At 67.3% G+C, this 56,369-nt stretch carries 55 protein-coding genes (1 of these 55 running past the window's edge); 11 read left to right on the forward strand and 44 right to left on the reverse strand.

The features are described from left to right. The 10 genes from ptsP (BME24068_RS25990) to BME24068_RS26035 all read right to left on the reverse strand — a co-directional run. Positions 1–1,324: the 5' portion of a phosphoenolpyruvate--protein phosphotransferase gene (ptsP, locus tag BME24068_RS25990; protein WP_174927831.1), read on the reverse strand. 1,259 nt of this gene lie to the left of the window's left edge; only the first 1,324 of its 2,583 coding nucleotides appear in the window; the start codon lies at positions 1,322–1,324; its stop codon lies beyond the left edge, outside the window. A gap of 15 nt (positions 1,325–1,339) precedes the next feature. After that, positions 1,340–2,347 (reverse strand): SIS domain-containing protein, encoded by a 1,008-nt coding sequence (locus BME24068_RS25995; protein ID WP_096507383.1) that lies wholly within the window; start codon positions 2,345–2,347, stop codon positions 1,340–1,342. Next, on the reverse strand, positions 2,340–3,443 hold the full coding sequence (gene nagA / locus BME24068_RS26000; RefSeq protein WP_096507384.1) for an N-acetylglucosamine-6-phosphate deacetylase: 1,104 nt from the start codon (positions 3,441–3,443) through the stop codon (positions 2,340–2,342). Before nagA ends, BME24068_RS25995 begins: the two co-directional genes overlap by 8 nt. A 96-nt stretch (positions 3,444–3,539) precedes the next feature. Next, positions 3,540–4,274 (reverse strand): GntR family transcriptional regulator, encoded by a 735-nt coding sequence (locus tag BME24068_RS26005; protein WP_096507385.1) that lies wholly within the window; start codon positions 4,272–4,274, stop codon positions 3,540–3,542. Between the two features lie 318 nt (positions 4,275–4,592). After that, entirely contained in the window at positions 4,593–7,811 is a 3,219-nt protein-coding gene (locus tag BME24068_RS26010) for an error-prone DNA polymerase (protein WP_174927832.1), read from the reverse strand. Between the two features lie 6 nt (positions 7,812–7,817). Further along, positions 7,818–9,305, reverse strand: coding sequence for a Y-family DNA polymerase (locus BME24068_RS26015; RefSeq protein WP_096507387.1), 1,488 nt, complete (start codon positions 9,303–9,305; stop codon positions 7,818–7,820). Further along, a complete protein-coding gene (imuA, locus tag BME24068_RS26020; protein WP_096507388.1) occupies positions 9,238–9,945 on the reverse strand; it encodes a translesion DNA synthesis-associated protein ImuA in 708 nt (235 codons plus the stop codon). The genes BME24068_RS26015 and imuA overlap by 68 nt, the downstream gene beginning before the upstream one ends. A 289-nt stretch (positions 9,946–10,234) precedes the next feature. Then, positions 10,235–11,029 carry an ABC transporter ATP-binding protein gene (locus BME24068_RS26025; protein ID WP_096507389.1) on the reverse strand — a complete coding sequence of 265 codons (795 nt, stop codon included), beginning with the start codon at positions 11,027–11,029 and terminating at the stop codon, positions 10,235–10,237. A gap of 1 nt (position 11,030) precedes the next feature. Then, a complete protein-coding gene (locus tag BME24068_RS26030; protein WP_096507390.1) occupies positions 11,031–11,927 on the reverse strand; it encodes an ABC transporter permease in 897 nt (298 codons plus the stop codon). A 136-nt stretch (positions 11,928–12,063) separates the two neighbouring features. Further along, positions 12,064–13,029: an ABC transporter substrate-binding protein gene (locus BME24068_RS26035; RefSeq protein ID WP_174927833.1), complete on the reverse strand. Its 966-nt coding sequence runs from the start codon at positions 13,027–13,029 to the stop codon at positions 12,064–12,066. A 333-nt stretch (positions 13,030–13,362) separates the two neighbouring features. On the opposite strand from BME24068_RS26035, the gene BME24068_RS26040 reads away from it, so the two are divergent. Next, positions 13,363–13,671, forward strand: a complete 309-nt coding sequence (locus BME24068_RS26040) for a VF_A0006 family four-cysteine protein (RefSeq protein WP_174927834.1) — start codon at positions 13,363–13,365, stop codon at positions 13,669–13,671. 19 nt (positions 13,672–13,690) lie between these two features. Here the strand turns inward: BME24068_RS26040 and BME24068_RS26045 are convergent, their stop codons facing one another. The 3 genes from BME24068_RS26045 to BME24068_RS26055 all read right to left on the reverse strand — a co-directional run bounded on the left by BME24068_RS26045 (position 13,691) and on the right by BME24068_RS26055 (position 17,259). Continuing rightward, a complete protein-coding gene (locus BME24068_RS26045; RefSeq protein ID WP_203368152.1) occupies positions 13,691–14,020 on the reverse strand; it encodes a DUF1493 family protein in 330 nt (109 codons plus the stop codon). A gap of 506 nt (positions 14,021–14,526) precedes the next feature. Continuing rightward, positions 14,527–15,342 (reverse strand): MetQ/NlpA family ABC transporter substrate-binding protein, encoded by an 816-nt coding sequence (locus BME24068_RS26050; RefSeq protein ID WP_174927835.1) that lies wholly within the window; start codon positions 15,340–15,342, stop codon positions 14,527–14,529. 276 nt (positions 15,343–15,618) lie between these two features. Then, positions 15,619–17,259, reverse strand: coding sequence for a methyl-accepting chemotaxis protein (locus tag BME24068_RS26055; protein WP_174927836.1), 1,641 nt, complete (start codon positions 17,257–17,259; stop codon positions 15,619–15,621). A gap of 209 nt (positions 17,260–17,468) precedes the next feature. Here BME24068_RS26055 and BME24068_RS26060 point away from each other — a divergent pair, with 209 nt between their 5' ends. Next, positions 17,469–17,759: a YciI family protein gene (locus tag BME24068_RS26060; RefSeq protein ID WP_039321616.1), complete on the forward strand. Its 291-nt coding sequence runs from the start codon at positions 17,469–17,471 to the stop codon at positions 17,757–17,759. Positions 17,760–17,917: 158 nt separating this feature from the next. Here the strand turns inward: BME24068_RS26060 and BME24068_RS26065 are convergent, their stop codons facing one another. From BME24068_RS26065 to BME24068_RS26085, 5 genes are read right to left on the reverse strand one after another with little or no spacing between them, the layout of a single operon-like run. Then, positions 17,918–18,535, reverse strand: coding sequence for an SCO family protein (locus BME24068_RS26065; protein ID WP_096507394.1), 618 nt, complete (start codon positions 18,533–18,535; stop codon positions 17,918–17,920). A gap of 18 nt (positions 18,536–18,553) precedes the next feature. Next, positions 18,554–19,456 (reverse strand): heme o synthase, encoded by a 903-nt coding sequence (gene cyoE, locus BME24068_RS26070; protein WP_174927837.1) that lies wholly within the window; start codon positions 19,454–19,456, stop codon positions 18,554–18,556. An 8-nt stretch (positions 19,457–19,464) separates the two neighbouring features. Beyond that, a complete protein-coding gene (locus tag BME24068_RS26075; protein ID WP_096507396.1) occupies positions 19,465–20,577 on the reverse strand; it encodes a COX15/CtaA family protein in 1,113 nt (370 codons plus the stop codon). Between the two features lie 25 nt (positions 20,578–20,602). Beyond that, positions 20,603–21,229, reverse strand: a complete 627-nt coding sequence (locus BME24068_RS26080) for an SCO family protein (protein ID WP_096507397.1) — start codon at positions 21,227–21,229, stop codon at positions 20,603–20,605. A gap of 60 nt (positions 21,230–21,289) precedes the next feature. Next, complete coding sequence (locus tag BME24068_RS26085; RefSeq protein WP_239007782.1) at positions 21,290–22,000, reverse strand: SURF1 family protein; 711 nt, start codon at positions 21,998–22,000, stop codon at positions 21,290–21,292. An 84-nt stretch (positions 22,001–22,084) separates the two neighbouring features. On the opposite strand from BME24068_RS26085, the gene BME24068_RS26090 reads away from it, so the two are divergent. Next, positions 22,085–22,294 (forward strand): twin transmembrane helix small protein, encoded by a 210-nt coding sequence (locus BME24068_RS26090; RefSeq protein WP_096507399.1) that lies wholly within the window; start codon positions 22,085–22,087, stop codon positions 22,292–22,294. A gap of 186 nt (positions 22,295–22,480) precedes the next feature. Here BME24068_RS26090 and BME24068_RS26095 read toward each other — a convergent pair whose 3' ends face one another. The 8 genes from BME24068_RS26095 to BME24068_RS26130 all read right to left on the reverse strand — a co-directional run bounded on the left by BME24068_RS26095 (position 22,481) and on the right by BME24068_RS26130 (position 29,543). Then, on the reverse strand, positions 22,481–23,338 hold the full coding sequence (locus BME24068_RS26095) for a cytochrome c oxidase subunit 3 (RefSeq protein ID WP_096507400.1): 858 nt from the start codon (positions 23,336–23,338) through the stop codon (positions 22,481–22,483). Positions 23,339–23,476: 138 nt separating this feature from the next. Next, positions 23,477–23,677 carry a DUF2970 domain-containing protein gene (locus tag BME24068_RS26100; RefSeq protein WP_096507401.1) on the reverse strand — a complete coding sequence of 67 codons (201 nt, stop codon included), beginning with the start codon at positions 23,675–23,677 and terminating at the stop codon, positions 23,477–23,479. A 16-nt stretch (positions 23,678–23,693) separates the two neighbouring features. Further along, complete coding sequence (locus BME24068_RS26105) at positions 23,694–24,302, reverse strand: cytochrome c oxidase assembly protein (RefSeq protein WP_174927839.1); 609 nt, start codon at positions 24,300–24,302, stop codon at positions 23,694–23,696. A gap of 35 nt (positions 24,303–24,337) precedes the next feature. Beyond that, the gene (locus BME24068_RS26110) at positions 24,338–24,478 is read right to left on the reverse strand and encodes a cytochrome oxidase small assembly protein (RefSeq protein ID WP_174927840.1); all 141 of its coding nucleotides are present in this window, start codon (positions 24,476–24,478) and stop codon (positions 24,338–24,340) included. Positions 24,479–24,556: 78 nt separating this feature from the next. Further along, on the reverse strand, positions 24,557–26,164 hold the full coding sequence (ctaD, locus tag BME24068_RS26115) for a cytochrome c oxidase subunit I (RefSeq protein ID WP_096507404.1): 1,608 nt from the start codon (positions 26,162–26,164) through the stop codon (positions 24,557–24,559). A 43-nt stretch (positions 26,165–26,207) separates the two neighbouring features. Beyond that, positions 26,208–27,800 carry a cytochrome c oxidase subunit II gene (coxB, locus tag BME24068_RS26120; RefSeq protein ID WP_174927841.1) on the reverse strand — a complete coding sequence of 531 codons (1,593 nt, stop codon included), beginning with the start codon at positions 27,798–27,800 and terminating at the stop codon, positions 26,208–26,210. Positions 27,801–27,857: 57 nt separating this feature from the next. Continuing rightward, positions 27,858–28,382 (reverse strand): DUF2244 domain-containing protein, encoded by a 525-nt coding sequence (locus tag BME24068_RS26125; protein ID WP_096507406.1) that lies wholly within the window; start codon positions 28,380–28,382, stop codon positions 27,858–27,860. A 195-nt stretch (positions 28,383–28,577) separates the two neighbouring features. After that, positions 28,578–29,543 carry a methyltransferase domain-containing protein gene (locus BME24068_RS26130; RefSeq protein WP_096507407.1) on the reverse strand — a complete coding sequence of 322 codons (966 nt, stop codon included), beginning with the start codon at positions 29,541–29,543 and terminating at the stop codon, positions 28,578–28,580. An 82-nt stretch (positions 29,544–29,625) separates the two neighbouring features. Between BME24068_RS26130 and BME24068_RS26135 the strand changes: the two genes are divergently transcribed. After that, entirely contained in the window at positions 29,626–30,405 is a 780-nt protein-coding gene (locus BME24068_RS26135) for a phosphoribosyltransferase family protein (RefSeq protein WP_174927842.1), read from the forward strand. 107 nt (positions 30,406–30,512) lie between these two features. Next, complete coding sequence (gene trmL / locus BME24068_RS26140) at positions 30,513–30,983, forward strand: tRNA (uridine(34)/cytosine(34)/5-carboxymethylaminomethyluridine(34)-2'-O)-methyltransferase TrmL (RefSeq protein ID WP_174927843.1); 471 nt, start codon at positions 30,513–30,515, stop codon at positions 30,981–30,983. Between the two features lie 36 nt (positions 30,984–31,019). Here trmL and BME24068_RS26145 read toward each other — a convergent pair whose 3' ends face one another. The 5 genes from BME24068_RS26145 to BME24068_RS26165 form a co-directional block, all read right to left on the reverse strand. Next, complete coding sequence (locus BME24068_RS26145) at positions 31,020–31,544, reverse strand: O-acetyl-ADP-ribose deacetylase (protein WP_174927844.1); 525 nt, start codon at positions 31,542–31,544, stop codon at positions 31,020–31,022. Between the two features lie 93 nt (positions 31,545–31,637). Beyond that, on the reverse strand, positions 31,638–32,636 hold the full coding sequence (locus BME24068_RS26150; protein ID WP_096507411.1) for an NAD(P)H-dependent glycerol-3-phosphate dehydrogenase: 999 nt from the start codon (positions 32,634–32,636) through the stop codon (positions 31,638–31,640). A gap of 26 nt (positions 32,637–32,662) precedes the next feature. Next, the gene (gene secB / locus BME24068_RS26155) at positions 32,663–33,142 is read right to left on the reverse strand and encodes a protein-export chaperone SecB (RefSeq protein WP_096507412.1); all 480 of its coding nucleotides are present in this window, start codon (positions 33,140–33,142) and stop codon (positions 32,663–32,665) included. A gap of 106 nt (positions 33,143–33,248) precedes the next feature. Beyond that, the gene (grxC, locus tag BME24068_RS26160; protein WP_011886111.1) at positions 33,249–33,509 is read right to left on the reverse strand and encodes a glutaredoxin 3; all 261 of its coding nucleotides are present in this window, start codon (positions 33,507–33,509) and stop codon (positions 33,249–33,251) included. Further along, positions 33,506–33,928 (reverse strand): rhodanese-like domain-containing protein, encoded by a 423-nt coding sequence (locus tag BME24068_RS26165; protein ID WP_027785516.1) that lies wholly within the window; start codon positions 33,926–33,928, stop codon positions 33,506–33,508. Before BME24068_RS26165 ends, grxC begins: the two co-directional genes overlap by 4 nt. A gap of 137 nt (positions 33,929–34,065) precedes the next feature. On the opposite strand from BME24068_RS26165, the gene gpmA reads away from it, so the two are divergent. The 3 genes from gpmA to BME24068_RS26180 all read left to right on the forward strand — a co-directional run bounded on the left by gpmA (position 34,066) and on the right by BME24068_RS26180 (position 37,471). Further along, the gene (gene gpmA / locus BME24068_RS26170) at positions 34,066–34,812 is read left to right on the forward strand and encodes a 2,3-diphosphoglycerate-dependent phosphoglycerate mutase (protein WP_021164239.1); all 747 of its coding nucleotides are present in this window, start codon (positions 34,066–34,068) and stop codon (positions 34,810–34,812) included. 261 nt (positions 34,813–35,073) lie between these two features. Next, entirely contained in the window at positions 35,074–36,615 is a 1,542-nt protein-coding gene (locus BME24068_RS26175) for a S41 family peptidase (protein WP_174927845.1), read from the forward strand. A 103-nt stretch (positions 36,616–36,718) separates the two neighbouring features. Next, positions 36,719–37,471 (forward strand): HesA/MoeB/ThiF family protein, encoded by a 753-nt coding sequence (locus BME24068_RS26180; RefSeq protein WP_096507415.1) that lies wholly within the window; start codon positions 36,719–36,721, stop codon positions 37,469–37,471. 94 nt (positions 37,472–37,565) lie between these two features. Here BME24068_RS26180 and ptsP (BME24068_RS26185) read toward each other — a convergent pair whose 3' ends face one another. The 7 genes from ptsP (BME24068_RS26185) to BME24068_RS26215 form a co-directional block, all read right to left on the reverse strand. Then, positions 37,566–39,338: a phosphoenolpyruvate--protein phosphotransferase gene (gene ptsP, locus BME24068_RS26185; protein WP_096507464.1), complete on the reverse strand. Its 1,773-nt coding sequence runs from the start codon at positions 39,336–39,338 to the stop codon at positions 37,566–37,568. A gap of 200 nt (positions 39,339–39,538) precedes the next feature. Next, on the reverse strand, positions 39,539–39,808 hold the full coding sequence (locus BME24068_RS26190) for an HPr family phosphocarrier protein (RefSeq protein ID WP_006477716.1): 270 nt from the start codon (positions 39,806–39,808) through the stop codon (positions 39,539–39,541). A gap of 74 nt (positions 39,809–39,882) precedes the next feature. Beyond that, entirely contained in the window at positions 39,883–40,353 is a 471-nt protein-coding gene (locus BME24068_RS26195; protein WP_096507416.1) for a PTS sugar transporter subunit IIA, read from the reverse strand. A 231-nt stretch (positions 40,354–40,584) separates the two neighbouring features. Beyond that, positions 40,585–41,541: a glutathione synthase gene (gene gshB / locus BME24068_RS26200; protein WP_096507417.1), complete on the reverse strand. Its 957-nt coding sequence runs from the start codon at positions 41,539–41,541 to the stop codon at positions 40,585–40,587. A 25-nt stretch (positions 41,542–41,566) separates the two neighbouring features. Beyond that, complete coding sequence (gshA, locus tag BME24068_RS26205) at positions 41,567–42,856, reverse strand: glutamate--cysteine ligase (protein ID WP_044848231.1); 1,290 nt, start codon at positions 42,854–42,856, stop codon at positions 41,567–41,569. Positions 42,857–43,099: 243 nt separating this feature from the next. Continuing rightward, positions 43,100–44,587 carry an ammonium transporter gene (locus tag BME24068_RS26210; RefSeq protein WP_096507418.1) on the reverse strand — a complete coding sequence of 496 codons (1,488 nt, stop codon included), beginning with the start codon at positions 44,585–44,587 and terminating at the stop codon, positions 43,100–43,102. Positions 44,588–44,619: 32 nt separating this feature from the next. Further along, entirely contained in the window at positions 44,620–44,958 is a 339-nt protein-coding gene (locus BME24068_RS26215) for a P-II family nitrogen regulator (RefSeq protein ID WP_006398175.1), read from the reverse strand. A 356-nt stretch (positions 44,959–45,314) separates the two neighbouring features. Between BME24068_RS26215 and BME24068_RS26220 the strand changes: the two genes are divergently transcribed. Together BME24068_RS26220 and BME24068_RS26225 are read left to right on the forward strand one after the other, a co-directional pair. Then, the gene (locus BME24068_RS26220; protein WP_096507419.1) at positions 45,315–45,566 is read left to right on the forward strand and encodes an accessory factor UbiK family protein; all 252 of its coding nucleotides are present in this window, start codon (positions 45,315–45,317) and stop codon (positions 45,564–45,566) included. A gap of 241 nt (positions 45,567–45,807) precedes the next feature. Next, positions 45,808–47,454: a YifB family Mg chelatase-like AAA ATPase gene (locus tag BME24068_RS26225; RefSeq protein WP_174927846.1), complete on the forward strand. Its 1,647-nt coding sequence runs from the start codon at positions 45,808–45,810 to the stop codon at positions 47,452–47,454. Between the two features lie 333 nt (positions 47,455–47,787). Here BME24068_RS26225 and BME24068_RS26230 read toward each other — a convergent pair whose 3' ends face one another. Continuing rightward, complete coding sequence (locus BME24068_RS26230) at positions 47,788–48,360, reverse strand: hypothetical protein (protein ID WP_174927847.1); 573 nt, start codon at positions 48,358–48,360, stop codon at positions 47,788–47,790. Positions 48,361–48,523: 163 nt separating this feature from the next. Here BME24068_RS26230 and BME24068_RS26235 point away from each other — a divergent pair, with 163 nt between their 5' ends. Beyond that, positions 48,524–49,060 carry a TlpA disulfide reductase family protein gene (locus BME24068_RS26235; RefSeq protein WP_174927848.1) on the forward strand — a complete coding sequence of 179 codons (537 nt, stop codon included), beginning with the start codon at positions 48,524–48,526 and terminating at the stop codon, positions 49,058–49,060. 97 nt (positions 49,061–49,157) lie between these two features. Here the strand turns inward: BME24068_RS26235 and BME24068_RS26240 are convergent, their stop codons facing one another. The 5 genes from BME24068_RS26240 to BME24068_RS26260 form a co-directional block, all read right to left on the reverse strand. Beyond that, a complete protein-coding gene (locus BME24068_RS26240; protein WP_174927870.1) occupies positions 49,158–50,513 on the reverse strand; it encodes a sigma-54-dependent transcriptional regulator in 1,356 nt (451 codons plus the stop codon). A gap of 104 nt (positions 50,514–50,617) precedes the next feature. Then, positions 50,618–52,639, reverse strand: coding sequence for a sensor histidine kinase (locus BME24068_RS26245; RefSeq protein WP_174927849.1), 2,022 nt, complete (start codon positions 52,637–52,639; stop codon positions 50,618–50,620). A gap of 4 nt (positions 52,640–52,643) precedes the next feature. Next, positions 52,644–53,933: a dicarboxylate/amino acid:cation symporter gene (locus BME24068_RS26250; protein ID WP_096507425.1), complete on the reverse strand. Its 1,290-nt coding sequence runs from the start codon at positions 53,931–53,933 to the stop codon at positions 52,644–52,646. A gap of 353 nt (positions 53,934–54,286) precedes the next feature. Next, positions 54,287–55,981: a cation acetate symporter gene (locus tag BME24068_RS26255; protein WP_174927850.1), complete on the reverse strand. Its 1,695-nt coding sequence runs from the start codon at positions 55,979–55,981 to the stop codon at positions 54,287–54,289. Between the two features lie 11 nt (positions 55,982–55,992). Beyond that, complete coding sequence (locus tag BME24068_RS26260) at positions 55,993–56,298, reverse strand: DUF485 domain-containing protein (RefSeq protein ID WP_096507427.1); 306 nt, start codon at positions 56,296–56,298, stop codon at positions 55,993–55,995. Between the last annotated feature and the right edge of the window lie 71 nt (positions 56,299–56,369).

Raw genomic sequence — 56,369 nt, forward strand, 5'->3', positions numbered from 1 at the left:
TCGCGCCGCTCGTGTGGCCGAGTGCGCGCAGCACGCGCTTTTCGATGTCGCGCAGATCCGCCGCGCGCTCGGCGAGCAGCGTGTCGTCGAGCTTCGACAGCGTGTCGATCTGCGCGCGGATGGTCGCGCGCCACGCGAAGCCCGCGCTCTTGCCGAGGCTGATCTGGTCGCGCGCCGCATCGACGAGTGTCGGATCTTCGAGCAATACGCGATGCACCGCGAAGATCCCCGCCTCGCCGACCGCGCCGCGCGCGGATGCGTTGCGCACCGTTTCGCCGAGCTCGGCGTCGACCGCCTTCAGCGCCTGGTCGAGGTGGCGGCTTTCGGCGGCAGGCGTGCCGGCCGCCTGTTCGGGCGGCACGATGTCGGCATCGTCGAGACGCACCAGCGTGCCGACCGCGATGCCGGGCGCCGCGCATACGCCCGCGAGCGTGTTCGGATCGAGGGGCGCGCCGGTGTTGCGCACGATAGCCTGCGGCGCGGGCGAGCGCAGCCGGGCCGGCTTCTCCTCGGCCTCGCCGTGCGCTTCGCGCAGCAGTTCGTTCGCGATCGCATCGACCGCCTGTTGCGCGTGCGCGCCGCGACCGACCAGCTCGACGGTCGCACGTTCGCCGGCGCCGAGACCGAGCAGGCCGACCACGCTTTCGATCGACGCCTTGCGGCCGTCGAAATGCACTTCGACGTGCGCGTCGAGCCCGCGCGCGGCTTCGCGCGCCCGTGCGGCCGGCCGTGCATGCAGGCCGCCCGGCTGCGTCAGCACGATCTCGCGACGCACTTCGTTCATCGCGGCCGCACCGGCCTGCGCCGCCTGCGCGGCGGCTTCGCCCTTGCCGCGCAGCGCGAGCAGCGGCGTCTTGCCAGCCGTCGCGAAGCCGCTCGCGCGCTCGACGACGTCGAACGCGTCGGAGTTCGCGATCGCGACCACCGACACCAGCGAATGCGCGCTGCGCGCGACCGCGTCCTGGTCGAACTCGATCAGCAGGTCGCCCGCTTCGACACGCGCGCCGGCTTCGACGTGCGCCGTGAAGCCCTGCCCGTTCAGCTCGACCGTATCGATGCCGATGTGCAGCAGCACTTCCGCGCCTTGCGGCGTCGTGATCGTCACGGCGTGGCCGGTGCGCGCGAGATGCGACACGATGCCGGCGCACGGCGCGACGAGCTTGCCTGCGAGCGGATCGATACCGATGCCGTCGCCGAACATCCCGCCGGAGAACACCGGATCGGGCACGTCGGCCAGCGCAACGATCGGCCCCGTCAGCGGGGCAAGCAGAACGACCTGATCATGGGTGGAACTCTTCAACTGGGACTCCTCGGCGCGTCTCATCGGCTGTCTCGGCTATCAGTGCGTTTCGGTGACTTTGTTCAGATGGCGCGGCGTGTCGGGATTGCGGCCGCGCGCGACGGCGAGATCCGCCGCCATTACGTAGAACGAAAGAATGGCGGCGATCGGGTCGAGCGCCGAATGGGCGGACTGCGCGAGCGGCAAGGTCGCGCCGGGCGTGCCGGCGGGCGCCGCGAGCAACACGGCCGCACCGCGTGCGCGCATGTCCTGCGCGAGCTGCAGCAGCCCGGCCTGCTCGGGCCCCGGCGGTGCGAACACGAGCAGCGGATAGTCGCGGTCGATCAGCTCCATCGGGCCATGACGGACTTCGGCGCTCGAGAACGCCTCGGCCTGGATGCCCGAGGTTTCCTTCAGCTTCAGCGCGGCTTCCTGCGCGATCGCCAGGCCGAGGCCGCGGCCGATCACGATCATCCGTTCGATCCCCGCGAGCGCGGCGACGGCCGGCGACCAGTCCAGCTGGCCGGCTTGCGCGAGCACGTCCGGCAGGCCGCGCAGTGCGGTCATCAGCGCGGCGTCGCGCTGCCAGTACGCGACGATCTGTGCGGACGCCGACAGCATCGCGATGTAGCTCTTGGTCGCGGCGACCGACAGTTCGGGGCCGGCCAGCAGCGGCAACGGGTGCTCGCACGCATCGGCGAGCGGCGACGGCAGCACGTTCACGGCGGCGACGGTACGCGCACCGGCGTCGCGCAACGCGGCCATCGTGTTGACGAGATCGGGGCTCTTGCCCGACTGGGAGAACGCGATCGCGAGCTGGTCCCGCACTTTCAGCGGCGCCTGCTGCAGCGTCGCGACCGACATCGGCAGCGACGCGACGGGCACGCCGAGGCGGCTCATCGTCAGGCTCGCGAAGTAACTGGCGGCATGATCCGAGCTACCGCGCGCGACCGTCAGCGCGACGGCCGGCGGGTGATCGAGCAATTGGCCGGCGAGCGCTTCGACGCGCGTGGTGTCGGCGAGTTGCGCGGCGACGACCTGCGCGGACTCGCGCGCTTCCTTAAGCATATTCGACAATCGATTCTCCTTCGACGTAGGTCGCGGTGAGGTTCAGGTCGCGATCGAACACCGCGAGGTCGGCCCATGCGCCGCGCTCGAGGCGGCCGCGATCGGCGATGCCGAGGTAGTCGGCCGCATAGCGCGACATCCGGTTCGACACGTCGGCGATCGGCAGGCCGATCGACACGAGGTTGCGCAGCGCCTGGTCCATCGTCAGCGTGCTGCCGGCGAGCGTGCCGTCGGCGAGCCGCACGCCGCCGAGGCACTTGGTCACGTGCTGGCTGCCGAGCCGGTATTCGCCGTCGGGCATGCCGGTGGCGGACGTGCTGTCGGTCACGACGTACAGGCGCGGGATCGCGCGCAGCGCCGCACGGATCGCGCCCGGGTGCACGTGCAGCAGATCGGGGATGATTTCCGCGTACTCGGCATGCGCGAGCGCGGCGCCGACGAGGCCCGGGTTGCGGTGATGCAGCGGCGACATCGCGTTGAACAGGTGCGTGAAACCGCACGCGCCATGCTTGAGCGCGGCGACGGCGTCGTCGTAGGTCGCGAGCGAGTGGCCGAGCTGCACGCGCACGCCGCGCGCGGCCATCTCGCCGATGATCTCGATGTGTCCGGCGATTTCCGGTGCGAGCGTGACGACGCGGATCGGCGCGATCGACAGGTACTTCAGCACTTCGTCGAGCACGGCCGACACGGCCGCGTCGGGCTGCGCGCCGAGCTTGCCGGGGTTGATGTACGGCCCTTCGAGATGCACGCCGAGCACGCGCGCGCCGCCCGGCGTACGGGTGCGCGCGACGGTGCCGAGGTTCGCGACGACTTCCATCAGTTCGTCGCGCGGCGCGGTCATCGTCGTCGCGAGCAGGCTCGTCGTGCCGAACTGCGCGTGGGTGCGCGCGATCGTCTCGATCGCGTCGCCGCCTTCCATCACGTCGGCGCCGCCGCCGCCGTGCACGTGCAGGTCGATGAAGCCGGGCAGGATGTACGGCGCGTCGTTCTTCGCTGGGTCGGCGGGCGCGCCGTCGAGCGTGGTGATGCGGCCGTTCTCGCTATCGAGCGAACCGTGAATCCAGCCGTCGGGGGTAAGGATGTTTCCAGTCAGCATGACGTTTCTCTTGATGATCTGGTGACGCGGACATCCGCGTCGCGATTTGCAAATCGGTTGCGTTCGTTGCGCGTGGCGCGCGGGCAGTCTCGCGCGTCAGCGTTTCAGTTCGGCGACGAAGTCGTAGTAGTCGTCGCGGCAATACGTTTCGGACACTTCGATCGCGCGCTGGTCGGCGCCATAGCCGATGCGCGTGATCACCAGCAGGGCCGAGCCCGGCTTCACCGCCATCCACTTCGCGATCTCGTGCGTCGCGTTGGCCGCGCGAAAGTGCTGCAGCGCGCGCACGACGGTCATCCCGCGCGCGTCGAGGTATTCGTACAGCGACGCGCCGAGCGCCTGCGGATCCGGCAACACCGCGGCCGGCAGCGTCGAATGCTCGACGGCCATCACGATGCCGTCCGCGCGACGCAGCCGTTCGAGCCGCGCAACCGTCGCGCCGGGCGCGAGGCCGAGACGCGTGATCTCGTCGCGGTTCGCGGCGCGCAGCTTGCGCGACAGCCACACCGAATCGGGCCTGAAGCCGCGCTGCTGCATCTTCGCGGTGAAGCCGACGAGACGCGACAGCGGATCGGCGACACGCGGCGTGATGAAGCTGCCCGCACCGCGCGCCCGCTTGATCAGCCCCTGCTCGACCAGCAGCGCGAGCGCACGGCGGGCCGTGATCCGCGACACGCCGACCGACACCGACAGCAACCGCTCCGACGGCAGCGCCTCTCCGGCTCGCCACGCGCCGGCGTGAATCGCGCTCGCCAGATTGCGGGCGAGCTGCAGATACAGCGGCGTGTCGTTGACGGGATCGGGCGCCAGTTCGGCCCAGCCGGTTTCCATGTGCCTCCGGGTGTCGGACGACGATCTCGGACCGTCGAAAGTGAACGCATTATATAACCACAATAATACCAGTCAACGAACTGGTATTAGCGGTGCGAAAATCGCCGAAAGCCTTGTCCGGCAAGCGTTTTAGTAGCGGGAAAGCCTTTGTTTACAACGCGATGCAGGATAGGGATTTACCCGGATTGGTATGCAAGGGGACCGTTCCAGTGCCGGATTCGTCGTGCTGGCGGTGCTGAAAACGAGACGAAAATAGAACCAGTTCGGCCAACTGGTATGCATGGAACGCGGCCACCGCACGCATGCCGGCACGCCGCGTCAATGGAACTCGCGGCTCGACGTGCGCAGGCCGCCGAGCAGCGGCGTCAGATCCTCGAAATGCTGCGCGACGAGGTGCCTCACGTCGCTGACGACCTGCCACACGCCCGACGCCGCGAGCAGCCGCGAATCGAGCGTTTCGCGACGCTGCCGCGCGAGCAGCTCGGGCCGCACGATCACGTTCACGCAGCCCGTTTCGTCCTCGAGCGTCATGAACATCACGCCCTTCGCGGTGCCCGGCATCTGCCGTGCGATCACGAGCCCGCACGCGCGCGCGAGCCGGCCGTCGGGACGGTCGCGCAGCTCGGCCGCGGACGACAGCCGCTGCGCGCGCAGCGCGGGCCGCAGCAGCGCGACCGGGTGGCGGTTCAGCGTGAGACCGGTGGTGTCGTAGTCGGCGAGGATGTCGTCGGCTTCCGACGGCGCGCCGAGCGCGGGCTTCTCCGCTTCGTCGATCGGCGCGGCGGCGAGCAGGTCGCGTTCGGGCGCCGCGGCGACGGCCTGCCACAGCGCATCGCGGCGATGGCCGGCAAGCATCGCGAGCGCGTTCGCGGCGGCGAGCGCTTCGAGATCGCGCCGTTCGAGCTGCGCGCGACGCGCGAGCGTGTCGACGTTCTCGAACGGGCCGGCCGCGCGCGCGGCCTCGATGCGCCGCGCGGCAGCTTCGCCGAGACCGCGCACGAGCGACAGGCCGAGCCGCACCGCCGGCTGGCCGCGCGGTGGCGGCTGACCCGGCAGCGCTTCGAGCGACGCTTCCCAGCCGCTTTGCGTGACGTCGATCGGCAGCACCGTCACGCGGTGACGTTTCGCGTCCTGCACGAGTTGCGACGGCGGGTAGAAACCCATCGGCTGGCTGTTCAGCAGCGCGGCGAGGAAGACCGCCGGTTCATGGCATTTGAGCCAGCTGCTCGCGTATGCGAGCTTCGCGAAGCTGGCCGCGTGGCTCTCGGGGAAACCGTATTCGCCAAAGCCCTTGATCTGCTCGAAGATCTGCTCGGCGAATTCGCGCGTGTAGTTGCGCTCGAGCATCCCGTCGACGATCTTGCCGTAATACTTCTCGAGGTTGCCCTTGCGTTTCCACGCGGCCATCGCCCGGCGCAATTCGTCGGCCTCGCCGGGCGTGAAGCCCGCCGCGACGATCGCGATCTGCATCACCTGTTCCTGGAAGATCGGCACGCCGAGCGTGCGTTCGAGCACGGCCTTGAGCGCGTCGCTCGGGTACGTGACCTCGCCCGCTTCTTCGCCGGCCACGATCCTGCGCCGCTTCAGATACGGATGCACCGCGCCGCCCTGGATCGGCCCGGGCCGCACGATCGACACCTGGACGACGAGATCGTAGTAGTTGCGCGGTCTCAGCCGCGGCAGCATCGACATCTGCGCGCGCGATTCGATCTGGAACACGCCGACCGTATCGGCGCGGCAGATCATGTCGTAGGTGGCGTCGTCATCCTGGGGAATGTGCTTCAGCGTGAACGGTTCGCCGCCTGGCTCCGGCGGCCCGCGCCACGCGGTGCGCATGTCGAATGCGCGATGCAGCGCCGACAGCATGCCGAGCGCGAGCACGTCGACCTTCATCAGGCCGAGCGCTTCGAGATCGTCCTTGTCCCACTGGATCACGCGCCGCCCGTCCATCGCCGCGTTCTCGACCGGCACGAGCCGCGTGAGCTTGCCGCGGCTGATCACGAAGCCGCCCGAATGCTGCGACAAGTGGCGCGGGAAGTTGAGCAATCTCCCCGCCAGTTCGGCCCATGCGCGAATCAGCGGCGTTTCGGGATCGAGCCCGGTCGTCGCAAATTGCTGCAGCAAATCGCGACTGCCGTCGAACCAGCGATGCCCCTTCGCGACGCGGTCGACCAGCATCGGATCGACGCCGAGCGCCTTGCCGGTTTCGCGCAGCACGCCGCGCGGGCGATACGTCGACACGGCGGCCGCGAGTGCGGCGCGGTCGTGCCCGTATTTTTTGTAGATATGCTGAATCACTTCTTCCCGACGCTGGTGCTCGAAGTCGACGTCGATATCGGGCGGCTCGCCGCGTTCCGCGCTGATGAAACGCTCGAACAGCATCGTGCTTTGATCCGGATTGACTTCGGTGATGCCGAGGCAGTAGCAGACGACCGAGTTCGCGGCCGAGCCGCGGCCCTGGCACAGGATGTTCTGGCTGCGCGCGTATTTGACGATGTCGTAGACGGTCAGGAAGAAGGGCTCGTATTCCAGTTGCGCGATCAACGCCAACTCGTAGTCGATCCGCTCCCGCACGTGCCCGGGTACCGTTCCGGCGTAACGTTGAAGTGCGCCGTTCCGGGTCTCCTGCTCGAGGTAACTCGTTGGCGTATGTCCGGCCGGCACGATCTCGTCGGGATACTCGTAGCGAAGCGTGTCGAGTTCGAAACGACACGCATCGAGAATCACGCACGTTTCGGCGATCTCGCCCGGCGAAAACAACTTCGCGATCCGCCCACGCGTACGCAGATGCTGCTCCGCGTTCGGCGCAAGCGCATACCCGCACTCGGCAACCGGCATCCCGACCCGGATCGCCGTCATCACGTCCTGCAGTGCCTTGCACGAGCGCCGGTGCATCGTCACGTCGCCGAGCGCGACGACACGCACCCCGCGCCGCGCGCCGGCCGCGCGGATATCGTCGCGCTGCGCACCATCGAGCGCGCGCTGCAGTTGCACGAGCCCGAGCCGCGCGCGCTCGCCGAACGTCGTGCGAAACCACGCGACCTGCGCATCGAGCACGTCCGCGCGCACCGGATACGCAGGCACGAGGATCGCGAAGCAGTCGGGCATGCCGCGCAGATGCGCACACTCCGCGGGCGGTGCCGACAGCATCCGCGACGTCAGCGTGTAAGTCCCCTTCGGCGCGGCCATCCGCCGCCACGAAATCAGTTCGGAAAGATTGCCGTAACCCTCGCGGTTCTGCGCGAGCAACACGAGCCCGAACGCGCCGGGGCCAGGATCGTGGCCGGGCGCGACGTCATCCGGCGTGACTTCGAAATACGATCCGATGACGAGCGGCAGCTCTTTCGCCTTCGCCGCGACATGCATGCGCGGCGCGCCCGCGAGCGAGCATTCGTCGGTGATCGCGATCCCGCGATAGCCTTGCTCGGCCGCGCGCTCGACCAGTTCCTCCGCATGCGACGCGCCATGCAGAAACGAAAAGTTCGAACGGCAGAACAACTCCGCGTAATCGGGCAGCCAACTGAATTCCGCAACCATCGCCGCTCATCCGAACAGGCCGTGCAGGAACCAGCGCGGCACGGCCTGGCTGCTCGAACGCTCCAGGAACACCCAGTAGCACGCACCCTCTTCGTCCTGCGCGACGTGGTAATCGCGTGCGACCATCTGCCCGTCGAACCACCCGGCTTCGATCCGCTCGGCCGACGACATCATCCTGAGCGGCGTATGAAATACCGGCCGCTCGCCGCGCATCAACAACGGCAGCGGCTCGGCCAGCAGCCACGCGGGGCGCGGCGGCGCGGCGGGCGGCCCGCCGGCCGGCTTGCCCGCGTGCGCATCGAGCGGCAGCCAGCGGTTCGCGGCCTCGGGACGGTAATCGGCGACGGGGGCCGCGCGCAGCACGTTGTCCGCGCCGAGCCGTGCGACCAGCAATTCGAACAGCCGCGCGCGCGTCTCTTTCGTGCCGCCCGGTTCCGGAAAGAGATCGTCGGCCGGCGGCGCGACCGATTCGACGCGCGTGGCCTTCAGCCGCACCGCGATCACCGCGGCCGGCAGCTCGACGCGCGCGAGCCGCTCGCCGAGCAGCCGCATGAAGTGCGCCTCGTCGCGCACGGGGGCGGCGAACGCGAGTTCGAGCGGCGTCGGCGGCACGGCCTGGCGGCCGCGCTCGTGCTCGAGATCGAACGTCATCGCGGCCAGCGACAACTGTCGCGCGGCCAGCCACCCGCATAGCTGCACGACGAGCCGCCGTGCGGCGAACAGCACGGCTTCCGCATATTCGACGCGCTCCGGCAATTCGAGCCGCACGTCGAACACCGGCGGCACCGCCATCCACGCAAGCGGTTCGACCGCATCGCCGTATGCGCGATCGAGCGCGGCGAGCAACGCCGGACCGCAGCGGCGCTGCAGCCCCGCGCGTGGCAGGCCGCGCAGATCGGCGAGCGTGCGGCAGCCGAGGCCGTCGAACCAGCCCGCATACGGGCGCGCCTCGGGCAACAGCACGCACGGCAAGCGATCGAGCGCACGAACGAGCGAGGCCGGCGCGGCCACGCGACGCCGGATGCAGGCGCGCGCCGACGTGCGCGCGAGCAGCCACGCACCGCGCCCGGTCGGCGCGGCGGACAGGCGCGCCGCATAGCCGAGCGCCGCGAGCGTCGCGCGCACCTGGCGGCACAGCGACGGTAGGCCGCCGAACAGGCGCAGGCTCGGGCCGACGTCGACGATCAGCGTGGCTTCGTCGTCGAGCGCGACGCACGGCGAGAAACGCAGCAACGCGAGCGCGACCGCGCGCAGCGCATCGGCCTCGCGCGCGGGATCGCGTTCGACGAGCCGCGTATCGGGCGCGAGCGTCAGCACGCCGCCGCGCTTCATGCCCGCGCGCACGCCCTGCCGGCGCGCCGGTGCGTCGGCAATCAGCACGACGCCCTGCTCGAGCACCGCACAGCCGGCATCGCCGGCCGCTGCGTCAGACGGCGGCGGGGCGCACACGTCGAGCGGCAGGCGCGGCAGATGGATGCCGAGCAAGACGCGCATAGCGGCTCTCCACGATGGGCGACGGCAAATCGAGCGTAAGCGGCTCGCTGCGCGCGGGCCCGCGACGCTTGACGATGTCGAGCGACACGCCGCCCGGCACCGGATACAGCGCGACGCGCAGCACGGCCGGCGACGGCTGACGTGCGGCCGACAGCGGGCGCAGCATCACGAACAGCGTGTCACCGGTGCGCGCGGCCGCAAGATGCAGGCGCCGCAACGCATCGGCGCGCGCGTCCTGCCAGAGCAGCAGCGCACCGCAGCAGCCCGTCCTGAGCGCCTGCTCGGCGGCCCACAACGCATCGGTGCGGTTGCCGGCGCGCAGCCACAGCAGCGCGTCGGACGGCACGCCGAGACTGGCGAGCGCGGTTGCATGCGGCGACTGCGGCGGCGCGACGAGCGCGAGCGGACGCCGCGCGCTGACCGTGCGCGCGAGCGCCGGCGCGAGCAGCCGCATCTCGCCGCTGCCCGGCTGCGCGGCCAGCAGTTCGACCAGCCCGCCGACCGGCCAGCCGCCGCCCGGCAGCTCGGCCGACAGCGGCGCAAAGCCCGTGTCGATCGTGCGCGGGCCACCGCGCGCGAGCTGCGAGCCGCGCCACAGCGACGGATGAAGGGATTCGGGAGAAATGGAGGATGCGAGCATGACGCCACCCACAACTGTATGGATATACAGTATATGGCAATGCGCTCGCGTCGCACAGTACTGGTACGAAACCAGTCTTTCGTCAGATGAAACGCGGAAGAAAAACCGGCGCGCCCGTCATCTCAAGGCGAACCGGCCCGGGCGTGGCCGGCTCGCATCGACCGAACGCCCACGACAACCACCCGGCCCGGGCGACGCCCGCGAAACCGGATCACGCCGCCGGACCGGCAAGCAAACCGGCACGATGCCCGCACCGCACACCGCGCCGATCCGCGCCGCCTGTCACGCGTCAGCCGAGCAGCAGCGCGTCGTCGTCGAGCTGCTCGTGACGCACCTTCTCGAACATCTGCAGCAGGTCCGGCACGTCGAGCCCCTTGCGCTGGTCGCCCGACACGTCGAGCACGACCTGCCCCTGGTGCAGCATCACCGTGCGGTCGCCGTAGTCGAGCGCCTGCCGCATGCTGTGCGTGACCATCATCGTCGTCAGCTTGCTCTCGGCGACGATACGCGCGGTCAGCTCCAGCACGAACGCGGCCGTCTTCGGATCCAGCGCGGCCGTGTGCTCGTCGAGCAGCAGGATCCGTGACGGCCGCAGCGATGCCATCAGCAGGCTCACCGCCTGCCGCTGCCCGCCCGACAGCAGCCCGATCCGGTCGGTCAGCCGGTTTTCCAGCCCGAGGTTCAGCAGACGCAGCTTGTCGCGGAACAGCTCGCGCGACGGCCGGTCGAGCGCCGCGCGAAAGCCGCGCCGTGCGCCACGCGCCATCGCGAGCGCCATGTTCTCCTCGATCGTCAGCGCCTCGCAGGTGCCGGCCATCGGGTCCTGGAACACGCGCGCGACGAGGTGCGCGCGATCCCATGCGGGCTGGCGCGTGACGTCCGTGCCGTCGATCGCGATGCGCCCCGAATCGACGCGCTGGTCGCCGCTGACCGCGTTGAGGAAGGTCGACTTGCCGGCGCCGTTCGAGCCGATCACCGCGACGAACTGGCCGTCGGGAATCTCGAGCGACAGCCCGCGCAGCGCGCGCGTCTCGATCGGCGTACCGGGGTTGAACGTGAGTTTCAGGTCTTGTGCGGACAGCATGTCATGCCCCTCCGTTCTTGCGCGCGAACAGCTTCTTGCGCGTCGCCGGCAACACCAGCGCGATCGTGACGAGCGCGGCCGTCACGAGGTTCAGGTCCTGCGCCTTCAGGCCGATGAATTCGCTGTTCAGCGCCAGCGCGATGAAGAAGCGGTAGACGATCGCGCCGAGCACGACGGCGAGCGTCGTCAGCACGAGCCGGCGCGCCGGCAGCAGCGTCTCGCCGATGATCACGGCGGCCAGCCCGATCACGATCGTGCCGATCCCCATCGAGATGTCGGCGCCGCCCTGCGTCTGCGCGAACAGCGCACCGGCGAGCGCGACGAGCGCGTTCGACAGCGCCATCCCGGCGAGCGTCGCGCGGCCCGTCGCGATGCCTTGCGCACGCGCCATCCGCGGGTTCGCGCCGGTCGCGCGCATCGCGAGGCCGAGCTGCGACGAGAAGAACCAGTCGAGGCCGAGCTTCGCGACCACCACGACGATCGCGAGCAGCGCCGGGCGCAGCACGTAGTCGGGCATCCAGTCGGGTTGCAGCACGGTGAAGATCGTCGGCTCGGTGATGAGCGGCACGTTCGGCCGGCCCATGATCCGCAGGTTCACCGAGTAGAGCGCGATCATCATCAGGATACTGGCGAGCAGATCCATGATCTTCAGGCGCACGTTGAGCCAGCCGGTGACGAAGCCGGCCAGCGCGCCCGCGACGATCGCGATCACCGTCGACGTGAACGGGTCGTAGCCGGCGGAGATCAGCGTCGCGGCGACGGCGCCGCCGAGCGGAAAGCTGCCGTCGACGGTCAGGTCGGGGAAATTGAGGATGCGAAACGAGATCAGCACCCCGAGGGCGACGAGACTGAAGATCAGGCCGATCTCCAGGGCGCCCAGAAACGAGAACAGAGACATGATGGGGAAATCCTGTTGCTTCCCGGCCGGACGTGTACGGCCGGGTGAAGCGGACGGGCGGCCCCGGGTGGGAGCCGCCCGTCCGGCGAGGTTGTCCAGGCCCGGATCGGGCCTGCAAGCGCGGCGGTCGGACCGCTTACTTGATGACCGTCTTCGCTTCCTTCACGAGATCCGGCGACAGCGTGACGCCCTGCTTCGCGGCCGCGCCCGTGTTCACGAACAGCTCGAGGTTGCTGCTCGTCTCCGACGCGATCGCGCCCGGCTTCTCGCCCTTCAGGATGCGCGCGACGATCTTGCCGGTCTGGCGGCCGAGGTCGCCGTAGTTGATGCCGAGCGCCGCGATGCCGCCGCGCTTCACGCTGTCGGTGTCGCCGGCGACGAGCGGGATCTTCGCTTCGTTCGCAACCTTCACGAGCGCTTCGTACGCGGACACGACGTTGTTGTCGGTGTTCGTGTAGATCACGTCGACCTTGCCGATCAGGCTCTTCGCGGCCGGGCCGATGTCGACGGTGCGCGGCGCGGCCGCTTCCTTCAGCGTCATGCCCTGCTTCGCGAGGATCTCCTTGAGTTCCTTCACGACCACGACCGAGTTCGCCTCGCCCGGGTTGTAGACCATGCCGACCGTCTTCGCCTTCGGCACGACGCGCTTGATCAGCGCGACCTGGCGGTCGAGCGGCAGCTTGTCGGATACGCCCGTCACGTTGGTGCCCGACGGGCCCCAGCCCTTCACGAGCTGCGCGGCGACCGGATCGGTCACGCCCGAATAGACGACCGGCACGCTCTTGGTCGCCGCGACGACCGACTGTGCGGCCGGCGTCGCGATCGCCACGATCACGTCGGGCTGGTCGCCGACGAACTTGCGCGCGATCTGCGCGGCCGTGCCCGTATTGCCCTGCGCGCTCTGGTATTCCCACTTGAGCTTGTCGTCGCCGTAGCCTTCCGCCTTCAGTTCGGCACGCACGCCGTCGCGGATCGCGTCGAGTGCCGGATGGTCGACGATCGACAGCACCTTGACCGTCTGCGCGTGCGCAGCGCCGGCGAATGCCAGTGCGGCCACGCCGGCCGTGATCGAACGGATCGCGAAAGTCTTGAAACGCTTCATGGGTGAGTCTCCCCCGTATTTGTGTCGGTTCTGGATGATGGATTCCCGCCGCCGTCATGCAGGTGCCGGCGCACGCAATGCAGCGGCACCGGCCTCGCGCGGGCCCCGGGAAGGCGCGCGGCGGCGAACGCATGAGAATACCATTTCCGCAGACCACCGCCTGACTCCGCGCTTTCGCACGACAGCCCGGCGCACACCGGTGCCGTGACACGTCGAAACGCGCGAGACGCCCGGCCGGCGGCAGTTTGCGCCAGGGTGGGTGCAACGCGTCAGCCACTGTCGAGGCTTTACGTTATCCTGTCGATCGACCCAGTCCACGCCAGCGGAGGGCAGATGAAACCGGGGATCCATGCCGCCGCATTCGCGGCCGTCGCGCTGATGCTGCCGGGCGCGGCATTCGCGCTGACCGACGGCAATGCGCCCTACGACGATTGCATGCTCAACGCGCTGCGCGAGAGCCGCAACGGCGCGGCGGCCCAGTTGATCCAGCGCTCGTGCGACGCGCTGTACCGCAACAACGCGATGCTGCTGCCGCGCGAGCGGCGCTATCACGAGTGTGTCGTGCAGTCGCTGCCGGGCGTGCGCGACAACTACGCGATCCAGCAGATCATGGCGATCTGCTCGCGGCGCGGCGAGATGTGAGGGCGGCGGCGCGTGCCCGTCAACTGTAGAGCCAGCGCCCTGCTTTGGCCGAAACGATCAACATCCGAACATTCAGGTCCGGAACCTGATGAATTACCCTCTTCTTGAAGGGATTGATCAAGTCAAGCAATGAGGAATCGTCCTCCGGATAATATTTTTTGATGTCGAATCCACTCATATCGACATTAAATTCCTTCGAATACGCCGCCATCACCTCTTCGACCTCAGCCGCATCAAAACCCAGATCAACATCCAGATCGGTGTTCTCAGTTCCACCCTCGCCCCCTGACAACAGATAAAACCCGGACATCCCCCTCACAAAATCGATTATCCGGCGATCGATATCCACCACAATCCGTCCCCCTCTCTCGCAACTCTGTTGCAGTGACTCACCGCCTTGCAAGGAATGGTTAGAACGTCACTCGCGAGAGCGCCCCATCCGATCTTGAACTGCCTTTTCAGTCTACCGAAGACATACGACCACGACATAAAGACATTCCCGCCGATCCGCTGACAATTCATGTCGCGACGATCGTGCAATATCCCGAGAGATCGCTCTTATTTGGCTCGAGTGAGCAACGACGGGGCTCGGCGGGATGCCAAGGAGGAAAAGCGCATACCGATTCCGCGTTCGAGCAGCGGCACGCTGAACCGATGCCAACCTGACAGACCGTTACGAAACCGTACCGATCGGATAAGCGCAAATGCAATGAGCGATCTTCAAGTCGCCCCTGCATCTCGCAAGCGCGTCAGAGCTACGCAGCCAACGCATGCGCAGCAGCAACGGAACGCCGCCTGTCGCATATAAAAAAGGCCTGCACGTGTGCAGGCCTTCGTTCGGTCAACCGATCGCGCTCAGAACGACGCGACCATCGAGCCCTTGAACTGCTTGTTGATGAATTCCTTCACTTCACGCGACTGGTACGCCTTGACCAGCTTCTTCACCCACGGCTGATCCTTGTCCTTCGCGCGCACGGCGATCAGGTTCGCGTACGGGCTCGTCAACGATTCGAGCGCGATCGCATCCTTGGTCGGCTGCAGGTTCGCGGCGATCGCGTAGTTCGTGTTGATCACGGCTGCGTCGACGTCCGACAGCACGCGCGGCAGTTGCGCGGCGTCGAGTTCGGAAATCTTCAGCTTCTTCGGGTTATCGGCGATGTCGAGTACCGTCGCGTTGTTGCCGCCCGTGCCGGCGCCGGCCTTCAGCTTGATCACGCCTTGCGTCTGCAGCAGCAGCAGTGCGCGGTTCTCGTTCGACGGATCGTTCGGCACCGCGAGCTTCGCGCCTTGCGGCAGATCCTTCAGCGACTTGAACTTCTTCGAGTACACGCCCATCGGCGAGATGTAGGTCAGGCCCGCGCTGACGATCTTGTAGCCGCGCTGCTTCACCTGGCTGTCGAGGTAGGGCTGGTGCTGGAAGCTGTTCGCGTCGAGGTCGCCCGCGTCGAGCGCCGCGTTCGGCTGCACGTAGTCGTTGAACTCGATGACCTTCACGTTCAGGCCTTCCTTCTCCTTCGCGACCTTCTGCACGACTTGCCACACTTCCGAATCCGGACCGGCAACCGTACCGACCTTGATCACCTTGTCTTCGGCGTGCGCGCCAGCCGACAGCGTCAGTGCGGCACCGGTGGCCAGCACGGAAAATACCTTCAGGAGACTGCGACGCTTCATCTGTTTCTCGCTTTCTTGCTAACTGAAAATGGGGGCGCGATACGGGTATGCCCCGACTCGCAGGAAGGGGCAAATGGTGTCACAGGATGAGCCGTAAGTGAAATACATCCCGCTCATATGGGTATGCACCGCGACGGTGCTGGCGGGGGCTGTGCGAATTGGCCGTTAGTTGCGTTTAATGAGGCGAAGGAGCGACCTTCCTTTGCGAACTGCCGGCCGGGCACGATGCTTCATGGCGCCGTGCCCGCCTTCGTCGATAGCAGCACGCTGCCGCGGTTACGCGGCGACCGCTTCTTCCGCGGGCTGCACGCCGAACACCGGTTCGCCCGTCCGCCCGCCGGCGCGATGCGACGCGCCACCCCCGTCGCCACCACCGACCCGGAACGCACCGACCGCGTCGCGCAGCCGCCCGGCCTGCTCCTGCAGCGACGCAGCGGCCGCTGCGGCCTCCTCGACGAGCGCCGCGTTCTGCTGCGTGACCTGATCCATCTGCGTGACGGCACGCCCGACCTGCGTGATGCCGCTCGCCTGCTCTTCGGATGCGGCCGCGATCTCGCCCATGATGTCGGTCACGCGCGCGACCGCCTGCAGGATCTCGCCCATCGTCGTGCCGGCCTGGCCGACCAGCGTCGAGCCGTTGCGCACGCGCTCGACCGAGTCGACGATCAGCTCGCGGATCTCCTTCGCGGCCGTCGCGCTACGCTGCGCAAGCGAGCGCACCTCGCCCGCGACCACCGCGAACCCGCGCCCCTGCTCGCCGGCGCGCGCGGCCTCGACCGCCGCATTCAGCGCGAGGATGTTGGTCTGGAACGCAATGCCCTCGATCACGCCGATGATGTCGGCGATCTTGCGCGAGCTGTCGTCGATCTCGCCCATCGTGCCGATCACGCGGCTCACGACGTCGTTGCCCGCGCGCGCGATCTCCGATGCGTTGTTCGCGAGCCCGCTCGCCTGCCGCGCGTTGTCGGCGTTCTGCTTCACCGTCGCGGTCAGTTGCTCCATGCTCGCGGCCGTTTCTTCCAGCGACGCGGCCTGCTCCTCGGTACGCTGCGACAGGTCGTCGTTGCCGGACGCGATCTCGCGGCTCGCCGATGCAATCGATTCGGCCGACTGGCGGATCCCGCCGATCGTCGCCTGCAAGCGCGCCTGCATGTCGCGCATCGCCGCCATCATGCTCGTGCTGTCGCCGTCGCGCACGGGCACCGGCCGGCTCAGGTCGCCCTGCGCGATACGGATCGCCAGCGCGGCCGCTTCGTCCGGCTCGCCGCCGAGGCTGCCGCGCACGTTGCGGATGATCACGAGCATCGCCGCGCTGATCACGAAACCGATCACGAACACGACCGCGAGGTGACCGAACAGCGTCCGGTAGTAGACGGTATCGATGTCCTTCAGGAACACGCCGCTCGAGATGTTCCAGTCCCACGGCGCGAAGCGCGTGACGTAGCTGATCTTCGGCACGGCCGTCTCGCTGTGCGGCAGCCGTCCGCGATACTCGGCGAAGCCGCTGCCGGTCGCCTTCGCGGCATTCAGGATCGTGACGAACAGCGGCTTGCCGTCCGGATCGAGATAGTCGCCGACCTGCGTGCCGACGAGCTTCGGCAACGTCGGATGCATCAGCACGACGGGCTTCGAGTCCATCACGAACACGTAGCCCGCATCGCCGTAGCGCATCGCGGCCAGGCTCGCGAGCGCCTCGCGCTTCGCGTCGGCCTCGGGCAGCGTGCCGTTCTGCGCGAGTGCGTGATACGCGCTCACGATGCCGGCCGCCGAGTCGACGAGGTTCGCGATGCCTGCCTTGCGTTCGGCGAGCATCGTCGCGCGCGTCTCGTACGCGCTCCACGCGCCGACGCCGAGAAGGCCGACCCATACCAGCGCAAGCGCGAGCCACAGCTTGCGGTTCAAACTCATTCTGCTCATCTGCATGCCTCTCGTCGATATCGATGCCCGGAATGCGCGCGACGGTCTCGACCGCGCGCAAACGGTTGCTTCCATATTTACGGCAGCGACGCTTACAACTTGAATACACGCGGCCGGCACGCGAAGCACGGCACGACACGGAACGGCCGCTGTGCTACAAAGACCAGTTGGCCGGCACGCACCGCGCCGGCGACATTCCAGGGCCATCCATGTACGTCATCGACATCCACTACACCGCGTCGCTCGAGCGCATCGACGACGCGCTCGAACGCCATCGCGCGTATCTGCAGCCGCTGCTGGAGCGCGGCATCTTCATCGCGGCAGGGCCGAAGGTGCCGCGCGAAGGCGGCGTGATCCTCGCGGCCCGCATCGATCGCGACGAACTGGACGCGATCCTGAAGACCGATCCGTTCGTGACCGAAGGGCTCGCGACCTATCGCGTGACCGAATTCAGGATCACGCGCGCGGCGCAGGGCTTCAACGTGCCGGCGCTGCCGTAACGCGCTCGGGCGCGGCGGATGTGCATGCACGTACGCGCCGCGCGCCGCGAAGCGGTGACGGCAATTCGAGGGGGAGCAGGAAGCATGCGTGACGGCGCGTCGAGGCCGTCACGCGTATCGCCGGGCGAGCGCCCGGGCGATCAGGCGGCGCGCGCCGCTCAGTCGACCAGCAGTTTCAGGTCGTGGACCCACGGGCCGGGGCCCTGGCCGTCGCGCACGAACAGGCGCAGCTTGCCGTCGCGATCGAACACGTAGCTCGCGGCGGTGTGATCCATCGTGTAGCTGCCGGGCGTCTTGCCGGGCACCTTCGCGTAGTACACGCGGAAATCCTTCGTGACCTTCTTCAGCTGCGCTTCGTCGGCCGGCCGCAGGCCGATGAACGACGGATCGAACGCGGGCACGTACTGGCCGAGCAGCGCGGGTGTATCGCGCTCCGGATCGACGGTGACGAACAGCACCTGCACCCGCTTCGCGGCATCCGGCCCGAGCTGCTTCAGCGCCTCGGACAATTCGGCCATCGTCGTCGGACAGACGTCCGGGCAGTGCGTATAGCCGAAGAACATCACGACCGCGCGGCCCTTGAAGTCGGCCAGCGTGCGCACCTTGCCGGTCGTGTCGGGCAGCGAGAAATCGGTGCCGAACTGCGTGTTGCCGGTGATGTCGAGATTCTGGAATTTCGGCGCGTTGTCGCATCCGGCGAGCAGCAAAGCCGCCGCGAATGCGCACGCCAGCATCCAGCCTTGGCGCGCGCGGCGCCCGAACCGTGAATGGAGCATTGCGTTCAAACCGTGCAGTTACACGCCGAGCAGCGGACGTGCATAGTGATCGACGAGCAGCGCGGCGAACAGCAGCGACAGGTAGACGATCGAATAACGGAAAGCCTTGCGGGCGAGTGCGTCCGAGTAATCGCGGTAGATCTTCCACGCATACGCGAGAAACACCGCGCCGAGCAGCACCGCGCTCGTCAGATAGACGGCCCCGCTCATCCCGGAGATGAACGGCATCAGCGTGACCGCGAACAGGATCACCGTGTACAGCAGGATGTGCAGCCGCGTGAACTTCTCGCCGTGCGTGACGGGCAGCATCGGCAGCCCCGCGTTCTCGTAGTCCTTGCGGCGATAGAGCGCGAGCACCCAGAAATGCGGCGGCGTCCACACGAAGATGATCAGCACGAGGATCCACGCGTCGCCCGGCACCGCGCCGGTGACCGCGGCCCAGCCGAGCGCCGGCGGCATGGCGCCCGATGCCCCGCCGATCACGATGTTCTGCGGCGTCATCGGCTTGAGCAGCAGCGTATAGATGACCGCGTAGCCGACGAACGTCGCGATCGTCAGCCACATCGTCAGCGGATTCGTGAACGTATAGAGCATCCATGCGCCGACGCCGCCGAGCACGGCGGAGAACAGCAGGATCTGCGGCGTCGTGATCTCGCCGCGCGCGGACGGACGCCACGCGGTGCGGCGCATCATCGCGTCGATCTTCTGCTCGACGAGGCAGTTGATTGCGAACGCGGCGCCGGCCAGCAGCCAGATGCCGACCGTGCCGCCGATCAGCACATGCCACGGCACCATGCCCGGCGTCGCGAGAAACATGCCGATCACCGCGCAGAACACTGCGAGCTGCGTGACACGCGGCTTCGTCAGCGCCATGTACTGCGAAAACCGGCTACCGGGCGATTGGGAAAGGGTGCTTTGCATGGGGACGGTCACGCCGGGGCGGCGTCGCGCGCGGGCTGCACGACACGGCCGGGGCGGCTTGAAAGGATGCGAAAGTTTAACATGACGACGAGCAGCAGCAGGATCGCGGCGCCGCCGTTGTGCGCGACGGCCACCGGCAGCGGCCACTGCAGCACGATGTTGGTCAGGCCCGTCACGAACTGCAGCAGCACGACCAGCAGCACGCCGTTCGCGGGCCGCCGCAGCGACGCGAAGCGGCGCATCTTCAGCGCGAACGCGACCAGATACGCGACGACGACGAACGCGAACGTGCGGTGCGTCCAGTGGATCGCGACCAGCGCGTCCTGCGTGATCGCCTCGCCGTCCTGCGTCATCCCGAGCGCGCGCCACAGATGGAAGCCCTGGCCGAAGTTCATCGGCGGGATCCACTGCCCGTTGCAGGTCGGGAAATCGGTACACGCGAGTACCGCGTAGTTGGTGCTCACCCAGCCGCCGAGCGCGATCTGCACGACCAGCAGCACGAGCGCCGCGAGCGCGGCCGCGCGGTAGCGACCGGCCTCCGGATCATGCGACGGCAGCGGCGTCTGCCGCGCCGCGAGCCAGCCGAGCGTGCCGAGCAGCGTCAGACCGAGCAGCAGATGGGTCGTGACGATCACGGGCTGGAGCTTCATCGTGACGGTCCAGGCGCCGAACACGCCCTGCACGACGATCAGCAGCAACAGGCTCGTCGGCCACCACGGCGACACGTGCAGCGGCCGGCGGCGCAGCCGCGCGGACCACGCGATCACGACCTGCGCGATGATCAGCACGCCGATCGCCATCGCGAAATAGCGGTGGATCATCTCGATCCACGCCTTCGTCATGCTGACGGGGCCGGTCGGCATCGCCTGGTGCGCGGCCGTGATCGCGGCGTGCGCGATGAACGGCGACGACGTGCCGTAGCAGCCGGGCCAGTCCGGGCAGCCGAGGCCCGAATCGGTCAGACGCGTGAAGCCGCCGAACATCACCAGATCGAGCGTCAGGAACGTGGTGATCCACACCAGCTTGCGGAACTTGTTGTCGTCGGCCTTCACCCACACGTACGACAGCGGCAGCAGCGCGATGCAGAAGCCGATCAGGCCGAGTTGCAGTAGATACGACATCGAATGTTTGCCTCGTTGTCTCGCCTTAACCGATGCTCGACCACTTCAGCAGCTTCGTGACGTCCGTCTTGATCTTGCTGGGGTTCGGGTTCTTCGGGAAACGCATCATCAGGTTGCCGTTCGGGTCGACCATATAGAGATGGTCGGTGTCGCGCGTGCCGGCATCGGCCGGCAGCCACGCGGCCACCGCGGCCGGATCGGCGACCAGCCGGCGCGTGTCGGGATAAGCGTCCAGCACCTTCTGCGGAATCGCGCCCGCATCGCTGCGCAGCCACACCATCGTGATCCGGTGCCGCTCGCCCGCCTGCGTGACGCGGATCTGGCGCATGAAATAGAGCTTTTCCGCGCATGCGTCGTCGCACGCGCTGTCGTCGGTCATCACGAACAGCCACACGCCGCGCAGCGACGACAGCGGGACCGTCTTGCCGGTTTCGTCGGTGACCTGCAGATCGGCCGGAATCGGCCGCTGCGGCTCGATCAGCGTGCCGTAATTGGTCGAGCCGCCCTTCGGCTTGATCACGTAATAGGTGAAGTACGACGCGAGTATCGGCGCCGCGCACACGAGGCCGAGCAACACGAGCATCCAGCGGCCGCGCTTGCGGGCCGCCGGAGAAATCGGCGCCGCGGCCGAACCCTGACGGGAAGATTGCATGGACAAATCAAACCTCTCGAAACGAACCCGCGGCATGGCCGCCGCGTCCGGGCATCGCGCTCACGCGCCGGCCGACTTCTTCGCCGCACGCCGCGCGGCGTACAGACCGAAACCGAGCGCAGCCGCCGCCATGGCCCACCACTGAAACATGTAACCGTAATTGCGCTCGACGCCGGTCGTCGCCGCCGGCCAGTCGCGCACGAGTTTGTCGCCGTCGTCGCTCGTCTGCTGGATCACGAACGGCTGCAGCGGCAGCCCCGTTTCCTTCGCATACGCGCCGACGTCCAGGTTCTGCCGGATCTTCTGGTGCGCGGCCGAACCGCCTTCGCCGAGTTCGAACGCGCGCGACGCATCGGCGCGCGCGATACCCTCGATCTCGACTTCGCCGGCAGGCGTCGGAAACGGCTCGATCGCCGTGCGATCAGAGATGTTGCGCGGCAGCCAGCCGCGGTTGACCAGCACGACGCCGCCGCCCGTGAGTTTAAACGGCATCACGACGTAAAAACCCGGCTGGTCGTTATACGGCCGATTGTCGAGGAACACCGCTTGCTCCGGCACGAAGCGGCCGGTGGCTCGCACGCGGTGAAATTCGATCGACGCCAGCGGCATCGGCTGCGCACCGACATCGACAGGCGCCGCGTGCTCGTAGCGGACGATATTCGCCTGCAGCGCTTCCTTCTGGTGCGCGCGGTCGCGCTGCCAGAAACCGAGACGGATCGTGACCGCGACGACGATGAGGATCAGCAGCGCGGGCAGCAAACGGATCTTCATCATGCCGCCCGCCAGGCACATTCGCGAAAGCGAAGTGCGATAATTATCCGCTTCCTTTCGAATTGCCGTCGTCCGGTTCGTGTCATGCACATACTCGTTCCTATTGCCTTCGTCCTCATCATCGCCAGCATGGGCTCGGCACTCTACTTCATGATGCACGACCGCGGCCACACGAAACGCATGGCCTGGTCGCTCGCCACCCGCGTCGGGCTGTCGATCTCGCTGTTCCTGTTCATCCTGCTCGCGAACTGGATGGGCTGGATCCATTCGACCGGCCTGCCGATCGGGCGTTGATGCATTCGCCACGGCGGCCGCCGCAGCCGCTGTGACATTTCGCCGCACAGCCGCGCCACCAAGCAAAAGCGCCGCCTGACTGAGTCGCGGCGGCGCCGGGGTGGCGTTGAGCACAAGCAGCCAGCCGCTGCTCCGTCCCCGCCAATGAAAACGGCCCGCGCATCGCTGCGCGGGCCGTTGTTGCATTTACAGCCAGTAGACGACGACGTACAGGCCGAGCCAGACGACGTCGACGAAGTGCCAGTACCACGCGGCCCCTTCGAATGCGAAGTGATGATCGGGCTTGAAGTGGCCGCGGATCATCCGCACCAGCACCACCGCGAGCATCGTGCCGCCGAGGAACACGTGGAAACCGTGGAAGCCCGTCAGCAGGAAGAACGTCGAGCCGTACACGCCCGAGTTCAGCGTCAGGTTCAGTTCGTTGTACGCGTGGTAGTACTCGAAGCCCTGCATGAACAGGAAGCAGATACCGAGCACGAGCGTCGCGGCCAGCCAGGCAATCGCCTTCTTGCGGTGATCGTCGCGCAGCGCGTGGTGCGACACCGTCAGCGTCACGCCCGACGACAGCAGGAATGCCGTGTTCAGCGTCGGGATCGGCCACGGGCCCATCGTCTTGAAGTGGCCGGCGAGCGCGGCGGGGCCTTCGTTCGGCCACACGGCGGAGAAATCCGGCCAGATCAGCTTGTAGTCGAGGCTGCCGAGCTGATGCAGCGCGATTTCACGCGCATAGAACAGCGCACCGAAGAACGCGCCGAAGAACATCACTTCGGAGAAGATGAACCAGCTCATGCTCCAGCGGTACGACTTGTCGACGTTCTTGCCGTAATGACCGCCTTCCGACTCGGAAATCGCATCGCCGAACCAGTGATACAGCGTGAAGAGCAACCACAGCAGGCCAACCAGCGCCGTGTACGGAGCCCAGTCGTGACCGTTGATCCACAGCGCCACCGACCCGAGCATGACCAGCAGGCCGATGGCCGCGCTGATCGGATGCTGCGACGGATGCGGCACGAAATAGTACGGGGTCTGGTTTTGACCGCTCATGCTTGATTCTCCACTTCAGTCCAATTTGTGTACCGGAAACCGCTCCGGCTTTATTTCTTGCGCGGCGCGACCGCCGCCGCTCTTTCCCGCACGCAGCGCCGAGGCGCCGCGCACTGCATTCTTTCGTGGCCGCGGGCGTCAGCCCACGACCGCGCGCACGATCAGGATCAGCACGCCGATGAACATGCCGGCCGCGATCAACGCGACGATCAGCACGTGCAGCGGATTGAGCTGCGTCGCGTCGGCCTCCAGATCGCGCCGCTTGCGCACACCGAAGAACGACCACAACACCGCCTTCAGCGCCTGGCCGAACGTGCCGTTCCGCCTGGTCTCCGTCATCGCCCTGTCTCCGTCGTCACGCGCCCGGCGTCGTCGCGCCCTGCGCCGCCGTACTGCGCTGCGCCGGCGCCGACGCGGCCGGTGTATTCAGTTCGAAGAACGTGTACGACAGCGTGATCGTCTTCACGTCCTTCGGCAGTTTCGGATCGATCACGAACACCACCGGCATCCTGCGCGACTCGTTCGCGGCCAGCGTCTGCTGCGTAAAGCAAAAGCACTCGATCTTCTTGAAGAACTCCGTCGCCTGCTTCGGCGCGTAGCTCGGAATCGCCTGCGCGACCACCGGCCGGCCCTGCCCGTTCGTCACGTCGTACATGATCGTCGTCAGTTCGCCCGGATGCACGTCGAGGCTGTTGTGCTCCGGCTTGAAGCCGAGCGGGCCGCGTGCATTCGCATCGAATTCGACCGACACCGTACGGCTGTAGTCGACCTGCGAATTCTTTGCCTCGCGTTCGCTGACGTCGCGCTGCACCAGGTTGTTGATACCGGTGACCTGGCAAATCGCGCGATACATCGGAATCAGCGCGAAGCCGAAGCCGAACATCAGTGCGGCCACGACGAAGAGCTTCACCAGCATCGAACGATTGAATGCGCGATCGACGGCGCCCTCTTCCGGCTTCGACATACGACTGCTTCCTCGTTACTACGTCAGTTACTGCATCAGTGTGTGGACAGCCACCACTGCTTGATCACGACACTCACAAAAAAAACGGCGGCGACGACGAGCAGGATGAGGCCGAGCCGCTTGTTGCCCGCGCGAATCTGCTCGGGCGTACGTCTTTGTTGTGGATTCCGGTTCATCTGAAACTTCGCTGAAATTTCAATTCGGCGCCCGCCGCGCCTGCCTGCACGGCAGGCAGCGGCGGAGCGCGGTGAAACTTATTCGACGTGCGGCGGTTGCTCGAACGTGTGGAAGGGAGCCGGGCTCGGCACCGTCCACTCGAGGCCCGTCGCGCCATCCCACGGCTTGTCCGACGCCTTTTCCAGCTCGCCGCCGCCACGGTAGGCCGGCAGCGCGACCGCGAACAGGAAGTACACCTGCGCGAGGCCGAAGCCGAATGCGCCGATCGTCGCCACCTGGTTGAAGTCCGTGAACTGCGCCGGGTAGTCCGCATAGCGGCGCGGCATGCCCGCGAGACCGACGAAGTGCATCGGGAAGAACGTCAGGTTGAAGAAGATCATCGACGACCAGAAGTGGATCTTGCCGCGCGTCTCGTTGTACATCCAGCCCGTCCACTTCGGTGACCAGTAGTACCAGCCCGCGAACAGCGCGAACAGTGACCCGGCCACCAGCACGTAGTGGAAGTGCGCCACCACGAAGTAAGTGCCGTGGTACTGGATGTCGAGCGGCGCCATGGCCAGCATCAGGCCCGTCAGGCCGCCGAACGTGAACACGAACAGGAAGCCGATCGCGAACAGCATCGGGGTTTCGAGCGTCATCGAACCGCGCCACATCGTCGCGAGCCAGTTGAACACCTTCACGCCCGTCGGCACCGCGATCAGCATCGTCGCGTACATGAAGAACAGCTGACCGGTGACCGGCATGCCCGTTGCGAACATGTGGTGCGCCCAGACCATGAACGACAGGATTGCGATCGAAGCCGTCGCGTACACCATCGAGCTGTAGCCGAACAGCGTCTTGCGCGCGAACGCCGGGATCACCTGCGACACGATCCCGAACGCCGGCAGAATCATGATGTACACCTCGGGGTGGCCGAAGAACCAGAAGATGTGCTGGTACATCACCGGGTCGCCGCCGCCTGCCGCGTTGAAGAACGACGTGCCGAAGTGGCGGTCGAACAGCACCATCGTGATCGCGCCCGCCAGAACCGGCATCACGGCGATCAGCAGGTACGCCGTGATCAGCCACGTCCATGCGAACATCGGCATCTTCATCAGCGTCATGCCCGGTGCGCGCATGTTCAGGATCGTCACGACGATGTTGATACCGCCCATGATCGACGATGCACCCATCAAGTGGACCGCGAAGATCGCGAAGTCCATGCCCGGGCCCATCTGCGTCGACAGCGGTGCGTACAGCGTCCAGCCGGCGGCCGTCGCGCCACCCGGCGCGAAGAACGAACTGACCAGCAGCACGGCTGCAACCGGCAGCAGCCAGAAGCTGAAGTTGTTCATCCGTGCGAACGCCATGTCCGATGCGCCGATCTGCAGCGGAATCATCCAGTTCGCGAAACCGACGAATGCCGGCATGATCGCGCCGAACACCATGATCAGGCCGTGCATCGTCGTGAGTTCGTTGAAGAACTCCGGACGCATGATCTGCAGGCCCGGCTCGAACAGCTCGGCACGGATGCCGAGCGCCATCACGCCGCCCGACAGGAACATGATGAACGAGAACAGCAGGTACAGCGTACCGATGTCCTTGTGGTTGGTGGCGAACAGCCAGCGCCGCCAGCCGTGCGGTGTTTCGTGCGCGTGGTCGTCGTGCGCGTGGTCCGCGGCTACGTCGTGCCCGATGCTAGACATGAGAATCTCCTAATGCGAATACGTCGACTAACTCAGCGACACGTCAAGCCGCCGGGCCGATCTCGACACGCCGGGCTTCCTTCGCGTCTGCCCCGCCCGTGATCGTTTCCGGCTTTTTGAGAATAATGTGGTCTTCCGCCACGCCTGCTGCCTTCAATGCGTCGCGCACGGCTTGTGCACGATGCTTGGCCAGTTCGGCGTTCGCGTCGGCCGAACCCGTCTTGTCGGTGAAGCCCGACAGCGCGAGCTTCGCGTCCGGATGTGCCTTCGCATAGTCGGCCGCTGCGGCGATCGCTGCTTTCGCATCCGCCGGCAGCACGCTCTTGCCCGTCTCGAAGTAGATCGTCGACAGGGCGGCCGATGCCGACGCCGCCGGCTGCTCGGCTGCGCCCGACGCGGCTTGCGCCGGTGCCGAGGCGGCTTCCGCCGGCGCCGCTGCGCCTGCCGTGTCTTCCGGCATCTTGCCGTTGCGCGCATCAGCCACTTGCTTCGGCTGCAGCAGATCGTTCTTGTGGTTGCCCCACGAATTGCGCTCGTACGTGATGACCGATGCGATATCGAGGTCCGACAACGATGCCCACGACGGCATGGCCCCCTTGCCGTGCAGCACGCGCTCGACGTGGCCGGCGATCGGGCCGTTCACGATCGGGCTGCCGTCCATTGCCGGGAATGCGCCGAGACCCTTGCCGTTCACCTGGTGGCAGGCCGCGCAGTTCGCCTTGTAGACGTCCTCGCCGTGCGAGACGAGTTCGGCCATCGTGTAAACCTTGTTCGGATCGACCGCCGCGCCGGCCAGCTTGGCCTTCTGCGCCGTGACCCACTTCGCGTAGTCGTCTTCCGACAGGACTTCGACCACGACCGGCATGAACGCGTGTTCCTTGCCGCACAGTTCGGTACAGAAGCCGCGGAACGTGCCGACCTTGTCAGCCTTGAACCACGTGTCGCGCACGAAGCCGGGGATCGCATCCTGCTTCACGCCGAACGCGGGCACGTACCACGAGTGGACGACGTCGTTCGCGGTCGTGATGATGCGGATCTTCTTGTTGACCGGCACGACGAGCGGGTTGTCGACTTCCTGCAGATAGGTGTCGGTGATCGGCTTCTTGCCCATCACTTCGTCACGCGGGGTGCTGAGCGTCGACAGGAAGCTGATGCCCTCGCCCGGGCCCTTCACGTAATCGTAGCCCCACTTCCACTGGTAGCCGGTGACCTTGATCGTGAGGTCGGCGTTGGTCGTGTCCTTCATGGCGACGACGGCCTTCGTCGCCGGCAGCGCCATCAATACGACGATGATGAACGGCACGATCGTCCAGATGATTTCGACGGTCGTGCTTTCATGGAAATTGGCGGCCTTGAAGCCCTTGGATTTGCGGTGCGCGAAGATCGAATAGAACATCACGCCGAACACGCCGACGAAGATCACCGTACACAGGATCAGCATCATCGTGTGGAGATCGTAGAGCTCCTCGGCGATTTTCGTGACCGGCGGCTGAAAGTTGATCTCGTTGACGCGGGGGCCGCCCGGGCTATCACCGACCGCCAGAGCAGCGCCGGCAAAGAGCAATCCGCTGCATGCCAGCACGCCCGTGAGGGCTCGCTTGATTGTTTTCATAGCATCCTTACCCAAAATTTCCATTCAAACCCTCCCCCGTCGCAAGACGCCGGCCTCCTTGCGGCCGGTGCCCGCGCCTCGTCAGCCGCAGCGCCTGAGCGACACGCGCAGTTCGTCGGCGAACTGCGCACGCTTGTACTGCGCGAGATGCTGCCCGATTACGACGGTCTGCCCGCGCGATACCAGTCGAATCGGATCGCGTGGCGTCGCACCCGGCTCGACCCGCACCCAGCGCGGGTTGAATTCGATCTGCGTGAGCCGCTCCGCATCCATCCGCTCGATCACGAGCCGGTGCGGAAACAGCCTGATGCGCTCGTAATCGACTGCATGGCGAGCATAAATCGCAAATGCGACACCCACTACAAGCAACTCGATTCCGGTGAAGGGCATGACGAGCCAAGCCCCCCGCCACATCAGCAATGCCGCGATCACCAGCGAGAAGCCCGCGAGCGACGCGTAAAACAGCACGAACTGGCGCGGCGACACCGAACAATTGCGTTTCATGAGCCAGTCTGCGATGACCGGTTCATTGTTCGTCGTCTCCGCCAAAACCCTCGCTGCTTCCATCGCCGCCTCACGCGAATGGCATGCGATGCATGCCTGCATCGGACTCGTCGCCCCGTATTGCGGGGACCCCGGGACGACAAGCTGACGCATTATAGGCGGGTTCAATGGCATCCACAAGCAAGCGCCTATCGGCCCGCGAGCCAAGCGCCACAAGCTTCCCGGCCATTTTTGCCGCTAATTCGACCCCGCTTTGCGCCGCTAATTTCAGACATAACAAAACACCTCTTTACCGCTTTACCGATTCTTCGGACGTCCCTTGCCGATATCTTCGATACGCACGATCCCGTGCCCCTCGGCAGTCGTACGCGGCACGGCCTTCCACGCGTGGCCGTAGACCACCTCGAACGTCAGGGCAATCGTGCCGTCCGCGCGCCGGCGCGCCTCCAGCGCATCGCCGAGCGCCGCGCGAAAGCGCCGCGTCGCGCGCTGCGGCGTCGTGCGCTCGAACGGATAGGCGCCCCAGCGGCGCACGTCGGCCAGCAGGGAGTCGGGTGTCTTGTAGGTGACGGTGAGCACTTCCTGGTCCATCACCGGGATCTCGAAACCGCTCTCGACGAGCATGTCGCCGAGATCGTGCATGTCGACGAAATCGACGACGCGCGGTGCGGGCGGCGCGATGCCGAGCGCCGCTTCGGCATCCGCGCAGGCCGCGCGCAGCTCGCGCAGCGTGTCGGGGCCGAACGTGCTGAACATCAGCAGGCCGTTCACGCGCAGCACGCGCTGCCATTCGGGGAACACCGTATCGGGACGCGAATGCCAGTGAAGCGCGAGATTCGACCAGATCAGGTCGAACGCGCCGGCCGCGAACGGCAGCATCGAGAAATCGGCCTGCGCGACGCGCGGGCCGCGCTGGCCCAGCGCCCGGCCGAGCGAGGCCGGCAGCCAGCGGCGCCAGTTCGTCTGCTCGACCTCGCGCTGGCCCGCCCGCGCGAGCATCGCGCCGGACAGGTCGACGCCGAACACCGGAGCCTCGGGAAAGCGCGCGCGCAGTGCCGGCAGGTCGTCGCCCGGCCCGCAGCCCGCATCGAGCACGGCCGCCGGGCTCACCTTGATGTACTCGAGGCGCTCGTTCATCCGTTGCGCGATCTCGCGCGGCAGAAATGCGACCGCGTCGAACGAGGCGGCACGGCGATCGAAGATCCGCCGCAAACGCCGGGCGTCATTGGCCGGACGGCCGGGTGAAGTCGAAGCTGAGGACATGTCGGGCACACTGGCGAAGAGCCCGAAGTATACTCGCTCGCCTCGCAGCCTTCATCGAGGCGGGCCATCTGGAGTGTTTCCGATGGATCGCAGTTCCGCTCCGCACGCGATGCGCGTCGTTTTGTCGCAGGTCGGTGTGTTGCTTGCGCGCATCGTCGTGCACGCGCTGCCGAATCGATGCGCGCTGTGCGGCAATTTGTCACACAGCGTGATTTGCGCCGCCTGCGACGCCGCGTACTGGAATGAAGCGCGCTTGCGGTGCGACGTCTGCGCCGTGCCGCTGGGCACCGCGCGGCCGCGTTCGCGCGCGGCGGATTACCGGTGCGACGCATGCCGCGCGACGCCGCCGCCGTTCGATGCAACGCTCGCGCTCGCCGATTACCGCGCGCCGCTCGACGGGCTCGCGCGCGGCCTGAAGTTTCACGCGCGGCTCGCGCTCGGCGCGGAATTCGCGGCCCGGCTCGCGCAGCGGGTCAGCGATACGGACGACATGCAGCGCGCCGCCGGCTTCGACGTCATCGCGCCGGTGCCGCTGTCGCACGGGCGGCTCGTCGCGCGCGGCTACAACCAGGCATGGGCGATCGCGCGTCCGCTCGCGCGCCGGCTCGGCGTGCGCGCCGATGCGGCGCTGCTCGCACGCGTGGCCGAAACCGCGCCGCAGTCGCGGCTCGACCGGCGCGCGCGGCGGGACAACATGGTCGCGGCGTTTGCGGTGGCGGGCGACGTCGCCCGTCGCCACGTGGCGCTCGTCGACGACGTGATGACGTCCGGCGCGACGCTCGCGGCCGCCGCGCACGCATTGAAGGCAGCGGGCGCCGCGCGCGTGACGAATCTGGTTGCGCTGCGCACCGCCAGGGATTAATTAGATAGAGAGGCCGGCCGCCCGAACGCGGCCACGGCCGTCACGAACCGGCCGGCCGGGAAGGAATGCACGTTGCTCCGTCCCGGCCGGCCCAGCCAGACCCAACCATGTTCAACGTCGTCCTCGTCGCCCCCGAAATTCCGCCGAACACCGGTAACGTGATCCGCCTGTGCGCCAACACCGGCGCGCGCCTGCATCTGATCGAGCCGCTCGGCTTTCCGCTCGACGACGCGAAGATGCGCCGCGCAGGGCTCGACTATCACGAATATGCGGAAATGCGCGTGCACCGCGACTGGGACGCGTTCGTCGCGGCCGAAGCGCCCGATCCCGCGCGGATGTTCGCGTTCACGACCCGCGGCTCGGGCCGCTTCCACGATCACGCGTTCGTGCCGGGCGACTGGTTCGTGTTCGGTTCGGAAACGCGCGGGCTGCCTACCGGCGTGCTCGAGCGCTTTCCGAACGAACAGCGCGTGCGCCTGCCGATGCGGCCGGGCAATCGCAGCCTGAATCTGTCGAACACGGTCGCGGTGGTCGTGTTCGAAGCGTGGCGCCAGGCCGGCTTCGAAGGCGGCGCCTGACGCCACTGCAGATCGCGCGCCGCGCGGCCCGCCCGGCTAGATGCGCGCGAGCCGCGCGCGATACAGGTCGTAGATGTCGGAAGAAAAGCACGCGAACACCACGCGTGCGAGATTCGGCGCCTGCGGCAGCGTTTCCACGACCGTGCCGACCGCGATGTCGACGGCCTCCTCGGCCGGATAGCGGTATATGCCGCAGCTGATCGCGGGAAACGCGATCGACGTCGCGGCGACGTCCTCGGCCAGTTCGAGCGCGCGCCGGTAGCACGACGCGAGCAGTTCGGGCTCGCCGCGCCCGCCGCCATACCACACCGGGCCGACCGCATGAATCACGTAGCGCGCCGGCAGCCCGTGACCGCGCGTGAGCTTCGCGTCGCCGGTGTCGCAGCCGCCCAGCGTGCGGCACTCGGCCAGCAGGCCGGGGCCGGCCGCGCGATGGATCGCGCCGTCGACACCGCCGCCGCCCAGCAGCGAGCCGTTCGCGGCATTGACGATCGCGTCGACGTCGAGCGTCGTGATGTCGACGACTTGTGCGTCGAACGTGGTGGAACCGATCTGCAGCATGACATCCTCCCGAAACGCCGGAGACTGTTCAAGCGTAGTGCGCTTTGGCGCCGCGCGCATGGCGCGGGTGCATACGGCGACGGCGAATCGGCGTTATTCGGCGCGCGCGTCGCGCCGCAGCAGGCCGCTGACCGCATCGCGCGGCGCCACGCCGTCGAACAGCACGCCGCACACGGCTTCGGTGATCGGCATTTCGATCGATTGCGCGCGTGCGAGCGCAAGCACGGCCTGTGCGCAGCGCACGCCTTCGGCCACATGGCCGAGCGCGCCGAGGATGTCGTTCAGCGAGCGGCCGGCCGCGAGTTGCAGGCCGACCGTGCGATTGCGCGACAGGTCGCCCGTCGCGGTGAGGATCAGGTCGCCGAGGCCCGTGAGCCCGGTGAAGGTTTCCGCACGACCGCCGAGCGCGACGCCGAGGCGCGACATTTCGGCGAGGCCGCGCGTGACCAGCGCGGCGCGCGCGTTCAGCCCGAGCCCGAGGCCGTCGGCGATGCCGGTCGCGATCGCGAGCACGTTCTTGACCGCGCCGCCGACCTCGACACCGACCACGTCGTCGCCCGTATAGATCCGCATCGCGCCGTGGTGGAAGGCGGCGAGCGTGCGCTCGCGGCATTCGGCGGACGCGCTCGCGACCGTCAGCGCGACCGGCAACGCGAGCCCGACTTCGCGGGCGAAGCTCGGCCCCGACAGCACGCCGTTGCTGTGCTGCCCGGGCAACTCGGCCGCGATCACCTGATGCGGCAGCAGATGCGTGTCGGCCTCGAAACCCTTGCAGACCCACACGACGTGCGCGGGCACGCAGCCCGCGTCGCGCATCGCGCCGAACAGCGTGCGCAGCCCGGCCACGGGCGCGGCGATCACGCACAGCGCGTCGTCCGCGGCGCCGTGCGCGAGCGCGACGCCGAGATCGGCGTCGTAGCGCAGCGCATCGGGCAGCGCGATGCCGTCCAGATAGCGGGAATTTTCGTGCCGGGCCTGCAGCCCGGCGATCAGCGCGGCGTCGCGCGCCCAGAGAAGCGTATCGTGCCGCGCGGCCAGATGGCCCGCGAGCGCGGTGCCCCAGGCACCGGCGCCGAGAACGGCTACTTTCATACCCAGCACCGGTCCGGAGTGAAACGTCAGTTCAGCGTCGTGCCGTTCGGCGCGCCTGCTGCACCGGCCTGCTGCTGAAGCTGCTCGAGACGCTGCTCGTACAGCGCCTGGAAGTTGATTTCCGCCAGGTGGATCGGCGGGAAGCCCGCACGCGTGATCGCGTCGGCGATGTTCGAGCGCAGGTACGGGAACAGGATCGTCGGGCAAGCGATGCCGACGAGCGGGTCGAGTTGCTCGTCAGGAATGTTGCGAATGTCGAAAATGCCGGCCTGCTTCGCTTCGATCAGGAACGCGACCTTGTCCTTCACCTTCGCGGTGACGGTACCCGACACGACGACTTCGAACACGCTTTCGGCAAGGCGCTCGGCCTTGACGTCGACTTCGACTTCAACCGACGGCATGTCCTGCTCAAGGAAGATCGCCGGCGAATTCGGCTGCTCGAGCGACATATCCTTCAGGTAGACGCGCTGGATGTTGAAGAACGGTTGGTTTTCGACGTCGGACATGGTGTTTCCCTAAAAGTGGTGACGGGTCGGCCCGGCTTCACGCCGGCCGCCTCGGTTGAATCCTGCGCGCTCAGCCGCAGCGCGGCCGGCGGCCATTCTGCCCTAATCAGGCCGCTTGCAGAAGCGGCAGCAGGCCGCCTTCGCGGTCGAGCTTCGACAGATCGTCGTAACCGCCGACGTGCGTGTCGCCGATGTAGATCTGCGGCACCGTGCGACGGCCCGTGCGCGTCATCATTTCCTCACGGCGGGCCGGATCGCGGTCGATCAGCACCTTTTCGATCTGCTCGACGCCGCGCAGCTTCAGCAGGCGCTCGGCCTGCATGCAATACGGACACACCTGCGTGCTGTACATCAAAACCTTGTTCACTTCGCCACTCCTTGTTTGACGACCGGCATCCCGGCCTGCTGCCAGGCGGCGACGCCGCCCTCGAGCACGTGCACCTCGGCATAGCCTGCCGCCTCGACCTCGCGCGCCGCCTTCTGCGACTGCTGGCCGTTCTGGCAGACGAGCAGCACGGGGGTGCTCTTGTTCTTTGCGACCTGCGCAATTTTCGCGCCGATCTCGCCGGCGGCGACCTGGCGCGCCGACGGCAGGTGGCCGGCAGCGAAGTCGGACGCGGCACGCACGTCGATCACGACCGCGTTGCGGCGATTGATGAGCTGCGTTGCCTCCGCAGCCGACAGGCCGCCGCGGCCGCGGCGCAGGGCGGGCCATGCAAGCAGACCGCCGGAAACCACCAGGATCGCGATGAGGGCCAGGTTGGTGTAATTGGTAAAGAACGTCACGGAATTCCGCCGGAAAAAGAGAAATCGGAAAAGGACAATCCCGCCATTATAAAATAACCGTCTTGCGCGATGGCGGGCCCCGAACCGGGCACCGTGCGACGCGCCCCGCTTCCCTATCACTACCGACCGCAAGATCCATGTACAAACTCGTTCTCATCCGCCACGGCGAATCGACGTGGAACAAGGAAAACCGCTTCACCGGCTGGGTCGACGTCGACCTGACCGAACAGGGTCGCAACGAGGCCTACCAGGCCGGCGAATTGCTCAAGGAGGCCGGCTACACGTTCGACATCGCGTACACGTCCGTGCTCAAGCGCGCGATCCGCACGCTGTGGCACGTGCAGGACCGGATGGACCTGATGTACCTGCCGGTCGTCCACTCGTGGCGCCTGAACGAGCGCCACTACGGCGCGCTGTCGGGCCTGAACAAGGCGGAAACGGCCGCCAAGTTCGGCGACGACCAGGTGCTCGTGTGGCGCCGCAGCTACGACACGCCGCCGCCCGCGCTCGAGCCGACCGACGAACGCGCGCCGTTCAACGACCCGCGCTACGCGAAGGTGCCGCGCGAGCAGCTGCCGCTGACCGAGTGCCTGAAGGACACGGTCGCGCGCGTGCTGCCGCTGTGGAACGAGTCGATCGCACCGGCCGTCCGCGCGGGCAAGCAGGTGCTGATCGCCGCGCACGGCAACTCGCTGCGTGCGCTGATCAAGTATCTCGACGGCATCTCGGACAGCGACATCGTCGGCCTGAACATCCCGAACGGCGTGCCGCTCGTGTATGAACTCGACGAGAACCTGAAGCCGATCAAGCATTACTACCTCGGCGACCAGGACGCGATCGCGCAGGCGCAGGCCGCCGTCGCGAAACAGGGCAAGGCGGGCTGACGCCCGTCGGGCGGGGCGGGGCCGCCTTCGGTGCGCCCGGCCCCGTTCGGCCTTTCCGGTGCGCGGCGCGAACCTTCGCGGCTCCGGTGCTGTCGAATCCGCTTTCGAATCCGTCGCGCGTCCGGCGGCACCCCGCCGGGGCCCGAAACCCGGGGCGCGAGACCTTTTCGCACCGTTCCACTGAGTAATCGGACGAACAGTTATACTTGTCCGCTACATCCCCGCTACCGCCACGCGCTTCCCGACCGCACCAGACTCTCTATGCGAATGAAATTGAAGAACATCGGCCTGATTGCCGCGGGCCTCGCCACGGGCGTGTTCGCCACGCTGCAGATTTCGGCGTCGGCCGAACAAACCGCCACGGCCCCGCTTCCCCTCGACCAGCTTCGCCTGTTCGCTGAAGTGTTCGGCCAGATCAAGCGCGAGTACGTCGAGCCGGTCGACGACAAGAAGCTGCTGACGGCGGCGATCAAGGGCATGGTGTCGAGCCTCGACCCGCACTCGTCGTTCCTCGACAAGACCGACTACGATGAACTGCAGGAGCAGACGAAGGGTCGCTTCGCGGGCCTGGGCATCGAGATCTCGCAGGAAGACGGCCTCGTCAAGGTGATCTCGCCGATCGAGGACACCCCCGCGTTCCGCGCCGGCATCCGTCCGGGCGACCTGATCACCCGCATCAACGACAAGCCGGTGCGCGGCATGACGCTCGACAAGGCCGTCAAGCAGATGCGCGGCGAGCCGGGCACGAAGGTCACGCTGACGATCTTCCGCAAGAGCGACGACCGCACGTTCCCGGTCACGGTCACGCGCGCGATCATCAAGGTCCAGAGCGTGAAGATGAAGCTGCTCGACCCGGGCTACGCCTACATCCGGATCACGAGCTTCCAGGAGCGCACGACGCCCGATCTCGCCGCGAAGCTGCAGGACATCGCACGCCAGCAGCCGAACCTGAAGGGCCTGATCGTCGACCTGCGCAACAACGGCGGCGGCCTGCTGCAGAGCGCGGTCGGCGTCGCCGGCGCGTTCCTGCCGCCCGACTCCGTCGTCGTGTCGACCAACGGCCAGATCCCGGATTCGAAGCAGGTCTACCGCGACACCTACGACAACTATCGCCTGCCGTCCTTCGACGGCGATCCGCTGAAGAACCTGCCGCCGGTCTTCAAGACCGTGCCGATGATCGTGCTGACGAACGCGTATTCGGCGTCCGCGTCGGAAATCGTCGCCGGTGCGCTGCAGGATTCGAAGCGCGCGCTGATCATGGGCAAGACGACGTTCGGCAAGGGCTCGGTGCAGACGGTCCGCCCGATGACGGCCGACACCGCACTGCGCCTGACGACCGCGTACTACTACACGCCGAGCGGCCGTTCGATCCAGAACAAGGGCATCACGCCTGACGTGCCGGTCGATCAGTACGCGGACGGCGATCCGGACGACGTGCTCGTGACGCGTGAAGTCGATTACTCGAACCACCTCGCGAACACGCAGGATCCGAACGAGAAGAAGGAACAGGAAGAGCGCGAGCAGCGCCGGATGGATCAGCTGCGCATCCTCGAAGAGCAGAACGACAAGAAGACGCCGGAGCAACGCCAGAAGGACCGCGATCGCAAGCCGATCGAGTTCGGCAGCGCCGACGACTTCATGATGCAGCAGGCGCTCAACAAGCTCGAAGGCAAGCCGGTGCAGGAATCGAAGTCGCTGCTCGCCGAGAGCACGACGAAGAGCCCTGCGGCCAAGGCCGCGTCCGCCGCGAAGGCGTCGGGCACGAAGGCCGCCGCACCGAAGCCCGCGTCGGCACCGCAGTAAGCGCCGGCCGGCATCCGACGGGCCATCGCGGGAAGACCGCGATGGCCCGTTTTTCATGCGCGCCTAGAATAGCCAGCAGGTCCGCCTCGCTCACGACTTCTCCATGAACGACGATCAACTCCTTCGCTACTCCCGCCACATCCTCGTCGACGAAATCGGCATCGAGGCACAACAGCGCTTTCTCGACGCGCATGCGATCGTCGTCGGCGCCGGCGGCCTCGGCTCGCCGGCCGCGATGTATCTCGCGGCGTCCGGCGTCGGCACGATCACGCTGGTCGACGCCGACACGGTCGATCTCACGAACCTGCAGCGGCAGATCCTGCACGTGACGGCCTCGGTCGGCCGCAGCAAGGTCGAATCGGGACGCGACGCGCTCGCGCAGCTGAACCCCGAGGTGACGGTGCACGCGGTCGCGGCGCGCGTCGACGATGCGTGGCTCGACGAACACGTGCCGCGCGCGAGCGTCGTGCTCGACTGCACCGACAACTTCGCGACGCGCCACGCGATCAACCGTGCGTGCGTCGCGCACGGCGTGCCGCTCGTGTCGGGCGCCGCGCTGCGCTTCGACGGCCAGATCAGCACGTTCGATTTCCGCGATCCGGCCGCGCCCTGCTATGCCTGCGTGTTTCCGGAAGACCAGCCGTTCGAGGAAGTCGCGTGCTCGACGATGGGCGTGTTCGCGCCGACGGTCGGGATCATCGGCGCGATGCAGGCCGCCGAAGCGCTGCGCGTGATCGGCGGGATCGGCACGACGCTCAACGGCCGGCTGATGATGCTCGATTCGCTGCGGATGGAATGGACGACGATGAAGATCGCGCGCCAGGCCGACTGCCCGGTGTGCGGCGGCCGGCACTGACGCGCGCCGGATGCATGCGCCGGCGGCGCATGCGTGACGTTTCGCGACTATTTCGCGACTCCGGTTGCGCGGCAGCGGCCTGCGCCGCTGCCGCTCAGGCGGCCGCGTCCGCGCGCGGCTCGGCGACCGCCAGGCGCTTGAGCGCCGCCTGCACTTCTTCCGGCTCGAACGCGGCGAGCACGTCGGCCGTCGGCTTCTCGAGCGCCTTCAGGTGCGCACGCAAAATCTCCTGCTTCACCACCAGCAACTGGCTCGGATGCATCGAGAACTCGGTGAGCCCCATCCCGAGCAGCAGGCGCGTGAGCGCCGGGTCGCCGGCCATCTCCCCGCACACCGACACCGACACGCCCGCCCGCTTCGCTTCGCGCAGCGTATAGGCGATCAGGTGCAGCACCGCCGGATGCAGCGGGTCGTACAGGTGCGCGACCGCGTTGTCCGCGCGGTCGATCGCGAGCGTGTACTGGATCAGGTCGTTCGTGCCGATCGACAGGAAGTCGAAGCGCTTCAGGAACAGCGGCAGCGCGATCGCCGCAGCCGGGATCTCGATCATCGCGCCGAGACGCACGTTCGGATCGTATGCGAGCCCCGCGTCATCGAGCTGGCGCTTCGCCTCGCGGATCAGGTCGAGCGTCTGGTCGATCTCCTGCGCGTGCGCGAGCATCGGGATCAGGATCTTCACCTGCCCGAACGCGGACGCGCGCAGGATCGCGCGCAACTGCGTGAGGAACATCTGCGGCTCGGACAGGCTCCAGCGGATCGCGCGCAGCCCGAGCGCCGGATTCGGCGCCGTCTCGTAGCCTTCGTCGAGCGCCTCGAGCGGCTTGTCCGCGCCGACGTCGATCGTGCGGATCGTCACCGGCATGCCCTTCATCCACTCGACCGCACGCTTGTACGCGGCGAACTGCTCCTCCTCCTCGGGCATCTCCTTCTGATGCATGAACAGGAACTCCGAGCGGAACAGCCCGACGCCGACCGCGCCGGCCTCGACCGCCGCCTTCGCGTCGTCGGGCAGCTCGATGTTCGCGTACAGCTCGATCTTGGTGCCGCACAACGTCTGCGTCGGCGAGAACTTCAGGCGCTGCAGCTTGCGCTGCTCCAGCAGTTTCTCGGACTGGCGGTACGAATATTCCTCGAGGACGATCGGCGCCGGATCGACGATCACGATGCCCTGGTCGCCGTCGACGATGATCAGGTCGTCCTGGCGGATCAGCGCGCTCGCGTGCTGCACGCCGACCGCGGCCGGAATGCCGAGGCTGCGCGCGACGATCGCCGTGTGCGACGTGCGGCCGCCGAGATCGGTGACGAACGCCTGGAACGACTGCGACTTGAACTGCATCATGTCGGCCGGCGCGATGTCGTGCGCGACGACGATCATCTCGTTCGTGCCGTTCCTGGCCGCGCGATCGAGCGCCTGCGACGCGGACGGCGCGCCCGCGAGCGCCTTCAGCACGCGCTCGACCACCTGCTCGATGTCGGCCTTGCGCTCGCGCAGGTATTCGTCCTCGATGTCGTCGAAGTGGCGCGTGAGCAGTTCGAGCTGCTCGGTCAGCGCCCATTCGACGTTGTAGCGCCGCGTGCGGATCAGGTCGATGGTTTCCTGCACGAGCATCGCGTCGCTCAGGATCATGGCGTGCACGTCGATGAACGCGCCCACTTCGGTCGGGGTGTCGTCGGTCAGGTCGGCGCGCAGCGCCTCGAGTTCGTGATGCACGGTTTCGAGCGCCGTGCGGAAACGCTCGACCTCGGCATCGATCTGGTTCGCTTCGATCAGGTAATGGGCGACGTCGAGCGCCGCCGGCGCGATCAGGTACGCTCGCCCGATCGCGATACCACGTGAGACGGGAATGCCATGCAGCGTGAAGGACACGCGCACCTCCTCTGTACATGTAAAGCCGCGGCACACTGCTGCGATGCGCTTATGACCCCGGTTAGCGATTATAAATTCCGTCCCCTCATGCTGACTGCGTGCAGCGCAGCATTACGCGTTACGTATCAATGCTTCAGACGAAAAAAATGCCGCGAAAAACGCGGCATTCCGATTCGAAACGGCAGTGATCCCGCGCGGAATCACTGACCTTCGCCGAACTTGTCCGCGATCAGCTTGAGCAGCGCATCCATCGCTTCGCGTTCGTCCGGCCCCTCGGTCTCGATCGTCACCGTACTGCCGATGCCCGCCGCCAGCATCATGACGCCCATGATGCTCTTCGCATTGATCTTGCGCCCGTTGCGCGTCATCCAGACTTCCGACTGGAAGTTGCCGGCCAGTTGCGTAAGCTTGGCCGATGCGCGCGCATGGAGCCCCAATTTGTTGACGATGGTGGTTTCTTGTTGAAGCATGATTCTCGGTCGGGTCGGTCGAGGCCGCCGGCGACGGGCGTCGGCGGGTCAGTCTGAAACGGAAAACGGGATGGTCAGTGCGATTCGGTGCGCGGTTGCGGCTCGGGCGGAATCGGCGCGCACTGGCCGCAGCCGGTTTCCGACGGCGGCGGCGGCGTGCCGGCCGATACCTCGTGAACGCCCTTCGCGCCGCCGGACAGCGCCTTGTCGACGAGCTTGTCGAGCGGCACCGTGCGGTAGCAGACGGCGCGCACCAGCATCGGCAGGTTCACGCCGGCGAGCACGCGCACGTTCTCGAGCTTCGCCAGTTGCCCCGCGATGTTCGCGGGCGTCGCGCCGTACATGTCGGTCAGCACGACGACGCCGTTCTCTTCCCTGAGCCGCGCGAGCTCCGCATGCGCGAACGCCATCACCTGGGTGGGGTCGCTGTCCGCCATCACGTCGATACAGCCGATGCGCGCGGGCACGCCGCCGTAGATGTGCGCGATGCAGTCCCGCAGCGCGGTGGCGAGCGGGGCATGCGCGATGATCAGAATCCCGGCCATGTCAGACCGCTCCCGGCCGCCCCTGGCGGGCCGATACCCCGCGACGGGGCAATGAGCGTAGCGAGTGTGGGAAACGTTTCATGTTCAGCCTTGCAACGGTTTCGGCCCGACCGCCGGGCCTTCGGCGCGCTGGTCGCGGCACCGGGCAAGCGGGCATTGTAGCAGGCCGATCGAACCGCTCCGGCGACGGGGGACCTGCGCGGCCGCCGCCGGGGTTGCGCGGAAAACGGGCTACGCGGCCGCCCGCTCCAGCGCGTCGATGAACATCGCGGCGACGTCGAAACCCGTCTGCTCCATGATTTCGCGGAAGCACGTCGGGCTCGTCACGTTCACCTCGGTCAGCCAGTCGCCGATCGCATCGAGGCCGACCAGCAGCAGCCCGCGCGCCGCGAGCACGGGGCCGAGCGTCTCGGCGATCTCGCGATCGCGCGGCGTCAGCGGCTGCGCGACGCCGAGCCCGCCCGCCGCGAGATTGCCGCGCACTTCGCTGCCCTGCGGAATCCGCGCGAGCGAATACGGCACCGGCTCGCCCGCGATCAGCAGAATGCGCTTGTCGCCCGCCTTGATCTCGGGAATGAACTTCTGGATCATCAGCGAGCGCGTGCCGTCATGGCCCAGCATCTCGATGATCGCGCCGAGATTCATTCCGTCGGCCTTCACGCGGAACACGCCCATCCCGCCCATGCCGTCGAGCGGCTTCACGATCACGTCGCCATGCTCGGCGTGAAATGCCCGCAGGCGCGCGGCGTCGCGCGTGACGAGCGTCGGTGCGACGAACTGCGGAAACTCGCCGATCGCGAGCTTCTCCGAGTGATCGCGGATCGACTGCGGCTTGTTGAACACGCGTGCGCCTGCCCGCTCGGCAAGCTCGAGCATCCAGGTGGCCGTCACGTACTCCATGTCGAACGGCGGATCCTTGCGCATCAGCACCGCGCCGAACGACGTCAGCTGCCGGGATTCGTGCGCGGCCGTCTCGTACCACGGATGACGATGCAGGTCGGCCGTGTCGCCGACGATCGTCACGCGCTGCACGTCCGCCTCGACGCCCGAACCCGTCCACGCAAGCTGGTGCGGCTCGCATGCGTACACCGCATGCCCGCGCCGCGCGGCCTCCGCCATCATCGCGTAGGTCGAATCCTTGTAGATCTTGAAGCGCTCGAGCGGGTCGGCGATAAAGAGAATGTCCATGCGGGTCCTGTACGTAGCGAAGCCGTTACACCTGGATGGCTTCGGGATCGGTCTTTTCCAGTTCGATCGACGACGCGATCAGCGACAGCCGCGCGACGACGCCGTACATGTAGAAACGGTTCGGCGGCGCGGCGCCCGGCTTCGCGCCGGCATCCGGCAGCGCGGTGTGCTCGAAGCCGAGCGGCACGTAATGCATGCCGGGGGCGTTCAGGTTCTGGTCGCGCTCGCGGCCGCCGTGCGTGCGGTAGAAGCCGCCGACCACGTAGCGGTCGATCATGTACACGACGGGCTCCGCGACTTCGTCGCCGACGCGCTCGAACGTATACACGCCTTCCTGCACGATCACGTCGCGCACCGCGAGGCCAGCCTTCGATTCGGCCATCTGCGCGCGCTCCGCCTTCGACATGCGGCCGATCTCGGCCGCGTCGTGCACGGTCATCACGCCGCGCCCCGCGGTGCCCGCGTCGGCCTTCACGACCACGTACGGCTTTTCGCTGATGCCGTATTCGCGATACTTGCGCGCGATCTTCTTGAGCACGCCGTCGATCGCGTCGGCGAGCGCCTGCTCGCCTTCATGGGCCTGCCAGTCGACGCCTTCGACGTGCGCGAAATACGGATTCACCATCCACGGATCGACGCCGACCATCTTCGCGAACTTCTTCGCGACGTCGTCGTAGCACGAGAAGTGCGTCGACTTGCGGCGCACGGCCCAGCCCGCATGCAGCGGCGGCAGCAGATACTGCTCGTGCAGGTTTTCCAGCACGGCCGGAATCCCTGCCGACAGGTCGTTGTTCAGCAGGATCGAGCACGGATCGAAATTCTTCAGGCCGAGGCGGCGCTGCGAACGCTCGAGCGGCTCGAGCACGATCTTCTGGCCGTCGGCCAGCGTGATCGGCGTCATGTCGGTGATGCTCGGATCGAGCGAGCCGAAGCGGACGTTCAGGCCGGCCTGGCGCATGATCGTCGCGAGCCGCGCGACGTTTTCCAGGTAGAACGCGTTGCGGGTCGGCAGCTCGGGAATCACGAGCAGGTTCTTCGCGTCCGGGCAGATCTTCTCGATCGCGGCCATCGCGGCCTGGACGGCGAGCGGCAGCACTTCGGACGGCAGATTATTGAACGCGCCGGGGAACAGGTTCGCGTCGACGGGCGCCAGCTTGAAGCCGGCGTTGCGCAGGTCCACCGAACAATAGAACGGCGGGGTGTGTTCCTGCCATTCGAGCCTGAACCAGCGTTCGATCGCAGGCGTCGCGTCGAGGATCTTCTGCTCGAGTTCGAGCAGCGGACCGTTCAACGCGGTAACGAGGTGGGGAACCATGAATCACTCGCGAGCGGGAGAATGAAGATTGTAGAGCAATTGCCTTGCCCATTTGGGGATTGTTCCCGGCTTCACAAGGGTTTGGAGGAAGTTTTCGGCTATTGACCCGATAGGTCGAAGGGTTATGCGCTGCGACAGCAGGCGTCAGGAGAAAAAAAGCCCGCCGGGTGGGCGGGCCGAAGTCGCTGCGCTCATTCGTCGCGGGCGCCGTCTGCGCGGCGGCCCGCCGTTCATCCTTATGACTTATTCGACGTGTTCGCCGTGCAGCACCACGTCGAGACCTTCGCGCTCTTCCTCTTCGGTCACGCGCAGGCCGATCGTCAGGTCGATCAGCTTCAGCAGCACGAAGCTCAGCACGCCGCTGTACACCAGCGTGATCAGCACGCCCTTCGCCTGCAGCAGCAGGCTGCCGTCGGCCCCGCCGATATCCTTGACCGCGAACACACCCGTCAGCAACGCGCCGAGGATCCCGCCGATGCCGTGCACGCCGAACGCGTCGAGCGAATCGTCGTAGCCGAGCTTCGACTTGAGCCAGGTCGCCGACCAGAAGCACACGACGCCGGCCGCGATGCCGATCACGAGTGCGCCCGTCACGCCGACGAAACCGGCGGCCGGCGTGATCGCGACGAGGCCCGCGACCGCACCCGACACGATGCCGAGCACCGACGGCTTGCCGTGCGTGAGCCACTCGGCGAACATCCAGCCGAGCGCCGCGCAGGCCGTGGCCACTTGCGTCGTCAGCATCGCGAAGCCGGCACGGCCGTCGGCCGCGACCGCGGAACCCGCGTTGAAGCCGAACCAGCCGACCCACAGCATCGAGCCGCCGATCATCGTCAGCACCAGGTTGTGCGGCGCCATCGATTCGCGGCCGAAGCCGACCCGCTTGCCGAGCATCAGGCACGACACGAGGCCCGCGATACCGGCGTTGATGTGCACCACGGTGCCGCCCGCGAAGTCGAGCACGCCGTCCGACGACAGCCAGCCGGTCGGCTCCCACACCATGTGCGCGATCGGCACGTAGACGATCAGCGACCAGAGCGTCATGAACACGAGCATCGCCGAGAACTTCATCCGGTCGGCGAACGCGCCGCAGATCAGCGCCGGCGTGATGATCGCGAACGTCATCTGATAGACGAAGTAGACCGACTCAGGAATCGTCGTCGCCAGGTGGCTGACGGTCAGCGTGGTCGCCTTGTCGCCCTTCACGTAGGTCATCCCGTGCAGGAACACGCGCGACAGGCCGCCGATGAAGCCGTTGCCCGGCGTGAACGCGAGGCTGTAGCCGACCACCGTCCACAGCACCGTGATCACCGCGGTGATCGCGAAGCTCTGCATCACGGTCGCGAGCACGTTCTTCTTGCGGACCATGCCGGCGTAGAACAGCGCGAGGCCGGGGATCGTCATGAACAGCACGAGCGCGGTGGACGTGAGCATCCACGCGGTGTCGCCGGCGCTGATCTTCGACGAATCGACGGAGAACGGTGCGGTCGGCGCGGCGGGGGCGGCCGATGCGTCGGCGGCGCCCGAAGCGGGTGCGGCGGCAGCCGGTGCCGATGCGTCCGTGGCGGCCGGCGCCGAAGCGGCGGGCGCTGCGGCAGCGGAGGCATCGGACGCCGTGGCGGCGGGCGCGGACGCAGCCGCGGCGGACGCCGCGTCGTCGGCGAGCGCGGGGCCGACGCCGGCCGCGATCAGCGAGCCGGCCATCAGCAGGGACATCAGAAGTTTGCGCATCTCGGGTTTCCTCTTGTCGCTTGTCTTGTTCGTTACAGCGCGTCCGCGCCTGTCTCCCCGGTCCGGATCCGGATCACCTGCTCGATCGGCGTGACGAAGATCTTCCCGTCGCCGATCTTGCCGGTGCGCGCGGCCCGCTCGATCGCCTCGACCGCCTGGTCGACGAGGTCGTCCGACACGGCCGCCTCGATCTTCATCTTCGGCAGGAAATCGACCACGTATTCCGCGCCCCGATACAGCTCGGTGTGCCCCTTCTGGCGCCCGAACCCCTTCACCTCCGTCACGGTGATGCCCGAGACGCCGAGCGCGGAGAGCGCTTCGCGTGTCTCATCGAGCTTGAACGGCTTGATGATTGCGGTAATCAGTTTCATGAAGTCCTCTCGCTGGGTGTCCCGTCGAATTGGTTGGAATGTTGTAACGGTTCTCTTCTCAGCAACTCGCATGCCATGTTCGCGAGAGCGCCGTCTCGAACGGCCCGGAAGCGGGGTCGCATCGCATGCCGAAAGGCGCGCGAGCCCGGCCGAATGGCCAATGTGGGCCGGGTTTGCTGGCGCGGCGAAAGGATCGTTGCTAGAGTGCACGCACGTCCCGGATCACCGGGCCATTCACCCATGCGGGCGCCATGCCCGGAATTCGCGCCGCCGGCGCACCATTTCCGGTCATGCGTGCATCATGGGCACGTACGCAACTGAAGATGCACATTTTTTGTGCAAGGAAGGGTAACCACATGAAGCAACCCAGCGACGTTTTCAACGATCTGCAGTCGCGCGTCAGCGACCTGCTGAAAAACTCGCCGGCCAAGGATGTCGAGCGCAACGTGAAGGCCATGCTGTCGCAAGGCTTCTCGAAACTCGATCTCGTCACGCGCGAGGAGTTCGACACGCAGGCCCAGGTGCTCGCCCGCACCCGCGTGCGTCTCGAGGAACTCGAGAAGCGCGTCGCGGAACTCGAGCAGAAGCTCACGGCACCCCAGGCCTGACGCCCCGCCCGACCGACGGGTCCGGGCGCGGGCCGCCTCGTGCGGCTCGCGCCCGCTACCCCGAAATCGCTCCGCCGTTTCGTCGTACTCCGCAGTCCCTCGCTCTTCGCTGTTCTTCGTTTCAGCAGTTCCTCGTTCTTTCTCCGCGCCACGCCGGCAAGCGCGCACCGATTCCTCCGATTCCCGCGGCATGCGGCCCCGAACGGCCGTTGCCGTCCGATTCCTTTACAGGAGCCTCGCCATGTCGCTTGCCGTGGTGCGCAGTCGCGCGCCGGCGGCCGGCCGCGCGCCGGACGTCACCGTCGAAGTCCACCTCGCCAACGGGTTGCCGTCGTTCTCGATCGTCGGCCTGCCCGATCTCGAAGTCCGCGAAAGCCGCGAGCGCGTGCGCGCCGCGCTGCAGAACTGCGGATTCGAATTCCCCGTCAGGCGCATTACCGTCAATCTCGCGCCGGCCGACCTGCCGAAGGAGTCGGGCCGCTTCGACCTGCCGATCGCGCTCGGCATCCTCGCGGCGAACGGCCAGATCCCGGCCGACGCGCTGGCCGGCCGCGAATTCGCCGGCGAACTGTCGCTGACCGGCGCACTGCGGCCGATGCGCGGCGCGTTCGCGATGGCGTGCGGCGCGGCCCGCGACTGGCGTGCGGGTGGCGCCGGAGCGGGCTTCGGCTCCGGTTTCGATTCCCGTCCCGATTCCGGGCTCCGGCCCGGTCTCGGTTCCAGCCCCGATTGCGCCGCGATATCCGGCGCGACCGCCCCGTCGCGCCCGCCCGAGCTGTACCTGCCGCTCGACAGCGCCGCCGAGGCCGCGCTCGTGCCGGGCGTTACCGTGTTCGGTGCACCCGACCTGCCGGCGCTGTGCGCGCATCTCGCCGGTGCGCCCGACGCCCGGCTCAAGCCGGTCGCGGCGCCGCGCCTCGACGGACTGCCGACGCCGGCCGCCCCCGATCTCGCCGACGTGGTCGGCCAGCGTGGCGCGCGGCGCGCGCTCGAAGTCGCCGCCGCCGGCGGCCACCACATGCTGATGGTCGGGCCGCCCGGCGCCGGCAAGTCGATGCTGGCCGCGCGCCTGCCCGGCCTGCTGCCACCGCTGACCGACGACGAAGCGCTGACGTCGGCCGCGCTCCTTTCCGCGAGCCGTCTCGGCTTCTCGCCCGCGCAGTGGCGGCGGCGGCCGTTCCGCTCGCCGCATCATTCGTCGAGCGCCGCCGCGCTGGTCGGCGGCCGCAACCCGCCGCAGCCGGGCGAGATCACGCTCGCGCACCTCGGCGTGCTGTTTCTCGACGAGCTGCCCGAATTCGACCGGCACGTGCTGGAGATGCTGCGCGAGCCGCTGGAAGTCGGCCGCATCACGATCTCGCGCGCGGCGCAGCAAGCCGACTTCCCCGCCGCCTGCCAGCTGATCGCCGCGATGAATCCGTGCCCGTGCGGCTGGCACGGCGATCCGTCCGGGCGCTGCCGCTGCTCGCCGGACGTCGCCGCGCGCTACCTGCGCAAGCTGTCGGGGCCGCTGCTCGATCGCATCGACATCCAGATCGACCTGCCCGCGCTGTCGCCAGCGGAACTCGCGTCGCGCGCGACGACGCCCGGCGAATCGAGCGCGGCGGTCGCCGCGCGGGTCGCGCAAGCGCGTGCGCTGCAGCTCGACCGGCAGGGCAAGACGAATCACATGCTGAGCGGCCGCGAGACCGACGATCTGTGCCGGCCGACCGGCGACGGCGAGCGGCTGCTGCGCGAGGCCGGCGAACGCTTCGGCTGGTCCGCGCGCGCGTATTTCCGCGTGCTGAAGGTGGCGCGAACGATCGCCGACCTCGCCGGCGACCCGCTGCCGACGGCCGCGCAGATCGCCGAAGCGATCCGCTACCGGCGCGCGCTGACGGCGCTGTAAACGCCTGCGGAGGACAAAATTAGACTGTCAAGACTTGACTTATGCACAATTCCACGAATCCGGCCCCGGATCGGCTCGCGTGGACGCTCTCTTATTGCGGAATTTCTATCCCGTTGTTTTTATTGATCTTTCCTAAACGGCGCACGAGCCGCCAAATGTCCCGAAAGGCCGTCCGGCATGGCTTTGCGGCGGATTTGGCAAACTTTTCAACAAAGTTATCCACATGCGCTGTGGATAGCCGAAAAATCCCCGCAAAATCCGGCGATTAGCGTCGAAAGCTGCGAATGAACTTTCAATTGTCACAGAGTGTCTGAGCGCCCTCGCCGGCCAGTATCAGTCGAGTTTGAACGAGCCGAAAAACTGGTCGAGCTGCTCCTGCGCAAGCGGCCCGTCGGCGATCACGACGGCCTGGTACGCGTGACGGCCGCGCGCGACGAGCCGCGCGATGATCGTCTTGCGCGCATGGTCGCCGCCGCTGGCTGCACCGGCAATGCGCAGCTCGAGCCCGTTCACCGCGCCGCCGGCCGCGAGCGGCACGGGCACCGATGCGATCTGCGGCGTGCCTTCGAGATTGCGCGACAACCCGGCCTGCAGGAAGTCGAGCGCCGCGCGGCGCGTCTCGTCGCGGTCGTCCGGCAGCGTCAGCGTGCCGACCGCGAACACGGCGCCGTCGACGTGCGCGGCCTGCATCCGCATCGGCATCGACGCGCCGCCCACCGCCACCGGCTGGTTCTCGACGGTCGGCTTCGCCGGCAGGTCGATCGTGTAGCCGGCATCGTTGTGCAGCGTGCGCCAGTCATATGACGGCGAGCACGCAGCCAGCGCCGCGCTCACGCACGCGAGCGCGGCGAAGTGTCGCAGCGGACGAAAAAGGGGGCGCAACAATTCGATGACTTCCTTCGGCATGGCAGTGATGGGGACAGGCAAAACGCCCATTATCCGCCGAACCCGACGGCCGGGATGTGAGGTGGCCGCCGGTGCACGGGCCGCATTCGCGCTAAAATGAGCGCCGAATTTCGACGTCCCTTGCATCGACCCGCGTCATCGACCGACTCCGAGAGCACCGCAGATGAACACCACGCCTCCCGCCCAGCGCCGCACCGGCCCCGCCCGCTATATCGTCGCGGCCGTCGTCGTCGCGGCCATCGCCGTTGCCGGCTTCTTCGCGTTCAACGGCAAGTCCACCGTGCCGGACGCCACGTTCACGCTGCTGTCGGGCCAGAAGGTGTCGACGGCCGGCGACCTGAAGGGCAAGGTCTACCTCGTGAACTTCTGGGCGACGAGCTGCGCGACCTGCATGCAGGAAATGCCGCAGATGGTCGATACCTACAATCGCTTCAAGGGCCAGGGGCTGGAATTCGTCGCGGTCGCGATGAACTACGACCCGCCGATGTACGTCGCGAACTACGCGCAGACGCGCCAATTGCCGTTCAAGGTCGCGCTCGACGACGGCAGCGTCGCGAAGCAGTTCGGCAACGTGCAGCTCACGCCGACGACCTTCGTCGTCGACAAGGACGGCAAGATCCTGAAGCGCTACGTCGGCGCACCGCAATTCGCGGAACTCGACGCGCTGCTCAAGAAGGCACTCGGCAACAACGCCGCCTGAGCGCCGCCCGACACGGCTCGCAGGGCCGCGCACCGCACCCTGCTCCGTCGAACGGACCGCACGACCGGCCAGCCCGGTTCCGCGGTCCGTGTCTTTTTCAGCGCTCGGTTTCGCCTTTCGCGGACAGCCCGTAGCGCTTCATCTTCTCGTACAGCGTCGCCTTGCCGACATGCAGCCGGTCGGCCGTCGCGGCGACCGCGCCGCCCGTCTGGTTCAACGCCTCGGCAATCACCGCGCGCTCGAACTGTTCGATGCGCTCCTTCAGCGTCTGGTCGCTCTCCGCGTCGTCGCTGCCCGCGCCGGCCTCCTGCGGCATGTCGGCGACGCCGAGCACGAAGCGGTCGGCCGCGTTGCGCAGTTCGCGCACGTTGCCGGGCCAGTCGCGCTGCATCAGGCTCGCGCGCTGCCGGTCGGTCAGCACCGGCGCGGGGCGCCCGTAACGCACGGCCGCGTCGAGCATGAAGTGCTCGAACAGCGGCACGATGTCCTCGCGGCGCTCGGCGAGCGGCGGCAGCGCGATCGTCACGACGTTGAGCCGGTACAGCAGGTCGCGCCGGAACGTGCCGGCCGCGACGAGTTCGCTCATGTCGCCTTTCGCGGCCGCGACGACGCGGCAGTTCACGCGGATCGGCTGGTTCGAGCCGAGCCGCTCGAGCACGCCGTCCTGCAGCACGCGCAGCAGCTTCACCTGCAGCGCGAGCGGCATGCTTTCGATTTCGTCGAGGAACAGCGTGCCGCCGGATGCGTATTCGAGCTTGCCGACGCGGCGCTTCGCCGCGCCCGTGAATGCGCCGGGCTCGTAGCCGAACATCTCCGACTCGAACATCGGCTCGGGCAGCGCGCCGCAGTTCACCGCGATGAACGGCTTGTCGCGACGCGGCGACAGCTCGTGCAGGCTGCGCGCGATCAGCTCCTTGCCGGCGCCCGTGTCGCCGTTGATCAGCACCGACGCATCGGTGGGCGCGACGTTCGCGATCAGCTTGCGCACCTGTTCGATCGCGGGACTCCGGCCGATGATGCGCGGCGCGACGATGTTCTGCCCGGCCAGTTCGCGCCGCAGCGCATGGTTCTCGAGCACGAGCTCGCGCCGCTCCAGCGCGCGGCGCACCGTCTCGATCAGGCGTTCGGCCGCGAACGGTTTTTCGATGAAGTCGTACGCGCCGTCGCGCATCGCCTGCACGGCCATCGAGATGTCGCCGTGGCCGGTGACGAGGATCACCGGCACGTCGGGCACGCGCTCGCGGCACTGCGCGAGCAGGTCGAGCCCGCTCGCGCCGGGCAACCGGATGTCGCTGACGATCACGCCGGCGTTTTCGGAGACGATCGCCTTGTCGGCCGCTTCGGCCGATTCGAACCCGACGACGTCGAACCCCGCGAGCTGGAGGCTTTGCACGCTCGCCCGGCGAACGAGCGCGTCGTCTTCGATATAGATCACTTGCAGCCGGTTGGCCATCGTAGTCACTTGCTCCTGACGGGCCGCGCGGCAAGGTTGCGCGCGCGGCTCTCGTTGATGCCGGTCGTGCGACCGGGTCTGCGGCGGGCCCTGCTGCTGCGGCCCTAGCGCGAGCCCGCGGGCTCGGACACGGAGTCCGGATGATGCGTGCGCGCGCGCCGCAGCGTCAAGACGAACAGCGCGCCGCCGGACGGCGCATTGCGCGCGGTCAGCGCCCCGCCCGCGTCGCTCGCGATCGACGACGAAATCGCGAGGCCGAGCCCGAGCCCGCGCCCCATTTCCTTCGTCGTGAAGAACGGCTCGAACAGGCGCGGCAGCAACTCGGGCGCGATGCCGGAGCCGTTGTCGCGCACCTCGATCGACAGCGTCGCGACCGACACCACGATCGTCACTTCGATCGCCGGCGCCGGGGCCGCAACACCCGTGCCCGCCACCGCGTCGAGCGCGTTGCCGAGCAGGTTGATCAGCACTTGCTCCAGGCGCAGGTCCTCGCAGCGGGCGACGAGCTGCGGATAGTCTTGCGCCAGGTCGAGCGGCGCATCCTGCGCGGGCGACACCGTCGCATCCCGCAACGTCAGCGTGAGCGCGACGCCGCGCAGCCGCTCGCCGAGCAGCGACAGCACGCTGCGCAGCGCGCGCACGACGAGCGCCTGCTCGTTGCGCGGCTTCGCGCGGCCGACGAACAGTTTCAACTGATTGGTGATCTTGCCCATCCGCTCGGTCAGCGCGGCGATCGCCTCGAGGTTCTCGCGCGCGGCCGCCTGCTCGCCGCGATCGAGCAGCACGCGCGTGTTGTCCGAGAAGCTGCGCAGCGCCGCAAGCGGCTGGTTCAGTTCGTGCGTGATGCCGGCGGCCATCTGGCCGAGCGCGGCGAGCTTGCTCGCCTGGATCAGTTCGTCGTGCGCGGCGCGCAGCTCCTGTTCCGCCCGGATCCGGTCGCCGACTTCCTTCTGCAATTGCTCGTTCGCTTCCGACAGGTCGGCCGTGCGCTCCTCGACGCGCCGGTTCAGCTGCGCATACGCCTGCTGCAACAGCGCGCGGCCGCGGATCATCTCGCGCACGCGCGCGCGACGCATCCGCCAGTAGAACGCGAGCAACGCGACCGACACGAAGCCGAAGCCCGTGACGATCGTCGCGTTGCGTGCATCGGCGTCTACCGGGGCGATCGGCGCGAGCGTCACGAGCAGCCAGTCGGGCTCGCCGATGCGCCGCTTGGAGGCCAGGAAACGCGGCGCACCGAGGCCCGGGCCGAGCCGCACGATCTCCGCATCGGGGCCGAGCACCTGCTCGACGCGCAGCGGCAGCGGCGTCACGGGCTGCTGCGCGTACTGGCGCGTCTCGTAGATCGACGCGGCAACCGGCCCTGTCAGCGGATGCAGCGTGTGGTACTTCCACGCGGGCACGGACGACAGGAACACGACGCCGTGATCGTCCGCGACGACGAGCGGCTCGGACGCATCGGCGCCCTGGAACCATTCGAGATTGAGCTTCACGACGACGACGCCCGCGATCCGCCCGTCGCGCCACACCGGCTGCGAGATGTAATAGCCAGGATCGCGCGAGATCGTGCCGATGCCGAAGAAGCGGCCGACCTGGCCGTTCATCGCGTCGATGAAATAAGGACGGAAACGATATTCGATCCCGACGAAGCTGTCCGGCGCGCGCCAGTTGCTGGCGGCCACGCACAGGCCGTCCGCGCCGATCACGTAAGTGACGGTCGCGTGTGCGTGTTCGTTGAGGTCTTCGAGATAGCGGTTCGCGCGCGCGGTGAAATCGGCGCGCTTCGGCTCGGCGAGGAGATCCTGCACGTACGGATGGCTGCCGAGCAGATAAGGCAGCGATTCGTAGCGATCGAGTGTGCTCTTGAGCGCGTTGGTGGTGCGGTCGACGCGCACTGCGGCGTTGCGCTGCAGCTCCGCGACGCCGCGCCGCCACGTGATGGTCCACGTCAGCGCGCACGCCGCGGCGAGCGCGGCGGCAAGCATGACGAGGATGAGCAGGCGGCGCTTCACGGACGAGGCTTCCTGGCGATGCGGATCGCCTATTGTGTCATAGGGCTCCGCATCGCCGCCCTGGCCGCCGCGCGGCGCGCCGCCTGCGGGCGGTGCCGCCGCCTGCGCCTTCATGATGTCAGACGCCGGCCGTCTCGGTCGTCGTGACCTCGCCACCGCCCTTGAGCGCCTGGCGCAGCTTGTTGCGGTCGAGTTCCTTCTCCCATGCCGACACGACGACGGTCGCGACACCGTTGCCGACGATGTTGGTCAGCGCGCGGCATTCGCTCATGAAGCGGTCGATGCCGAGGATCAGCACCATGCCCGACAGCGGGATCGTCGGCACGACGGCGAGCGTCGCGGCGAGCGTGATGAAGCCCGCGCCCGTGACGCCGCTCGCGCCCTTCGACGTCAGCATCGCGACCGCCAGCAGCGTGAGCTGCTGCATCCACGTCAGTTCGATGTTGGTCGCCTGCGCGATGAACAGCACGGCCATCGTCATGTAGATGTTGGTGCCGTCGAGGTTGAACGAGTACCCGGTCGGCACGACGAGGCCGACGACCGAACGCGAGCAGCCGGCCTTCTCGAGCTTTTCCATCAGCTGCGGCAGCGCGGCTTCCGACGAGCTCGTACCGAGCACGATCAGCATCTCTTCCTTGATGTACGACACGAAGCGGATGATCGAGAAGCCCGTGAAGCGCGCGATCGTACCGAGCACGACCAGCACGAACACCACCGACGTCAGATAGAACGTGCCGATCAGCTTGAGCAGCGGCACCAGCGAACCGACGCCGTACTTGCCGATCGTGAACGCCATCGCGCCGAATGCACCGATCGGCGCGAGCTTCGTGACGATGTGCACGATGCCGAACAGCACGCGCGTCAGGCCGTCGATGAAGTCGGTGACGACGCGGCCGCGCTCGCCGAGGTGCGCAAGCACGCTGCCGAACAGCAGCGCGATCAGCAGGATCTGCAGGATTTCGCCCTGCGCGAACGCATCGACCATCGTGTTCGGGATGATGTGCATCAGGAAGTCGACCGTCGACTGCCCGTGCGCCTTCGCCGCGTACGATGCGACGGCCTTGCCGTCGAGCGTCGCCGGATCGATGTTGAAGCCGACGCCCGGACGCAGGAGGTGCGTGGCCGCGAGGCCGAGCAGCAGCGCGAAGGTCGACACGATCTCGAAGTACAGGAGCGCCTTGCCGCCGACGCGACCGACCTTCTTCATGTCCTCCATGCCGGCGATGCCGGTAACGACCGTACAGAAGATGATCGGGCCGATCACCATCTTGATCAGCTTGATGAAGCCGTCGCCGAGCGGCTTCATGTCGGTGGCGATCGACGGGTAGTAGTGGCCGAGGATCACGCCGACGACGATGGCGAAGATCACCTGCACATAGAGCACTTTGTAGATGGGTTTCTTCTTCACGATGGTTCCTGCTGAAGTAGATGAGCCGGTGGAAACGGCGTCACGCGCGCGGACGAGTGTCAGGGGAAGCGCCATTCGCCCGCGCGGCTGCCGTGCCGCAACAAGCGATGCCTCAGGACGTCCGGAGGGGGAGGAAGGCAGTGGTCATCGATTGTCTCCTTGGTTTAATAGTCAGGCCGGGGGATTGGCCGTGCTTTTCATATTGCAAGGTCGATGCCAGGTCTCCGGAAGCCACCAAAGCATTGTTTTTATTGTATTTCTCATAATGCGGCAGGCAAGAAAATCCGGGATTCCGGATTTCCGGAAAACATCCGTCCGGCGATCCGGACGGATTCGTGCTTTCGTCCGATAAATCAGTGCTGCACGGCGCGGCCGGCGAGCACACCCGTCTGTGCGTAGAACTCCTGCTGCGCGAACGCGTCGCGCTCGCGCCGCGCGCGCTCGCCCCGATCCAGCAGCGAGCCGACGACGATCCCGACGAACGCGAGCGGCACCGACACGAGCGCCGGGTTGTCGAGGAACACCGGCGCGTGCGCGTGGTGCAGCACGTCGACCCACACCGATTTCGACAGCACCGTGAGCGCGACCGCCGACGCGAGGCCGAGGCCGCCGCCGAGCACCGCGCCGCGCGTCGTCATCCCGCGCCAGAAGATCGACATCGCCAGCACCGGGAAATTCGCGCTCGCGGCCACCGCCGCGACGAGCCCGACCATGAACGCGACGTTCACGTGCTCGAACAGGATCGACAGCGCGATCGCGATTGCCGACAGGCCGATCGTCGCCGCGCGCGAGATGCGCATCTCGACGCGTTCGTCGGGCTTGCCGCGCGCCCACATCTGCGCGTACAGGTCGTGCGAGATCGTCGTCGCGCCGGCGAGCGTGAGACCCGCGACCACCGCGAGGATCGTCGCGAACGTGACGGCCGCGATGAAGCCGTAGAACCCGTTCCCGCCGACCGCCTGCGCGAGCTTCACCGCGACCATGTTCGAGCCGCCGAGCAGGTCGTGCGTCAGGTTGAACGTGCCGTTCGCGCCCAGCTTGAAGAACTCCGGATGCTGCGCGAGCAGCACGATCGCCGAGAAGCCGATCACGAAGGTCAGCAAATAGAAGTAGCCGATGAAGCCGGTTGCGTAGAGCACCGACTTGCGCGCCTCCTTCGCATTGGGCACAGTGAAGAAGCGCATCAGGATGTGCGGGAAGCCGGCCGTGCCGAACATCAGCGCGATGCCGAGCGACAGCGCGTTGGCCGGATCGCGGATCAGCTTGCCGGGCCCCATGATCGACAGCGCGCCCGGATGCACGGCCACCGCGCGGCGGAACATCTCGTCGACGCTGAAGCCGAATTCGCCTAGCGCGAGCACGACGAGCACCGTCGCGCCGCACAGCAGCAGCACGGCCTTGATCACCTGCACCCAGGTCGTCGCGGTCATCCCGCCGAAGAATACGTAGACGACCATCAGCACGCCGACGATCAGCTCGGCCGTGCCGTACGACAGCCCGAACAGCAGCTGGATCAGCTTGCCGGCCCCGACCATCTGCACGACCAGGTACAGCACGACGATGGTCAGCGAATTCGCCGACGTGAGCAGCCGGATCGGCCGCTGTGCGAAGCGATATGCGACGACGTCGACGAACGTGAACTTGCCGAGGTTGCGCAGCGGCTCGGCGATCAGGAACATCACGAACGGCCAGCCGACGAGGAAGCCGATCGAGTAGATCAGCCCGTCGAAGCCGAACATGAACACCATGCCGGACAGCCCGAGGAACGACGCGGCCGACATGTAGTCGCCCGCGATCGCGAGCCCGTTCTGCAGCCCGGTGATGCCGCCGCCGGCCGTGTAGAAGTCGCGCGTCGAGCGCGTGCGGCGCGCGGCCCAGCGCGTGAGCGCGAGCGTCGCGAACACGAACGCGAAGAACATCCCGATCGCGACCGGGTTCAGTTCGACCTTGTCGGGCATCGGGCCCGCGACGGATACGGCGTGTGCGGTGGCTGAAAAGAGAACAAGGGGAATGGCAAGCGCGGCGGGCGCAATCGCGGTCAGTCGCATGTCGGCCTCCGTCACGAACGCTGCAGGATTGCGTCGACGCGGCGGTCGAACGCACGGTTCGCGCGCAGCACGTAGCACGCGGTCAGGCCGATTGCGACCACGATGATCGCAACGCCCGCGGCGATCCCGACCGTTATCGTCGCGCCGCGGTACAGCGGCGCGGCGAGCACGTGCGGCGCGAGCGCGACGAGCAGGATGAAGCCGTAGTACGTGGCGATCATCAGCGCCGTCAGCGTGAAGCTGAAGCGGCGCCGCGCACGCACGAGCTGCTGATAGTCACGGCGTGCCGTGACCGATTCGATGACGGAAAGCTCCATGGTGTCTCCTGTCGACCAGAGTTGGCGCTTCAGCGCTTACTCTGGTCCCATGCTTCGCGGTCGACCAGAGT

Source organism: Burkholderia anthina (assembly GCF_902498995.1).
In the GTDB taxonomy this organism is placed as follows: domain Bacteria; phylum Pseudomonadota; class Gammaproteobacteria; order Burkholderiales; family Burkholderiaceae; genus Burkholderia; species Burkholderia anthina.

Bases quoted from the DNA above. Each gene is read 5' to 3' on its own strand.
- cyoE (WP_174927837.1), bottom strand. From the start codon at position 19,456: ATGCAAAGCACCCTTTCCCAATCGCCCGGTAGCCGGTTTTCGCAGTAC.
- BME24068_RS26025 (WP_096507389.1), bottom strand. From the start codon at position 11,029: ATGCTGTCCGCACAAGACCTGAAACTCACGTTCAACCCCGGTACGCCG.
- BME24068_RS26255 (WP_174927850.1), bottom strand. From the start codon at position 55,981: ATGCGACTGACCGCGATTGCGCCCGCCGCGCTTGCCATTCCCCTTGTT.
- BME24068_RS26190 (WP_006477716.1), bottom strand. From the start codon at position 39,808: ATGCTTCAACAAGAAACCACCATCGTCAACAAATTGGGGCTCCATGCG.
- gshB (WP_096507417.1), bottom strand. From the start codon at position 41,541: ATGGACATTCTCTTTATCGCCGACCCGCTCGAGCGCTTCAAGATCTAC.
- BME24068_RS26040 (WP_174927834.1), top strand. From the start codon at position 13,363: ATGAAACCGGGGATCCATGCCGCCGCATTCGCGGCCGTCGCGCTGATG.
- BME24068_RS26225 (WP_174927846.1), top strand. From the start codon at position 45,808: ATGTCGCTTGCCGTGGTGCGCAGTCGCGCGCCGGCGGCCGGCCGCGCG.
- BME24068_RS26055 (WP_174927836.1), bottom strand. From the start codon at position 17,259: ATGAGCAGAATGAGTTTGAACCGCAAGCTGTGGCTCGCGCTTGCGCTG.
- BME24068_RS26035 (WP_174927833.1), bottom strand. From the start codon at position 13,029: ATGAAGCGTTTCAAGACTTTCGCGATCCGTTCGATCACGGCCGGCGTG.
- BME24068_RS26075 (WP_096507396.1), bottom strand. From the start codon at position 20,577: ATGTCGTATCTACTGCAACTCGGCCTGATCGGCTTCTGCATCGCGCTG.
- trmL (WP_174927843.1), top strand. From the start codon at position 30,513: ATGTTCAACGTCGTCCTCGTCGCCCCCGAAATTCCGCCGAACACCGGT.
- BME24068_RS26105 (WP_174927839.1), bottom strand. From the start codon at position 24,302: ATGTCGAAGCCGGAAGAGGGCGCCGTCGATCGCGCATTCAATCGTTCG.
- BME24068_RS26195 (WP_096507416.1), bottom strand. From the start codon at position 40,353: ATGGCCGGGATTCTGATCATCGCGCATGCCCCGCTCGCCACCGCGCTG.
- BME24068_RS26245 (WP_174927849.1), bottom strand. From the start codon at position 52,639: ATGAAGGCGCAGGCGGCGGCACCGCCCGCAGGCGGCGCGCCGCGCGGC.
- BME24068_RS26090 (WP_096507399.1), top strand. From the start codon at position 22,085: ATGCACATACTCGTTCCTATTGCCTTCGTCCTCATCATCGCCAGCATG.
- BME24068_RS26005 (WP_096507385.1), bottom strand. From the start codon at position 4,274: ATGGAAACCGGCTGGGCCGAACTGGCGCCCGATCCCGTCAACGACACG.
- BME24068_RS26230 (WP_174927847.1), bottom strand. From the start codon at position 48,360: ATGCCGAAGGAAGTCATCGAATTGTTGCGCCCCCTTTTTCGTCCGCTG.
- nagA (WP_096507384.1), bottom strand. From the start codon at position 3,443: ATGCTGACTGGAAACATCCTTACCCCCGACGGCTGGATTCACGGTTCG.
- BME24068_RS26175 (WP_174927845.1), top strand. From the start codon at position 35,074: ATGCGAATGAAATTGAAGAACATCGGCCTGATTGCCGCGGGCCTCGCC.
- imuA (WP_096507388.1), bottom strand. From the start codon at position 9,945: ATGCTCGCATCCTCCATTTCTCCCGAATCCCTTCATCCGTCGCTGTGG.
- BME24068_RS26085 (WP_239007782.1), bottom strand. From the start codon at position 22,000: ATGAAGATCCGTTTGCTGCCCGCGCTGCTGATCCTCATCGTCGTCGCG.
- BME24068_RS26065 (WP_096507394.1), bottom strand. From the start codon at position 18,535: ATGCTCCATTCACGGTTCGGGCGCCGCGCGCGCCAAGGCTGGATGCTG.
- BME24068_RS26110 (WP_174927840.1), bottom strand. From the start codon at position 24,478: ATGAACCGGAATCCACAACAAAGACGTACGCCCGAGCAGATTCGCGCG.
- BME24068_RS26130 (WP_096507407.1), bottom strand. From the start codon at position 29,543: ATGTCCTCAGCTTCGACTTCACCCGGCCGTCCGGCCAATGACGCCCGG.
- BME24068_RS25995 (WP_096507383.1), bottom strand. From the start codon at position 2,347: ATGCTTAAGGAAGCGCGCGAGTCCGCGCAGGTCGTCGCCGCGCAACTC.
- BME24068_RS26030 (WP_096507390.1), bottom strand. From the start codon at position 11,927: ATGTCTCTGTTCTCGTTTCTGGGCGCCCTGGAGATCGGCCTGATCTTC.
- BME24068_RS26050 (WP_174927835.1), bottom strand. From the start codon at position 15,342: ATGAAGCGTCGCAGTCTCCTGAAGGTATTTTCCGTGCTGGCCACCGGT.
- BME24068_RS26210 (WP_096507418.1), bottom strand. From the start codon at position 44,587: ATGCGCAAACTTCTGATGTCCCTGCTGATGGCCGGCTCGCTGATCGCG.
- BME24068_RS26215 (WP_006398175.1), bottom strand. From the start codon at position 44,958: ATGAAACTGATTACCGCAATCATCAAGCCGTTCAAGCTCGATGAGACA.
- BME24068_RS26260 (WP_096507427.1), bottom strand. From the start codon at position 56,298: ATGGAGCTTTCCGTCATCGAATCGGTCACGGCACGCCGTGACTATCAG.
- BME24068_RS26235 (WP_174927848.1), top strand. From the start codon at position 48,524: ATGAACACCACGCCTCCCGCCCAGCGCCGCACCGGCCCCGCCCGCTAT.
- BME24068_RS26010 (WP_174927832.1), bottom strand. From the start codon at position 7,811: ATGGTTGCGGAATTCAGTTGGCTGCCCGATTACGCGGAGTTGTTCTGC.
- BME24068_RS26220 (WP_096507419.1), top strand. From the start codon at position 45,315: ATGAAGCAACCCAGCGACGTTTTCAACGATCTGCAGTCGCGCGTCAGC.
- BME24068_RS26095 (WP_096507400.1), bottom strand. From the start codon at position 23,338: ATGAGCGGTCAAAACCAGACCCCGTACTATTTCGTGCCGCATCCGTCG.
- BME24068_RS26100 (WP_096507401.1), bottom strand. From the start codon at position 23,677: ATGACGGAGACCAGGCGGAACGGCACGTTCGGCCAGGCGCTGAAGGCG.
- gpmA (WP_021164239.1), top strand. From the start codon at position 34,066: ATGTACAAACTCGTTCTCATCCGCCACGGCGAATCGACGTGGAACAAG.
- BME24068_RS26135 (WP_174927842.1), top strand. From the start codon at position 29,626: ATGGATCGCAGTTCCGCTCCGCACGCGATGCGCGTCGTTTTGTCGCAG.
- BME24068_RS26240 (WP_174927870.1), bottom strand. From the start codon at position 50,513: ATGGCCAACCGGCTGCAAGTGATCTATATCGAAGACGACGCGCTCGTT.
- BME24068_RS26125 (WP_096507406.1), bottom strand. From the start codon at position 28,382: ATGCAGGCATGCATCGCATGCCATTCGCGTGAGGCGGCGATGGAAGCA.
- BME24068_RS26015 (WP_096507387.1), bottom strand. From the start codon at position 9,305: ATGCGCGTCTTGCTCGGCATCCATCTGCCGCGCCTGCCGCTCGACGTG.
- BME24068_RS26080 (WP_096507397.1), bottom strand. From the start codon at position 21,229: ATGCAATCTTCCCGTCAGGGTTCGGCCGCGGCGCCGATTTCTCCGGCG.
- BME24068_RS26180 (WP_096507415.1), top strand. From the start codon at position 36,719: ATGAACGACGATCAACTCCTTCGCTACTCCCGCCACATCCTCGTCGAC.
- ctaD (WP_096507404.1), bottom strand. From the start codon at position 26,164: ATGTCTAGCATCGGGCACGACGTAGCCGCGGACCACGCGCACGACGAC.
- gshA (WP_044848231.1), bottom strand. From the start codon at position 42,856: ATGGTTCCCCACCTCGTTACCGCGTTGAACGGTCCGCTGCTCGAACTC.
- secB (WP_096507412.1), bottom strand. From the start codon at position 33,142: ATGTCCGACGTCGAAAACCAACCGTTCTTCAACATCCAGCGCGTCTAC.
- BME24068_RS26150 (WP_096507411.1), bottom strand. From the start codon at position 32,636: ATGAAAGTAGCCGTTCTCGGCGCCGGTGCCTGGGGCACCGCGCTCGCG.
- BME24068_RS26145 (WP_174927844.1), bottom strand. From the start codon at position 31,544: ATGCTGCAGATCGGTTCCACCACGTTCGACGCACAAGTCGTCGACATC.
- BME24068_RS26060 (WP_039321616.1), top strand. From the start codon at position 17,469: ATGTACGTCATCGACATCCACTACACCGCGTCGCTCGAGCGCATCGAC.
- coxB (WP_174927841.1), bottom strand. From the start codon at position 27,800: ATGGAAATTTTGGGTAAGGATGCTATGAAAACAATCAAGCGAGCCCTC.